Origin of the sequence: Novosphingobium aquiterrae (assembly GCF_042434435.1) — a bacterium.
In the GTDB taxonomy this organism is placed as follows: domain Bacteria; phylum Pseudomonadota; class Alphaproteobacteria; order Sphingomonadales; family Sphingomonadaceae; genus Novosphingobium; species Novosphingobium aquiterrae.
In genome coordinates, this window is record NZ_JBHLTL010000001.1 from 331,595 (window position 1) to 387,312 (window position 55,718).

Annotated in this window: 53 protein-coding genes, 1 other RNA gene and 1 riboswitch (2 of these 55 running past the window's edge); of the genes, 30 read left to right on the forward strand and 24 right to left on the reverse strand. The window is 64.6% G+C overall.

The features are described from left to right. The 4 genes in view from glmS to glmU are tightly spaced (at most 31 nt apart) and all read right to left on the reverse strand, a layout consistent with a single transcriptional unit that may run on beyond the window. On the reverse strand, positions 1–741 hold the 5' portion of the coding sequence (gene glmS, locus ACFFF7_RS01690) for a glutamine--fructose-6-phosphate transaminase (isomerizing) (protein WP_379479628.1). It extends 1,083 nt beyond the left edge of the window; 741 of the gene's 1,824 nt are visible here — the first part of the coding sequence; its start codon is at positions 739–741; its stop codon lies off the left edge, out of view. Positions 742–758: 17 nt separating this feature from the next. Beyond that, complete coding sequence (locus ACFFF7_RS01695; RefSeq protein ID WP_379479629.1) at positions 759–1,139, reverse strand: PIN domain-containing protein; 381 nt, start codon at positions 1,137–1,139, stop codon at positions 759–761. Beyond that, a complete protein-coding gene (locus ACFFF7_RS01700) occupies positions 1,136–1,510 on the reverse strand; it encodes a ribbon-helix-helix domain-containing protein (protein WP_379479630.1) in 375 nt (124 codons plus the stop codon). Before ACFFF7_RS01700 ends, ACFFF7_RS01695 begins: the two co-directional genes overlap by 4 nt. Before the next feature lie 31 nt (positions 1,511–1,541). Continuing rightward, positions 1,542–2,903, reverse strand: coding sequence for a bifunctional UDP-N-acetylglucosamine diphosphorylase/glucosamine-1-phosphate N-acetyltransferase GlmU (gene glmU / locus ACFFF7_RS01705; RefSeq protein ID WP_379479631.1), 1,362 nt, complete (start codon positions 2,901–2,903; stop codon positions 1,542–1,544). Positions 2,904–3,003: 100 nt separating this feature from the next. On the opposite strand from glmU, the gene ACFFF7_RS01710 reads away from it, so the two are divergent. Together ACFFF7_RS01710 and ACFFF7_RS01715 are read left to right on the forward strand one after the other, a co-directional pair. Further along, entirely contained in the window at positions 3,004–3,663 is a 660-nt protein-coding gene (locus tag ACFFF7_RS01710; RefSeq protein WP_379479632.1) for an HAD-IA family hydrolase, read from the forward strand. A gap of 140 nt (positions 3,664–3,803) precedes the next feature. Then, complete coding sequence (locus tag ACFFF7_RS01715) at positions 3,804–4,718, forward strand: SDR family NAD(P)-dependent oxidoreductase (protein WP_379479633.1); 915 nt, start codon at positions 3,804–3,806, stop codon at positions 4,716–4,718. A gap of 65 nt (positions 4,719–4,783) precedes the next feature. Here ACFFF7_RS01715 and ACFFF7_RS01720 read toward each other — a convergent pair whose 3' ends face one another. From ACFFF7_RS01720 to ACFFF7_RS01740, 5 genes are read right to left on the reverse strand one after another with little or no spacing between them, the layout of a single operon-like run. Continuing rightward, positions 4,784–5,638, reverse strand: a complete 855-nt coding sequence (locus ACFFF7_RS01720; RefSeq protein ID WP_379479634.1) for an enoyl-CoA hydratase — start codon at positions 5,636–5,638, stop codon at positions 4,784–4,786. Positions 5,639–5,672: 34 nt separating this feature from the next. Then, complete coding sequence (locus ACFFF7_RS01725; protein WP_379479635.1) at positions 5,673–6,020, reverse strand: DUF2794 domain-containing protein; 348 nt, start codon at positions 6,018–6,020, stop codon at positions 5,673–5,675. Beyond that, entirely contained in the window at positions 6,017–6,733 is a 717-nt protein-coding gene (gene epsC / locus ACFFF7_RS01730; protein WP_379479636.1) for a serine O-acetyltransferase EpsC, read from the reverse strand. Before epsC ends, ACFFF7_RS01725 begins: the two co-directional genes overlap by 4 nt. A 29-nt stretch (positions 6,734–6,762) precedes the next feature. Further along, a complete protein-coding gene (locus tag ACFFF7_RS01735) occupies positions 6,763–7,377 on the reverse strand; it encodes a P-loop NTPase family protein (RefSeq protein ID WP_379479637.1) in 615 nt (204 codons plus the stop codon). Further along, positions 7,377–8,660 (reverse strand): heavy-metal-associated domain-containing protein, encoded by a 1,284-nt coding sequence (locus ACFFF7_RS01740; protein ID WP_379479638.1) that lies wholly within the window; start codon positions 8,658–8,660, stop codon positions 7,377–7,379. The genes ACFFF7_RS01735 and ACFFF7_RS01740 overlap by 1 nt, the downstream gene beginning before the upstream one ends. Positions 8,661–8,731: 71 nt before the next feature. On the opposite strand from ACFFF7_RS01740, the gene purM reads away from it, so the two are divergent. Together purM and purN are read left to right on the forward strand one after the other, a co-directional pair. Then, entirely contained in the window at positions 8,732–9,835 is a 1,104-nt protein-coding gene (gene purM, locus ACFFF7_RS01745) for a phosphoribosylformylglycinamidine cyclo-ligase (protein WP_379479639.1), read from the forward strand. Beyond that, complete coding sequence (purN, locus tag ACFFF7_RS01750; RefSeq protein ID WP_379479640.1) at positions 9,828–10,781, forward strand: phosphoribosylglycinamide formyltransferase; 954 nt, start codon at positions 9,828–9,830, stop codon at positions 10,779–10,781. Before purM ends, purN begins: the two co-directional genes overlap by 8 nt. Here the strand turns inward: purN and ACFFF7_RS01755 are convergent. After that, positions 10,778–11,020: a hypothetical protein gene (locus tag ACFFF7_RS01755; RefSeq protein WP_379479641.1), complete on the reverse strand. Its 243-nt coding sequence runs from the start codon at positions 11,018–11,020 to the stop codon at positions 10,778–10,780. The genes purN and ACFFF7_RS01755 overlap by 4 nt on opposite strands. Positions 11,021–11,088: 68 nt before the next feature. On the opposite strand from ACFFF7_RS01755, the gene cls reads away from it, so the two are divergent. Then, positions 11,089–12,534 carry a cardiolipin synthase gene (cls, locus tag ACFFF7_RS01760; protein ID WP_379479642.1) on the forward strand — a complete coding sequence of 482 codons (1,446 nt, stop codon included), beginning with the start codon at positions 11,089–11,091 and terminating at the stop codon, positions 12,532–12,534. A gap of 68 nt (positions 12,535–12,602) precedes the next feature. Here the strand turns inward: cls and ndk are convergent, their stop codons facing one another. Further along, positions 12,603–13,025, reverse strand: coding sequence for a nucleoside-diphosphate kinase (ndk, locus tag ACFFF7_RS01765; protein ID WP_379479643.1), 423 nt, complete (start codon positions 13,023–13,025; stop codon positions 12,603–12,605). A gap of 163 nt (positions 13,026–13,188) precedes the next feature. On the opposite strand from ndk, the gene ACFFF7_RS01770 reads away from it, so the two are divergent. Continuing rightward, positions 13,189–13,830, forward strand: a complete 642-nt coding sequence (locus ACFFF7_RS01770; RefSeq protein WP_379479644.1) for a dioxygenase family protein — start codon at positions 13,189–13,191, stop codon at positions 13,828–13,830. A gap of 3 nt (positions 13,831–13,833) precedes the next feature. Here the strand turns inward: ACFFF7_RS01770 and ACFFF7_RS01775 are convergent, their stop codons facing one another. From ACFFF7_RS01775 to ACFFF7_RS01785, 3 genes are read right to left on the reverse strand one after another with little or no spacing between them, the layout of a single operon-like run. Then, a complete protein-coding gene (locus ACFFF7_RS01775) occupies positions 13,834–14,268 on the reverse strand; it encodes a DNA polymerase III subunit chi (RefSeq protein ID WP_379480450.1) in 435 nt (144 codons plus the stop codon). Continuing rightward, complete coding sequence (locus ACFFF7_RS01780; protein ID WP_379479645.1) at positions 14,268–14,417, reverse strand: DUF2256 domain-containing protein; 150 nt, start codon at positions 14,415–14,417, stop codon at positions 14,268–14,270. Before ACFFF7_RS01780 ends, ACFFF7_RS01775 begins: the two co-directional genes overlap by 1 nt. A 3-nt stretch (positions 14,418–14,420) precedes the next feature. After that, on the reverse strand, positions 14,421–15,875 hold the full coding sequence (locus tag ACFFF7_RS01785) for a leucyl aminopeptidase (RefSeq protein ID WP_379479646.1): 1,455 nt from the start codon (positions 15,873–15,875) through the stop codon (positions 14,421–14,423). Positions 15,876–15,971: 96 nt separating this feature from the next. Here ACFFF7_RS01785 and ACFFF7_RS01790 point away from each other — a divergent pair, with 96 nt between their 5' ends. From ACFFF7_RS01790 to ACFFF7_RS01810, 5 genes are all read left to right on the forward strand, one after another. Then, positions 15,972–18,245, forward strand: a complete 2,274-nt coding sequence (locus ACFFF7_RS01790) for an LPS-assembly protein LptD (protein ID WP_379479647.1) — start codon at positions 15,972–15,974, stop codon at positions 18,243–18,245. A 187-nt stretch (positions 18,246–18,432) separates the two neighbouring features. Continuing rightward, positions 18,433–19,743: a peptidylprolyl isomerase gene (locus tag ACFFF7_RS01795; protein ID WP_379480451.1), complete on the forward strand. Its 1,311-nt coding sequence runs from the start codon at positions 18,433–18,435 to the stop codon at positions 19,741–19,743. Then, complete coding sequence (pdxA, locus tag ACFFF7_RS01800; protein ID WP_379479648.1) at positions 19,743–20,747, forward strand: 4-hydroxythreonine-4-phosphate dehydrogenase PdxA; 1,005 nt, start codon at positions 19,743–19,745, stop codon at positions 20,745–20,747. The genes ACFFF7_RS01795 and pdxA overlap by 1 nt, the downstream gene beginning before the upstream one ends. 25 nt (positions 20,748–20,772) lie before the next feature. Then, positions 20,773–21,594, forward strand: coding sequence for a 16S rRNA (adenine(1518)-N(6)/adenine(1519)-N(6))-dimethyltransferase RsmA (gene rsmA / locus ACFFF7_RS01805; protein WP_379479649.1), 822 nt, complete (start codon positions 20,773–20,775; stop codon positions 21,592–21,594). Between the two features lie 111 nt (positions 21,595–21,705). After that, positions 21,706–22,299 (forward strand): hypothetical protein, encoded by a 594-nt coding sequence (locus ACFFF7_RS01810; RefSeq protein ID WP_379479650.1) that lies wholly within the window; start codon positions 21,706–21,708, stop codon positions 22,297–22,299. A 28-nt stretch (positions 22,300–22,327) separates the two neighbouring features. On the opposite strand, the gene ACFFF7_RS01815 is transcribed toward ACFFF7_RS01810, so the two are convergent. Together ACFFF7_RS01815 and ACFFF7_RS01820 are read right to left on the reverse strand one after the other, a co-directional pair. After that, a complete protein-coding gene (locus tag ACFFF7_RS01815; RefSeq protein WP_379479651.1) occupies positions 22,328–22,777 on the reverse strand; it encodes a PilZ domain-containing protein in 450 nt (149 codons plus the stop codon). 44 nt (positions 22,778–22,821) lie between these two features. Continuing rightward, positions 22,822–24,924: a malate synthase G gene (locus ACFFF7_RS01820; protein WP_379479652.1), complete on the reverse strand. Its 2,103-nt coding sequence runs from the start codon at positions 24,922–24,924 to the stop codon at positions 22,822–22,824. Between the two features lie 169 nt (positions 24,925–25,093). Here ACFFF7_RS01820 and ACFFF7_RS01825 point away from each other — a divergent pair, with 169 nt between their 5' ends. From ACFFF7_RS01825 to ACFFF7_RS01840, 4 genes are all read left to right on the forward strand, one after another. Then, on the forward strand, positions 25,094–26,305 hold the full coding sequence (locus tag ACFFF7_RS01825; protein WP_379479653.1) for a hydrolase: 1,212 nt from the start codon (positions 25,094–25,096) through the stop codon (positions 26,303–26,305). Then, positions 26,302–27,333 carry an arginine N-succinyltransferase gene (astA, locus tag ACFFF7_RS01830; RefSeq protein ID WP_379479654.1) on the forward strand — a complete coding sequence of 344 codons (1,032 nt, stop codon included), beginning with the start codon at positions 26,302–26,304 and terminating at the stop codon, positions 27,331–27,333. The genes ACFFF7_RS01825 and astA overlap by 4 nt, the downstream gene beginning before the upstream one ends. Before the next feature lie 2 nt (positions 27,334–27,335). After that, entirely contained in the window at positions 27,336–28,586 is a 1,251-nt protein-coding gene (locus tag ACFFF7_RS01835; RefSeq protein WP_379479655.1) for an N-succinylarginine dihydrolase, read from the forward strand. 110 nt (positions 28,587–28,696) lie between these two features. Next, complete coding sequence (locus tag ACFFF7_RS01840) at positions 28,697–28,939, forward strand: hypothetical protein (RefSeq protein ID WP_379479656.1); 243 nt, start codon at positions 28,697–28,699, stop codon at positions 28,937–28,939. Positions 28,940–29,134: 195 nt separating this feature from the next. Here the strand turns inward: ACFFF7_RS01840 and ssrA are convergent. Continuing rightward, positions 29,135–29,499: a transfer-messenger RNA gene (ssrA, locus tag ACFFF7_RS01845) on the reverse strand. Between the two features lie 48 nt (positions 29,500–29,547). Then, positions 29,548–29,955: a large conductance mechanosensitive channel protein MscL gene (mscL, locus tag ACFFF7_RS01850; RefSeq protein ID WP_379480452.1), complete on the reverse strand. Its 408-nt coding sequence runs from the start codon at positions 29,953–29,955 to the stop codon at positions 29,548–29,550. Between the two features lie 177 nt (positions 29,956–30,132). Here mscL and ACFFF7_RS01855 point away from each other — a divergent pair, with 177 nt between their 5' ends. The 5 genes from ACFFF7_RS01855 to ACFFF7_RS01875 are packed head-to-tail and all read left to right on the forward strand — an operon-like array spanning position 30,133 to position 33,693. Further along, the gene (locus ACFFF7_RS01855) at positions 30,133–30,813 is read left to right on the forward strand and encodes a LemA family protein (RefSeq protein WP_379479657.1); all 681 of its coding nucleotides are present in this window, start codon (positions 30,133–30,135) and stop codon (positions 30,811–30,813) included. 24 nt (positions 30,814–30,837) lie between these two features. Beyond that, entirely contained in the window at positions 30,838–31,686 is an 849-nt protein-coding gene (locus ACFFF7_RS01860; protein ID WP_379479658.1) for a TPM domain-containing protein, read from the forward strand. Next, positions 31,686–32,372 carry a TPM domain-containing protein gene (locus ACFFF7_RS01865; protein WP_379479659.1) on the forward strand — a complete coding sequence of 229 codons (687 nt, stop codon included), beginning with the start codon at positions 31,686–31,688 and terminating at the stop codon, positions 32,370–32,372. Before ACFFF7_RS01860 ends, ACFFF7_RS01865 begins: the two co-directional genes overlap by 1 nt. Positions 32,373–32,381: 9 nt before the next feature. Then, positions 32,382–32,909 (forward strand): NUDIX hydrolase, encoded by a 528-nt coding sequence (locus ACFFF7_RS01870; protein ID WP_379479660.1) that lies wholly within the window; start codon positions 32,382–32,384, stop codon positions 32,907–32,909. Between the two features lies 1 nt (position 32,910). Continuing rightward, positions 32,911–33,693 (forward strand): SDR family oxidoreductase, encoded by a 783-nt coding sequence (locus tag ACFFF7_RS01875; protein ID WP_379479661.1) that lies wholly within the window; start codon positions 32,911–32,913, stop codon positions 33,691–33,693. 218 nt (positions 33,694–33,911) lie between these two features. Here ACFFF7_RS01875 and ACFFF7_RS01880 read toward each other — a convergent pair whose 3' ends face one another. Then, complete coding sequence (locus tag ACFFF7_RS01880; protein ID WP_379479662.1) at positions 33,912–35,012, reverse strand: hypothetical protein; 1,101 nt, start codon at positions 35,010–35,012, stop codon at positions 33,912–33,914. A 279-nt stretch (positions 35,013–35,291) separates the two neighbouring features. Here ACFFF7_RS01880 and ACFFF7_RS01885 point away from each other — a divergent pair, with 279 nt between their 5' ends. Together ACFFF7_RS01885 and ACFFF7_RS01890 are read left to right on the forward strand one after the other, a co-directional pair. Next, positions 35,292–36,125 carry a retron St85 family effector protein gene (locus ACFFF7_RS01885; protein ID WP_379479663.1) on the forward strand — a complete coding sequence of 278 codons (834 nt, stop codon included), beginning with the start codon at positions 35,292–35,294 and terminating at the stop codon, positions 36,123–36,125. A 175-nt stretch (positions 36,126–36,300) separates the two neighbouring features. After that, positions 36,301–37,215 (forward strand): reverse transcriptase domain-containing protein, encoded by a 915-nt coding sequence (locus ACFFF7_RS01890; RefSeq protein ID WP_379479664.1) that lies wholly within the window; start codon positions 36,301–36,303, stop codon positions 37,213–37,215. A gap of 80 nt (positions 37,216–37,295) precedes the next feature. Here ACFFF7_RS01890 and uvrA read toward each other — a convergent pair whose 3' ends face one another. Beyond that, the gene (uvrA, locus tag ACFFF7_RS01895; protein ID WP_379479665.1) at positions 37,296–40,190 is read right to left on the reverse strand and encodes an excinuclease ABC subunit UvrA; all 2,895 of its coding nucleotides are present in this window, start codon (positions 40,188–40,190) and stop codon (positions 37,296–37,298) included. Positions 40,191–40,594: 404 nt separating this feature from the next. Between uvrA and ACFFF7_RS01900 the strand changes: the two genes are divergently transcribed. From ACFFF7_RS01900 to ACFFF7_RS01920, 5 genes are all read left to right on the forward strand, one after another. After that, complete coding sequence (locus ACFFF7_RS01900) at positions 40,595–43,765, forward strand: hypothetical protein (RefSeq protein ID WP_379479666.1); 3,171 nt, start codon at positions 40,595–40,597, stop codon at positions 43,763–43,765. A gap of 148 nt (positions 43,766–43,913) precedes the next feature. Further along, entirely contained in the window at positions 43,914–44,291 is a 378-nt protein-coding gene (locus tag ACFFF7_RS01905) for a hypothetical protein (protein ID WP_379479667.1), read from the forward strand. Positions 44,292–44,348: 57 nt separating this feature from the next. Continuing rightward, the gene (locus ACFFF7_RS01910) at positions 44,349–44,735 is read left to right on the forward strand and encodes a hypothetical protein (RefSeq protein ID WP_379479668.1); all 387 of its coding nucleotides are present in this window, start codon (positions 44,349–44,351) and stop codon (positions 44,733–44,735) included. A gap of 152 nt (positions 44,736–44,887) precedes the next feature. Then, entirely contained in the window at positions 44,888–46,927 is a 2,040-nt protein-coding gene (locus tag ACFFF7_RS01915) for a M13 family metallopeptidase (RefSeq protein ID WP_379479669.1), read from the forward strand. A 92-nt stretch (positions 46,928–47,019) separates the two neighbouring features. Beyond that, the gene (locus tag ACFFF7_RS01920; RefSeq protein WP_379479670.1) at positions 47,020–49,140 is read left to right on the forward strand and encodes a M3 family metallopeptidase; all 2,121 of its coding nucleotides are present in this window, start codon (positions 47,020–47,022) and stop codon (positions 49,138–49,140) included. Here ACFFF7_RS01920 and ACFFF7_RS01925 read toward each other — a convergent pair. The 4 genes from ACFFF7_RS01925 to ACFFF7_RS01940 are packed head-to-tail and all read right to left on the reverse strand — an operon-like array spanning position 49,133 to position 53,491. Beyond that, on the reverse strand, positions 49,133–49,867 hold the full coding sequence (locus tag ACFFF7_RS01925) for an ABC transporter ATP-binding protein (protein ID WP_379479671.1): 735 nt from the start codon (positions 49,865–49,867) through the stop codon (positions 49,133–49,135). The genes ACFFF7_RS01920 and ACFFF7_RS01925 overlap by 8 nt on opposite strands. Continuing rightward, positions 49,867–50,829, reverse strand: a complete 963-nt coding sequence (locus ACFFF7_RS01930; protein ID WP_379479672.1) for a FecCD family ABC transporter permease — start codon at positions 50,827–50,829, stop codon at positions 49,867–49,869. Before ACFFF7_RS01930 ends, ACFFF7_RS01925 begins: the two co-directional genes overlap by 1 nt. Continuing rightward, entirely contained in the window at positions 50,826–51,647 is an 822-nt protein-coding gene (locus ACFFF7_RS01935; RefSeq protein WP_379479673.1) for an ABC transporter substrate-binding protein, read from the reverse strand. Before ACFFF7_RS01935 ends, ACFFF7_RS01930 begins: the two co-directional genes overlap by 4 nt. After that, positions 51,644–53,491: a TonB-dependent receptor plug domain-containing protein gene (locus ACFFF7_RS01940; protein ID WP_379479674.1), complete on the reverse strand. Its 1,848-nt coding sequence runs from the start codon at positions 53,489–53,491 to the stop codon at positions 51,644–51,646. The genes ACFFF7_RS01935 and ACFFF7_RS01940 overlap by 4 nt, the downstream gene beginning before the upstream one ends. A gap of 96 nt (positions 53,492–53,587) precedes the next feature. Next, positions 53,588–53,776, reverse strand: a riboswitch (cobalamin riboswitch). Positions 53,777–53,938: 162 nt separating this feature from the next. Here ACFFF7_RS01940 and ACFFF7_RS01945 point away from each other — a divergent pair. The 3 genes from ACFFF7_RS01945 to ACFFF7_RS01955 form a co-directional block, all read left to right on the forward strand. Then, positions 53,939–55,090, forward strand: a complete 1,152-nt coding sequence (locus tag ACFFF7_RS01945) for a cell wall hydrolase (RefSeq protein WP_379479675.1) — start codon at positions 53,939–53,941, stop codon at positions 55,088–55,090. A 100-nt stretch (positions 55,091–55,190) separates the two neighbouring features. After that, positions 55,191–55,505 carry a hypothetical protein gene (locus ACFFF7_RS01950; protein WP_379479676.1) on the forward strand — a complete coding sequence of 105 codons (315 nt, stop codon included), beginning with the start codon at positions 55,191–55,193 and terminating at the stop codon, positions 55,503–55,505. Between the two features lie 145 nt (positions 55,506–55,650). Continuing rightward, positions 55,651–55,718 carry the 5' portion of a putative bifunctional diguanylate cyclase/phosphodiesterase gene (locus ACFFF7_RS01955; protein WP_379479677.1) on the forward strand. Its footprint extends 1,855 nt past the window's final position, so only the first 68 of its 1,923 coding nucleotides appear in the window; its start codon is at positions 55,651–55,653; the stop codon falls past the right edge of the window.

Here is a 55,718-nt window from a genome sequence, read left to right on the forward strand (position 1 = left end):
ATTACCCTTTTCGATCTCTGCCGCCGATGCGCCCGACGTGGTCACCGCGCGCTCGGCAGAGCGATTTTCCTTGTCAAAGACCTGCGCGCCGTCGCGGGTGATGACCACCCAGTCACCTTCATCAAGGTAGGCGATCTGCTGGGTCAGCGGGGCCAGGGCCAGCGCGTCGGAGCCAAGATAGGTCTCCCCCTCGCCGAAGCCGAGCACCAGCGGCGAACCGAGCCGCGCGCCGATCAGCATGTCGGGATAGTCCTTGAAGGCGATGGCCAGGGCAAAGGCGCCGCGCAGTTGCGGCAGCACTGCCTTCACGGCATCCTGCGGGCTGAGCCCGGCCTCGACTTGCTCGGACAGCAGGTGTGCCACAACCTCGGTATCGGTGTCGCTTTCGAAGGTCCGCCCGCGCGCGGCCAACGCATCCTTGAGCTGGCGGAAGTTCTCGATAATCCCGTTGTGGACCAGCGCCAGAACCGCGGTGGCATGGGGATGGGCATTGGCCGCGGTCGGCGCACCGTGCGTGGCCCAGCGGGTGTGGGCGATCCCCGTTGTACCGGGGGCCGGATCACGCGCCAGTTCGCGGACGAGATTGACCAGCTTGCCAGGGGCACGGCGGCGGACGAGTTCGCCATCGTGGACCGTGCAGACCCCGGCGCTGTCATAACCGCGGTATTCCATCCGCCGCAGGCCGTCGACCAGCCGGTCCGCGACCTGTTCCTTGCCGACGATGCCGATAATGCCGCACATGCTTCTGGGTGCTTTCGTTAGAGAATGTATGGGACCCGGATACCCGGCATTTCGGCCGGGAAATCCTTGGTGTTGCGGGTGATTAGCACGCGGCCGCGGATTTGCGCCGAGGCCAGAATGATTGCATCGGGCGATTTCAATCGTGGTCGTTCACGGCGCAAAGCCGCCGCACGGCGCGAAATTTCATCGTCAATCTCATCGAGCCCAAATCGCGACAGGAATACCAGTGCATCCTGAACCATCCCCTCGCTGCCTTTCGAGAGGACTTCGATCCACGCCATTCGGCTGATCCACGGCCGCGCGTTCAGACCCACCGCGCGTTCGATCTCGACCCGCGCCGCAGGATAGCCCGCCAGCGCATCGATCACGATGTTGGCGTCAAACGCAAAGCCACTCACTTGGAAGGGGGCCGTTTGGGCTTGGGATACTTGCCGGCGACCATGTCGAGGTAGATTTGCCGTTGCCGATCATCCTCGTCATCGAACATGTCCGGAGATTCGGCGCGGACTTCTTCGTAGTCATCGTCCCAATAACGTGTCCATTCGGCGCGCCGCTTGCGTTCGTATTCATGCGGATCGTAATCGACCCCATGCCGCGCCCAAAGGCCAAAGCCCTTTTCCAGCCAATCCATCCCATCGGCTGGGGACTGCCCCTTATAAGCGCTCACTGCCTCGCGCAGCACGGAAGCACGCGACTTGCCCTGCTCGGCCGCACGGGCATCGAGCCACTTGATGTCTTCATCGGGCAGATCGGCGAGGATACGGGTCATTGATATACTGATATCATATCATGATATCGTGTCAAGGCTTCGCTTTCTCCGCCTTCTTCTTTTTCATCGCGTCGTGAAAGCGGTCTGCCCAGCCCGGCTTGATCAGCTGTTCGCCGCGCACGATCCGCAGCTCGCCCGCCGCGACGTCGCGGGTAACCGTGCTGCCGGCGCCGACAATGGCGTCCGCGCCGATGCTCACCGGCGCAACCAGCGCCGAATTGGAACCGATGAACGCGCGTTCACCGATCACGGTCCTGTGCTTGAAATAGCCGTCGTAGTTGCAGGTAATCGTGCCCGCGCCGATATTGGCCGCGGCCCCGACCTCGGCATCGCCGATGTAGGATAGATGGTTGGCCTTGGCCCCCGCGCCCAGCGTTGCGTTCTTCACTTCGACGAAGTTGCCGATCTTGGCCTTTGCGCCCAGCACCGCGCCGGGGCGTAGGCGAGCAAATGGGCCAACCTCGCACCCTTCGCCGATCGTAGCACCTTCAATGTGGCTGAACGCGCGGATCGTCGCCTTGTCGGCGACCTTGACCCCGGGTCCGAAGACCACGTGAGGCTCGATCGTCACGTCGCGGCCCAGTTCCGTATCCCAGCTGAAAAACACCGTCTCTGGGGCGCGGAGCGATGCCCCGGCGGCCATCGCCTCTGCCCGTTTGAAATCTTGCCAAACCGCCTCGGCCTGGGCGAGCTCGGCGCGGCTGTTGATCCCTGCCACTTCGGCGGCTGCGGTTTCGACGACCTTGACCGTATGGCCTTCGCCGATGGCATTGGTGGCAACGTCGGGTAGATAGTATTCGCCTGCCGCATTGTCGTTGCCGACAGCCCCAAGCAATCGCCACATGTCCGCCGCCGCCGCAACGATAACGCCGGCATTGCACAGCGTTACGGCGCGTTCATCGGCGCTGGCATCCTTGTGCTCAACCATCTTGCGTACCGAGCCGTCGGCGTCCGCGATGATCCGGCCATAGGCAGCGGTATCGGCCGGGCGAAAGCCCAGCACCGCCACCATAGCCCCGCCCTGCAAGGCGCTGCACAGCCGGCGCACTGTCGCCGCAGCCAGGAATGGAACGTCGCCGAAGCACACCAGCACATTGCCGGAAAATCCTTCCAGCGAATCCCGTGCCTGCAAGGCCGCATGGGCCGTGCCCAGCTGGGGTTCCTGGAGCACGATCTGTGCATCCATTCCGGCCAGTGCCGCCTCGATCTGTTCAGCCCTGTCCCCGGCAACGATCACCCGCCGCTGCGGCTCGAGAGCATCGAGGCTGGACAGCAGGTGGAGCAACATCGGGCGTCCGGCGATCGGATGCAGCACCTTGTGCAGGTCGCTTTTCATGCGGGTGCCCTTGCCCGCGGCAAGAGTGACAATGGCGAGAGGCGTGGCATTGGTCATAGTCGTCCAGCTAACTCCAACCTCCGTTCGTGTCGAGCGAAGTCGAGACACCGCGCGAAGTGCCTCGACTTCGCTCGACACGAACGGATAGGGGGCAGGAATGGACCTATTCCCTTTTGCGATCGTCGGCTTCGATCTGGACGGCACCCTGCTCGACACTTCGGGCGACCTTGGTGCCGCGGTGAACCATGCATTGTCCTTGATTGACCGCCCGCCGGTGCCGCGCGAAGCGGTGACGGGATTGATCGGCGGCGGGGCCCGCCTGATGCTGCAGCGCGCCCTGGCGCTGACCGGCGGCAGCGACGGGATCGACGAGGACGCGCTGTTTGCCGAACTGCTCACCTTCTATGAGGCGAACATCGCCGTATACACCGCGCTTTACCCCGGTGCGGCGCTGATGCTGGACGACCTTGCGGCGCTTGGCGTCAAGCTGGCAGTCGTCACCAACAAGCGCGAGACCATGACCCGCAAGCTGTTCGGCGCCCTGGATTTAACCGATCGCTTTGCCTGCATCATCGGTGCCGGGACCTATCCGCTCAAGCCTGCGCCCGATGCCCTTCACGCCATGGTCGCGCAGTGCGGCGGTGGCCGCGCCGCCTTTGTCGGCGATACCACCTTCGATACCGGGGCGGCCAGGGCCGCGCAGATGCCGGCGGTGGCGGTCAGCTTCGGCTTCAACGACCGGCCGCCGCACGAATTGGGTGCCGATGCGGTGATCGATCATTTTGACGCGCTGATTCCCGCCCTTTCGCGCCTTTGAACGGCGATTCGTGCTGTCCGGCGGACCGGTTGACGCTAGGGAATATGGCCTTGCGGACCTAGGCATTGCCAGCGCCTTTGCACCGTGCCATTCCGCCGCCGCTTCCCCTCGGGATTCCTGCCAATCAGCGGAGACTACCCATGACTATCTCGTACAAGGATCGCGTCGCAATCGTCACCGGCGCTGGCGGCGGCCTGGGCCGTGCCTATGCTCTCGAACTCGCCAAGCGCGGGGCCAAGGTGGTGGTCAACGACCTCGGCGGCAGCCGCGACGGCACCGGCCATTCCGACGCCGCCCTGAAAGTGGTCGAGGAGATCAAGCAGGCCGGTGGCGAGGCGATGTCAAACGGCGGCTCGGTGACCGAGTACGAACAGATGGTCGAAATGGTCGCCAAGGCCAAGGAAGCCTGGGGCGGCGTGCACATCCTGATCAACAATGCCGGGATCCTGCGCGACAAGAGCTTTGCCAAGATGGAAATGGCCGACTGGAAGCTTGTCGTCGATGTCCACCTCAACGGCAGCGCAAACTGCACCAAGGCGGTGTGGGACACCATGCGCGAGCAGGCCTATGGCCGCATCCTGATGACCGCCAGCAGCACCGGCCTGTTCGGCAACTTCGGCCAGGCCAATTACGGCGCGGCCAAGCTGGGTCTTGCCGGCTTCACCAAGACGCTGGCACTGGAAGGCGCGAAGTACAACGTCCGCGTCAACACTCTGGCCCCGGTCGCCGGCACGCGGATGACCGAAGACCTTGGCATGCCCGACCAGCTGTTCAAGATGCTCAGTCCCGAAAACGTCGCCCCGATGGCGCTGTACCTGGTCAGCGAGGATGCGCCGACCAACATGATCTGCGGTGCCGGCGCCGGCGCCTATCACGCCGCTTATGTCACCTTGACCCCGGGCGTCGCCCTGCCCGCCGATGACCGCACCCCCGAAGGCATTGCTGCCGCCTGGGACCAGATCATCGACCGGACCGGCGAAATCGTCCCCCAGTCGGGCGGCGAACAGAGCCAGGTGGTTATGGCCGCACTGGCGAAGATCGGCGCGCTGGGCTGAACGCAGCTCAAGATTCAAAAAAGGCCACGCGGGAAGGAAGGCCTTCCCGCGCGGCTTTATTTTTATCAACGGTCCGATTTTGGCTTGGCCGGTATTCCCGGCGCAAATGCCCGGTCCATGAACGATCCATCCTGGTGCAGCCGGTAATGGGTATGCGCCAGGTGGTGGGCGTTGAAGGCCGCGCGCTGGACGTTTTCGAAGCCCTGGGCGTGGAACGCGGCGTTGATCGCATCCTTGGCCAGCTTCAACGCGAACGAGGGCTTGTCGGCGATCAGGCGGGCGAACGCCAGTGTCTCCGACTCAAGCGTTTCGGGCGAAACCACGCGGTTCACCATCCCGGCCGCTTGCGCCTCAGCCGCTGTGATCGGCTGCCCGGTCATCAGAAATTCCTTGGCCTTGCGAATGCCCAGTTCCCATGCGTGGGCGAAGTACTCGACTCCCGGGATGCCCATGTAGAGCGTGTTGTCCTGGAAGGTCGCGTCTTCGCTGGCGATGACGAAGTCGAAGGGCCAGACCAGCATCAGTCCGCCGGCGATGACCTTGCCCTGGACCGAAGCGATCGTCGGCTTGGCCAGATCGCGCCAGCGCCGGCAGAACCCTTCGTAGATTTCCTTCTCGCGGCAGTAATAGGCTTCCGCCCCGTCCCAATTGTCTGCGTTCCACGTGCCGACCCGCTTGTGGGCTTGTCCGGCAGCGCGGTGATCGCCCTCGCGCAGGTCATGCCCTGCGGAAAAATGCGGCCCTTTGGCAGCAAGGATAACCACCTTGACCCCGTCGTCCGCCATTGCCGCGTCGAAAGCATCGTTGAGTTCGTAAAGCAGGTGCGTGTCCTGCGCATTGCGTGCCTCGGGCCGGTTAAGCCAGATGCGTGCGATCCCGGGTTCAGGACGCTCGTAAATGAGAGTGTCGAATTCCGGCATCGCACCTTCCTTTGGGTAGGTCGCGACTAGCGCCCTAGCTCTCCACAACCTTGAGCAGTCGCCGCTCCAGCGGGAACAGGACGCCGGCCAGTTCGTGGCCGCGCTTGAGTACCTGACCCGCTTCGCCCACCAAAGTCCACATGCCTTGTTTGCCCCGCAGCGCCGGGCGCTTTTCGACACGGACTTCGGGGCGTTCGGCGGTGCGGCGGAAGGCGGCGAAGCTGGCGGCGTCGCGGGTGAAGTCCATCGCATAATCGCGCCACAGCCCTGCGGCGACCATGCGGCCGTAGAGATCGAGGATGCGCAGCAATTCGGTGCGTTCGAACCCGACCTGTTGCGGTCGGGTTCCGGTCAACGGAAACGGGGTAATGACCGCGCTCAAGCCGACTTCTTCTCTCCGCGCTTGCGCCCGGCCGATTGCTTGGCGGCGGCCGCGTCACGCTCTTCCAGCAGCTGGGCGATGCGCTTCTGCATCGTCTCGATCTCGCACTGCAGCAGTTCAAGCTTCTGCGTCGCCGGATCGAACCGGTCCGAGCACGGCGTGCCATAGGGGACGAAGTTCTGCGTCTCGGGCTTGACCTCGACCAGGGTCTGCTTGGCCGGGATGCCGACCATCGTCGCGCCTTCGGGGACATCCTTGTTGACCACGGCATTGGCGCCGATGCGGGCGCCCTGGCCGACCGTGATCGGACCGAGGATCGCTGCGCCCAGGCTGACGATCACATCGTCGCCGATGGTCGGATGGCGCTTGCCGCCCACCCCGTTGGTCGGATTGGTCCCGCCCAGGGTCGATCCCTGGTACATCGTGACGTTGTCGCCAATTTCAGACGTTTCACCAATCACCACGAAGCCGTGGTCGATGAAGAAATTGCGACCGATCTTGGCGCCGGGATGGATGTCGATCGCGGTGAAGAAACGGCTGACGGAATTGACCATGCGGGCCAGGAAAAACAGCTCGGCCTCGAACAGCCAGTGCGCCACCCGGTGCAGGCCCAGTGCCAGCACGCCGGGATAGAGCAACACCTCCCAGCGCGTCCGCGGGCTGGGATCGCGGGCGACGATCGAGTCGAGATAGGTGACCAGGCGCTGCGGCATCGTTCCCCCCTTGTCCCACCAAGTGCGCTTCAAAGCAAGCGCGGCTCCTCGGGACCGATGACTTCTTCCAGCGCGTCGCGCCACACCGACAGCGTCGGCGCGACCTTGCGCTCAAGGCTGAGCCGGTCGATTGCGGCGACGAGCCGTTCGATCCCCAGATGGGAACGCTCGGCCCGCGGGACAAGATAGGCCGCGGCATCGCCGCCCAGCACCAGCCCGCGCTGCTCGGCATGGACCGCCAGCAGGTCGGCCAGCATGGCATCGTCGGGAGTGCCTATGGTGAGGTGCAGGGCTGCCCCCAGCCGCGAGCGCAGATCGGGCAAGACGATCTGCCACTGCTCCTCGCCTCGCCCGCTGACCAGCAGCAGCGGTGTGCCGCTTTCCTGGGCGCGGTTCCAGCGATGGAACAGCTTGGTTTCGTCGATGTGGTCGGCCTGATCGATGGCTTCGCCCAGACCTTGCTGTGCAAACCAGCGGGCGATCAGGCTTTTGCCCGAACGCGGCGGGCCATGCAGCACGGCGGTACGAAACGGCCAGCTTTCCGTTGCGCTCAACGCTTCGACCGCCGCGATATTGGCATTGCCGACGACGACTCGCGCTGGGCCATCGCCCCCAACCTTCAGGGGCAGTGCGATCTGGCCCATCAGCGGCGGATGGACAGCGCGTTGTTGCCGACCGAGACCGAATAACCACGTGCCCGCAGCGCGGCGGCAAGATCGGCCAGCTCTCCGGCATAGCTGACCCGCATAAGCGAGGTTCCGCCCATTGCCAGGCTGGTTGTCGAAGCACCCTTGACCCCGGCTGCTGAACGCACCGCGCCCAGCGCAGCATCGACTGCCGCGGCATCGGGCGAAGCGAACTGCACGGTAAAGGTGCTGACCTTTGCCTCTTCGGTCGCTGCCGCGCTGGGCGCAGGCGAAGCCGCTGCCGCGGCATCGGGCGATACGGCCTTTGTCGCAGCTTCCTGGGCCTGACCGGCGGCGATCAGCGCAGCCAGTGCGGGATCGATCGAGGGCCGCACGTTGAGCGTGGTATCGGGTTTGAGCAGGCCGCTCTGCAGGGCGTTGGCATAGATCGCGTCGATCCGCACGACCGCCTGGGCCAGCATTTTAGGCAAACCGGCTTCGTCATTGGCGGTCATTTCGAAGCCGCCAAGCCAGGTGTTGTCCGGGCCATAGCGCGCGGTGAACGTGCCCCGCACCGGACCGCCTGGCCACTGCCGTTCAAGACGCGCCTCGGGAATCAGCACGTCGGACGCACCGAACTGGTCGAGCACGTTGCGCCACCACGCGCGGCTGCGCCGACCCGGCTGGCCTGCCGTGAGCAGCAGCGATTCGCCGCCGGAACCGGACGGACGGACATAGTCGATCGGGCTTTGCCCGGCGCGGAACTGGGCCCAGGCGGCCTGCCACGGTCCCTTCACTTCGAATACTTGCGCGGTTCCGCCCGAACGCAGCACCGGAATGACCATCAGCGGGGCGGAGTGCGTACGTGACCCGTCACCCCCGCTGAGGAATTGTCCGGCGCGGGCACGGTCGAACACCACCCCCAGCGTCGCGACATAGCGCCTCGGCCCGATCTGCTCGTGCTCGATCACGATCGACGAAACCATCGATTGCAATTGCCCGTCGGCAATTGCCGGCCCGCCCGCCTTGGCCCAGGCCAGCTTCGCCGCGGCTTGCCATCCCTTGAGCCGGGCATCTTCCCCATTGTCGCCGGTCACATTGACTTCGACCCCGTCGATCTGGATATCGCGGCTGGCGGCAACCGGGATGATCCCGCGATCGCCCTCGATCTGAGCGATCAGTGCCGCCGGATCAATCAGCACCAGGGCTCCCGCCAAGGCCAGGCCAAGGCCGCCCAGCAGCAGGGCAACCGGTCCAGGGCGCCGGATTCGCGCAGAAAGATGGGTCGAGGTGGGTGTCATCGGGGAAAACCGGGTGCCTTTTGCCTAAAGGATCGTGGAAATCCAAGCCGGAAAGCGTTAGGCGGCTCGCGATGGCCAATAATCCTCCGCCCAAGAGCTACTCGTATGAGCAGGCTGGCGTCTCGATCGCTGCCGGAAATGCGCTGGTCAAGGCCATCGCGCCGCTGGCTCGTGCCACGGCCCGCCCCGGCGCAGATGCCGAATTGGGCGGATTTGGCGGGTTCTTCGACCTGAAGGCGGCAGGCTATGCCGATCCGCTGCTGGTTGCCGCCAACGACGGGGTCGGAACCAAGGTCAAACTGGCGATCGATCACGATCGCCACGATACCATCGGGATCGATCTGGTCGCGATGTGCGTCAATGACCTGATCGTCCAAGGGGCAGAGCCGCTGCTGTTTCTAGACTACTTCGCCACGGGCAAGCTGGAAAATGGCATCGCCGAACGCGTGGTCGCGGGAATCGCCGATGGCTGCAAGCTGGCCGGCTGCGCGCTGATCGGCGGCGAGACTGCGGAAATGCCTGGAATGTATGCCGCTGGCGATTACGACCTTGCCGGATTTTGCGTCGGCGCGGTTGAGCGCGGCGAGCAATTGACCGGGGACAAGGTCGCGGCGGGTGACGTACTGCTCGGCCTCGCCTCCTCAGGCGTCCATTCCAACGGCTATTCGCTGGTGCGGCGACTGGCTGCGGACAAGGGCTGGAAGCTTGATCGACCCGCCCTGTTCGATCAGGACCGGCTGCTGATCGATCACCTGATCGAGCCGACGCGAATCTATGTAAAGAGCCTGTTGCCCGTGATCCGCACCGGTCGGATTCACGCGCTGGCCCACATCACCGGCGGCGGCCTGCTGGAAAACGTGCCGCGCGTTCTGCCGGAAGGGCTACATGCGCGGATCGACGTCGGCGCCTGGATCCAGCCGCGCCTGATGGCGTTCCTGCAGGCCCAGGGCAATATCGAGCCGGAGGAAATGGCCCGGACCTTCAACTGCGGGATCGGCATGGTTCTGGCCGTCAGTGCAGAGGAAGCCCGATCCGTCCAGGCCGATCTGGTGGCCGCGGGCGAGACGGTCCATGTCATCGGCGCGATCGAGGCGGGTCCGCGCGGCTGCACCGTCCAGGGCAGCGCTGACGACTGGTCGGCGCGCGAGAGCTGGGAAGCCGTTCACCTTGCCTGAACGGGCCAAGGTCGCCGTGCTCATCTCGGGCAGCGGCACCAATATGGCCGCGCTGCTCTATGCCTCGCGCGAGGCTGACTGCCCCTATGAAATCGTCCTTGTCGCTTCCAACAATCCGAATGCCGGCGGACTGAGACTGGCCGAGGCTGAAGGGGTGAAAACCTTCGTCTTGCCCCACAAGGGAATGGCCCGTGCCGACCATGACATGGCGATGGACGCGGCGATCCGCACAAACGGCGCCCGCTATGTTGCCCTGGCCGGGTACATGCGCATTCTGACGGCTGACTTTGTCGGGGCTTGGGAAGGCCGGATGGTCAACATTCACCCTTCCCTTCTGCCCAAATACACCGGGCTGCATACCCACGAACGGGCGCTGGCAGCCGGTGACAGCCATGCTGGCTGCTCGGTCCATCTGGTCACCGCTGAACTGGATGAAGGGCCCGTCCTTGGCCAGACCGCCGTTGCAGTGATGGCCGGCGACACCGCGGAAGCGCTGGCCGCAAGGGTCCTGATTGCCGAGCACCAGCTTTATGCGCGCTGTCTTGCCCGGCTGGTCAGCCGCGACTCATCTCCAGACTACCTGATCGCGCAGGTCCGCACGCGCGCCCTTGCCCTGCCCGAGGCCGACGAGGTGCTGAGTCACGGCATGCCGTGCTTCGGAGTGATCAAGGGCAAGAAGTTCGCTTATGTCTCGAGCGATCATCACGGCGACGGCAAGGTCGCGCTGCTGGTCAAGATCAGCGGCGCGGACGAGCAGGCACAGCTGATCGACCTGGACGCCGCGCGCTATTACCGCCCGGCCTACTTCGGCGACGGTTGGATCGGGATCCGACTCGATCTGGGCGATACTGACTGGGATGCCGTGGCGGAATGGCTGACACGCAGCTGGCGCAGCATCGCACCCAAGCGATTGACGGGCCTTATGGACGCGGCCGACGCGTTCTAGATCTCGCTCCCATCCACCATCGGGCGGCTCTCCCGCGTTCCGCGATACCTCGCATCGGGTTCGGTTGGACCAGGCGAGATGACGACGTAATCTTCATGCACTTCGAGCAGTGTTCCGACAAAGGGCCAGTCCGCCATCGTACTGACCTTGTAGCTGACCGTATCGCCGACCTTGAAGGACGCCGGATCGAAGTTGAAGGCAAACGGGCAATCTTCGCCCTCACCGCCCATGCCGCGCATTGGCTCTCTCCTTTTGCGGACAACATAGGGCTGGATTGCGGAAAGAAAAAGCGCACATATCGCCCGCGATGCTGCACGACCTGCGTTATGTCCTGAGCTTCCTTTTTCTGGCGGTCGAGCTGGCGATGGTGCTGCGTGCCCTGTTGCGGCCCTTGCGTGAGCCAACGTCGCGAATTGCCTGGGTCCTGGCGATTCTGCTGGTGCCGATTGGCGGGGTGGTAGCCTATCTGCTGCTGGGCGAGGCGCGGATCAGCAAGCGCCGCCGCGCGCGCTTTGCCGCGATCGAGGCGCACCTGACCCGCCCAGACGGGGATCCCGAGGCGGCGCGCCTGCTACTTGAAAGCCCGCATGCGGCAGCCTTTGCCCGGGGCCGCGCCGTCAATGGCTTGCCTCCGACTCTCTATAACTCCGCGTCGCTGGCCGACGACGACAATGCCGCCATCGACGCGATGATCGCCGACATCGATGCTGCGGTGCAAACCGTGCACCTGTGTTTCTATATCTGGCTGGCCGACGGCAACGGTCTCAAAGTGAAGGACGCGTTGATCCGCGCGGCAGGGCGCGGCGTCCGGGTGCGGGTGCTGGCCGATGCGCTGGGATCGCGCAGCTTTCACCGCTCTCGCCACTGGCAGGACATGCGCCGGGACGGCGTCGACGCACGGATCGCATTGCCGGTCGGCGGGCTGCTCTGGACCTTGATCCGCGGGCGGCTCGACCTGCGTAATCACCGCAAGGTGCTGATCGTTGACAATGCCGTGGCCTGGTGCGGCAGCCAGAATCTGGCCGATCCGGAATTCCGCATCAAGGCGCGGTTTGGCCCGTGGGTCGATCTGATGACGCGTTGGGAGGGGCCGGTTGCGCGGCACTTCCAGTTCCTGTTCGCCGGCGACTGGATGGCCGAGCATGGCGACGACATTACGGCCTTGCTCGCTCCGGGCCCAGCCCATGCACCAGACCTGCCGCCCGGTATTCCCGCCCAGGTGATCGGCACGGGACCAACCATGAGTCATCCCGCGATGACCGAATGCTTCAGCGAACTGGTCCACGCTGCTCAAGCCGAGCTGGTCGTGACGACGCCCTATTTTGTCCCCGACGAACAGTTGCTGTTCGCGCTGCTGTCCGCGGCGCGGCGCGGCGTGCGCGTGGTCCTGATCGTGCCGCGCAAGAATGACAGCTGGGTCGTCGCCGGGGCAAGCCGCAGCACTTATGCCGACCTGCTCGCCGCCGGAGTTGAACTCTACGAGTACCGGCCCGGGCTGCTGCATGCCAAGACGATGGTGGCCGACGGAACGACCGCGCTGATCGGATCGGCCAACCTTGACCGGCGCAGCTTCGAGCTGAACTTCGAGAACAACGTGCTGTTCCATGACCCTGCATTCGCCAGCCAGATCCGCGCCCGACAGGACCAATGGCTGGCGCGATCCACCAGGGTCACGCTCAGCCGGGTCAAGGGTTTCGGCCTGCTCGAACGGCTATGGCAGAACCTGATGGCAATGGCCGGACCAGTACTGTGAGGGTCTTTACGCAAAAAGGCCGCCGGATCGCTCCGGCGGCCCTTTGATAAACGCAATGCGTTGGCAGATCAGCCGACGATTTCTTCAGGCTTGAAAAAGTAGGCGATTTCGATCGCCGCGTTCTCGTCGCTGTCGCTGCCGTGGACGGTGTTTTCACCAATCGACAGGGCGTGGGTCTTGCGGATCGTGCCTTCGGCGGCATCGGCCGGGTTGGTCGCACCCATGATGTCGCGGTTACGCGTAACGGCGTCTTCGCCTTCGAGTACTTGCACGACAACCGGTTCGCTCATCATGAAGTCGCACAGTTCGCCGAAGAAGGGGCGTTCCTTGTGCACCGCGTAAAAGCCTTCAGCCTGCTCGCGGGTCATGTGGATGCGCTTGGACGCGACGACGCGCAGGCCGGCCTCTTCCAGCATCTTGGTGACCGCACCGGTCAGGTTGCGGCGGGTGGCGTCGGGCTTGATGATCGAGAAAGTGCGGGTGACCGCCATTGATCTGTCCTTGCAGTGGAGTTGGGGGAGAGTTGGCGCGCCCCTAGCGGGGAAAGCGGCGCTCTGCAAGACGGTGGGGATTGGGCTGCCTGGCGCGATTCTGTTGGTCGTGATAGCCGTTGTCTGCTATTTTCCGGTCCGGGTCGCATGGGGAGAGACAGCCATGCGCGATGATGACCGCCTGATTTCACGCCGCACGTTCGCCGGCTCTGCGCTGGCAACGGCCACGCTTCTGGCCGCGCCGCGCAGCCATGCCGCCGAAGCGCTTGCACCTACGCCAAGCGAAACGATCGGTCCGTTTTATCCGATACAGAGATTGCTGGAATCGGACGCCGATCTCACCCGGATCAAAGGGCACCGCAGCCGCGCCAAGGGCACGGTGATCGAAGTCACCGGCCGCGTGCTCGATCGCCACGGAAATCCGATGCGCGGCGCAAAGTTGGAAATCTGGCAGTGCAATGCGGCAGGGCGTTACGCCCATCCCAACGATATCGCCACTCAGCCGCTCGATCCGGACTTCCAAGGCTATGCGTCGATCGTGGCGGATCGGACCGGGGCCTGGCGCATCACCACGATCAAGCCAGCGGGCTATAACTCGCCGATAGGATTCCGCACGCCCCACATTCATTTCGACGTGCAGGGGCGAGCCCACCGCCTGACCTCGCAGATGTATTTCCCGGACGAGGACAAGACCAACCAGACTGACGGGCTCTACAGCCAGATGGGCAGCGCGGCAGTGCGGACGGTGGCGCGGGCCGACGGGGTGGGACGCTACAACTGGGATATCGTCCTGATGGATGGATAGGCCTCAGATCGCCTGGACCCAGCGCCCACCATCCTGCTTCCAATAGCGGCTCTCCACGCCCTCGCGTCCGTTCAAGGCGCGCCACGTTGCCCGTGCTTGCTCAATTGTGGCTTCGTCGAACAGCAGGAATACGCGATCGAAATCCAGCGCTTCGTCGCGCCAGACGCCGTCGGCAAAGGCGACGAAGCGCGCCGCGTTGGCGGGCACCACGGAGCCTGCAAGCAGGATCGGCTGGCGCGCGTCGTGGGCGCCGCCCGCTTCGCCGTGGGCCAGAAAGCTGTCCTTGCGCTCCCACAGCGCCAGATCGATGCGCTGACGCAGCGCCGCATCGTCTGCCACGACCAGCAGCCGCTGCCCGGCATCGAGCACCTTGCCGGCAATCAGTGCCAGCGCCGTTTCGGCGGGATCGCGGCTGAGCTGATAGAAATCGACCTGCATCACGCCTTACCCTTGGAGCCGCGGCAGCGATCGGAGCAATAGCGCACCTGATCCCAGTCGCGTTCCCACTTCTTGCGCCAGGTGAACGGCCGGTTGCAGGCGAGGCAAACCTTGCTGGGCAGGTCCGCCTTGCGCCGCATCCGCGCCATGGCTCAACCTTCGAGGTTGTCGCGCACGAACCGGTCGAGCACGCGCACGCCATAACCCGTCGCGCCCTTGTCCCAGGTCGCACCCGGCTTCGACGCCCAGACCATCCCGGCGATGTCGAGATGCGCCCAGGGGCGATCCTTGTCGACGAAGCGCTGGATGAACTGCGCCGCAGTGATCGACCCGCCTTCGCGCGGACCGACGTTCTTCATGTCGGCAATCGGACTGTCGATCAGCTTGTCATAGGCCGGCCCCATCGGCATCCGCCACAACCGATCGCCCGAAGCATCGCCCGCGGCGATCAGCTTGGCGGCAAGGCCATCATCATTGGCGAAAATGCCGCCATGCTCATTGCCCAGTGAAATGATCATTGCCCCTGTCAGGGTGGCCAGATCGACGATCGCCGCCGGATTGTATTCCTTCTGGGTCCAGGTGATCGCATCACACAGCACCAGCCGGCCCTCGGCGTCGGTGTTGATCACTTCGATGGTCTGGCCGGACATCGATGTGACGACATCGCCGGGGCGCTGCGCCTTGCCGTCGGGCATGTTCTCGACCAGGCCGCAGATGCCGATGACATTGGCCTTGGCACCACGCCGCGCCAGCGCGAGCATGGCACCGGCGACTGCGCCTGCACCGCCCATATCCCACTTCATGTCTTCCATCCCGGCAGCGGGCTTAAGGCTGATCCCGCCGGTGTCGAAGGTCACGCCCTTGCCGACAAAGGCTGTAGGCCGCTCGCCCGCCTTGCCGCCGTTCCATTCCATCGCCAGGATCCGCGCCGGGCGGACCGAGCCCTGGGCGACGCCGAGCAGAGCGCCCATGCCCAGCGTCGTCATTTCCGCATCGTCGAGCACGCGGAGCTTGATCCCGGTGCCGTCCAGCCGTGCAGAAACCCGCGCCACGAAGCTTTCGGGATAGATGACGTTGGCCGGCTCCGTCACCAGTTCGCGAGTCAGCTCGACACCGTCAGCCAGAGCGGATTCAACCGCCCACGCCGCCGCGCTGCCATCAGGCGCGCCAATCACGTTGACCTGAGCAAGCGTCGCCTTCTGCTCTTCAGGCATACGCGTGCGATAGAGATCATAACGCCAGGCGCGCAGGCGCAGGCCAAGCAGCACCGCTGCCACTTCCGCTGCCGATAACGCAGAGCCAGTAAGATCAAGATTCAACGCCGCTTCGCCCGATGCGCCGAATTTGGCCGACAGCGCGGCGCCGGCCTTTTCCAGGGCAGCCAGACGGTCGCGCGCAGCCGCATCCCCGGCTCCTGCCAAGGCAACGCGGACGACGCTGTCCCCCCGCGAGACGAAGCCTTCATAAAGCTGCCCGGCCTTGCCGCTGAAGCGCGAAGCTCGCGCCCCTTCGACCAGTGCCGCTTCCAGACCGGACGGCAAGGCATCCTGATCGACGATCCGGGCAACCGGCCCGGCAGCAGCGGCAGAAGTGAAGGCAATTTTCATAGGGGCTCCAGGGATTGTTCGGGCCTTGCGGCAAAGCGTTGAGGCAATTGGTTGGCGTGGATTGCAGTTAGGCGCGGGCAGTGCGATAGGCAAGCCATGCTCCCTCCCGCGCAGCCCTGGCTGCATAGCTTTGATCTGCCTTGCCGCACCTGGCGCCTCAATGCGGCGGCGATGGCGCTGACATTGCTGGCGCTACCCGGACAGGCCCGGGCGCAAGACGCGCCCGACGCGGTCCAGCCAGCTGTGACCGGTGCGACCAACGATGGACCGATCGGCTTTGAGGCCGACGGCGTCAGCTATGACAGCAACGGCGATACGGTGACAGCTTTCGGCAATGTCATCCTGCGCCGGGGCGATCAATCGATGCGCGCCGATCAGGTCGTGTGGAATCGCAGCACCGGCAAGATCCTGGCCACGGGCAACATCCGCTTCGTCGATCCCGACGGCAACCAGCTGTTCTCGGAATCGCTGGAACTGACCGATGAATTCAAGACCGGCGCGATGGACAACATGCTGCTGGCCCTGCGCGAAGGCGGACGGCTGGCCGCACTGAAAGGCGAACGCGGTGAAGACGGCCGCATCTATCTGACCAATGCGGCCTACAGCGCCTGTGCGGTTGAAGACAGCGACGGATGCCCGAAGAATCCAAGCTGGCGGATTACGTCACAGCGGGTGATTTATGATCCGGAAAAGAAGCAGGTGCGCTTCACCGGCGCAAGGCTGGAGCTGTTCGGAGCAAAGCTGCTGCCCTTGCCCGGATTGGTGCTGGCGACGGACGGGCGGCCGATAAACGGCCTTCTGATTCCGGACGTGCGCTATTCGTCATCCAATGGGATCGAGCTGGTCAACACCTGGTATCAGCGCCTTGCTCCAGACAAGGACCTGGCCCTCTCGGGCTACGTATATACCAAGGCTGCACCGATGCTTTCGGGGACCTATCGCCAGCTGGCCAGCAAGGGCGCGTTCCAGATTACCGGCTATGCCACCTATGGCTCGCGCATTCCGATCGGCAGCGCACTTCCGACCAGCCAGAAGGATTTTCGTGGCTATTTTTCGGCAAACGGAAAGTTCCAGTTCGATCCCAACTGGAGCTTGACGTTCTCCGGCCGGGTCGCCTCCGACCGCACCTTCCTGCGGCGCTATGACATCAGCCGCGATGACCGGCTGCGCTCGATGATCGACCTCGAACACATCGACGCCAACAGCTATCTCAGCCTGGCCGGCTGGGCGACCCAGACGCTCCGCGTGGGCGACAGCCAGGGCCAGGTTCCCGTGGCGCTGCCGGTGCTCGACTATCGCCGGCGGCTGGCCGATCCGGTGCTGGGCGGCAAGGTCGAATTGCAGCTCAATTCGCTGGCGATCACGCGGACCAGCGGGCAGGATACCCAGCGCGCCTTTGCCAGCGCGCGATGGGACATGCGCAAGCTGACCCCGTGGGGTCAGGAAGTGACGTTCACCGCCCTCGCCCGCGGCGATGTCTATCACACGGACGAGACCGGCCTGACCTCTACCGCAATCTATCGCGGCAATCCCGGGTGGGAAGCGCGCGGCATCGCCACGGCGGCAATGGACGTCAAATGGCCGCTGACCGGGGCTTTCCTGGGCGGCAACCAGGTGCTGACACCGCGCTTCCAGGTCGTGGCCAGCCCGGCGCTGGCCAACCTGTCGGTGCCCAACGAAGACGCCCGGGCGATCGATCTGGAAGACTCCAACCTTTTCGCGCTCAATCGCTTTCCCGGCTACGACCGGGTCGAGGACGGGGTACGCTTTACCTATGGGCTCGACTGGTTCTGGGAACGCCCCGACTGGCGGATCAATGCCACCATCGGCCAGACCTATCGCCTGACCAGCCGGCCGACCCTGTTCCCCGACGGCACCGGATTGTCGAACCGGGTTTCGGACGTGGTCGGGCGGACCGAGATCCGCTTCAAGGATTTCGTCAAATTCACCCACCGCTACCGCCTCGACAAGGACAACCTCGCAGTGCGGCGCAACGAATTCGACGCCACTGTCGGGACCAGCCGGACCTATGCCGAAGTCGGCTATCTTCGGCTCAATCGCAATATCAGCTCGGCCATCGAAGACCTGCGCGACCGCGAGGAGGTGCGCTTTGCCGGGCGGGTCGGGTTTGCCCGGTACTGGTCTATCTTCGGTTCTGGCGTGGTCGATCTGACCAGCACCAACGAGGATCCCACCGCCGTTGGCGCCGATGGCTTCCAGCCGGTCCGCACCCGGCTTGGCGTGGCCTATCAGGACGATTGCATCGATCTCGATTTCACCTGGCGCCGTGACTATGTGGCGACCGGTGACGCACGAAAAGGCAATACCTTTGAAGTGCACTTCGCCCTGCGCAATCTTGGCTTCCGTTGATAGGGGCGACTGGCGCATTGGCAGTCCTGCTCAAGTGCGCTATCCGCCCGGCAAGCAGGCGCCATGCTCAGCTTGGGTTAAGCCGGATCGTCCCAATGGGCGCGGCAGGTCCGGCAGGCATTGGCCAGCCGTTTTTGGGAATTGAAACACGGTGAAACTGACTTCGTCGCTTCGTACTTCGGCCCGCATGGCCATGGCTCCGCTCGTCGGCATCGCCCTCACGCTGGGCGGCACGGTAAATGCGCAGGATGCCTCGGGCGCGCTCAAGCTGCCGGACAATCCGCAGTTTTTCGCCAAGGAAGACCCCAACAACCGCAAGGCCAAGGTGGTCATCAATGGTGAAGTTATCACCGGCACCGATGTCGATCAGCGTGTCGCGCTGATCGTCGCGGCCAGTGGCAACAAGATCGGTGACGAGGAATTGCAGCGCCTGAAGCTGCAGGTCATGCGCAACCTTATGGACGAAACGCTGCAGATCCAGGAAGCCAAGATCCAGGACGTGACGATCGACGATGCAGAAGTCGATCAGACCTATGCCCGCGTCGCCAGCCAGAACTTCGGCCAGGATCTGAAGGCGATGGACGCCTATCTTACCAGGATCGGTTCGTCGCCGGCCTCGCTGAAGCGGCAGATCCGCGGCGAATTGTCATGGCAGCGCCTGCTGCGCCGCAATGTCCAGCCCTTCGTCAACGTGTCCGACGAAGAAGTGCGCGACGTGATCAAGCGGATGCAGGAATCCAAGGGCACCGAAGAATACCGCGTCGGTGAGATCTTCCTATCGGCCACCGACGAGAACAAGCCCGCGGTGTTCGAAAACGCCAAGAAGATCGTCGAGCAGCTCAAGCAGGGCGGCTCGTTCCAGGGCTACGCCAGGCAGTTTTCCGAAGCCTCGACCGCAGCGGTTGGCGGCGATCTGGGCTGGATCCGCGTCGGACAACTGCCGACCGAGCTGGGCACTGCCCTGACCAGCATGCAGCAGGGACAGCTGGCCGGACCGGTTGAGACGCGCGGCGGCTTCTCCATCATGCTGCTGATCGACAAGCGCCAGGTGCTGACTGCCGATCCGCGTGATGCCCTGCTCAGCCTCAAGCAGGTTTCGATCAGCTTCCCCAAGGGAACGACCCAGCCCCAGGCAACAGCCAAGGCCAAACAGTTCGCCGAAGCGATGCAAGCCGCACGTGGCTGCGGAACGGTCGATGCAATCGCTGCCGGGTTAGGCGCAGAGGTGGTCACCAACGAACAGATGAAGGCACGCGACTTGCCGGCTCAGCTGCAGCCAATGGTCCTAGGTCTGACGCTGGGTGAAACCACGCCGCCGTTCGGTTCGATCGAAGACGGTGTGCGCGTGCTGATGCTGTGCGGACGTGACGATCCGAAGTCGGCAGCGGAACCCAATTTCGAGGAAATCCAAGCCCAGATCGAAGATGAGCGCGTCAACAAGCGCGCCCAGACTTATCTGCGCGACCTGCGCCGCGACGCGATCATCGATTACGATTGATGCCGGCCGCCCCGCTCGCTGTGTCGCTGGGCGATCCGGCGGGCGTGGGACCTGAACTGATAGCGGCGGCGTGGGCTGAACGCGAAAATCACGGTTTGCCGACGTTCTTTGCGGCTGGCGGTGCGGATCTGATCCGTGCTGCTGCGCACAGCCGCGGCCTTACGCTGCCGGTCGTGGAGATTTTTCATCCTTTCGAAGCGATGGACTGCTTTGACCGCGCCCTGCCCGTGCTGGCCGGCGCCGACGGCGACTATACACCCGGCGCGCCCGATCAGGACGGCGCCCGACTGGCACTGGCATCGCTGACTGAGGCGACCCGGCTGACCGTCGACGGCGGGGCCGAAGCGCTGGTGACTGGCCCGATCCACAAGGCGCGGCTGGCTGAAGTCGGCTTTGACTTTCCCGGTCAGACCGAATTTGTCGCGGCCGCCTGTGACGTGCACGAAGGCGACGCGGTTATGATGCTGGCCGGGCCGCATCTTCGAACTGTGCCGCTGACCGTGCACATCGCGCTGGCACAAGTAACCGCGTCACTGAGTGAGGCCTTGATCGAGCGCAAGGGACGGATCGTGGCGATGGCGCTGATGCGCGATTTCGGTATCGCCGCGCCCCGCATTGCTGTTGCCGCGCTCAATCCGCACGGGGGAGAGGAAGGCCGCATGGGCGACGAGGAAGCGCGCCTGATCCAGCCGGCGATCGAGCGCCTGCAGGCTGAAGGCATTGCCATCGACGGGCCCTTTGCCGCCGACGGCCTGTTCGCCCCGCGCCAGCGCAACAGCTTCGACGTGGCGCTGTGCATGTATCACGACCAGGCATTAATTCCGTTGAAGGCGCTCGATTTCGATCAGGGCGTCAACGTCACGCTGGGTTTGCCGATCATCCGCACCAGCCCCGATCACGGCACGGCCTTCGGCATCGCTGGCAAGGGCATTGCCGATCCCGGGGCAATGATTGCCGCGATCCGCATGGCCGGGGACTGCGCCGAGCGGCGGTTTGGCGTTTAGCCTGACCATCCTCTAAGAGGCAGGCGTGAATTCAGATCTGCCACCCTTGCGCGACGTCATCGCCCGCCACGGCCTCACCGCTTCGAAAGCGCTGGGCCAGAACTTCCTGTTCGATGAACACCTGCTCGACCGGATCGCAGCGATACCGGGCAAGCTTGACGGCGCGCAGGTGCTTGAGATCGGCCCCGGTCCGGGCGGCCTGACGCGCGCCCTGCTGCGCGGCGGGGCGCAGGTCACCGCGATCGAAATGGACCGCCGCTGCCTGCCGGCACTGGCCGAACTGGGCGAGGCCTTCCCCGGCCGCCTGCGCGCGATCGAAGGCGATGCCACCAAGGTCGATCACGGCATCGACGGCCCCTACCACGTCGTTGCCAACCTGCCCTACAATGTCGGCACCGCCTTGCTGGTCGGCTGGCTGAGCGGGCAGGACTGGCCTCCGCGCTGGGCCAGCCTGACTCTGATGTTCCAGCTGGAAGTTGCGCAGCGGATCGTCGCCGAAGCCGGGAGCAATGCCTATGGCCGCCTTGCCGTGCTGGCGCAGTGGCGCGCCGCGGCGAAGATCGCGATGAAGGTCCACCGCAGCGCGTTTACCCCGCCGCCAAAGGTGATGAGCGCCGTGGTCCACATCACCCCGTCAAAGATGCCGGAAGGCGTTTCGGCGCGCATTTTGGAACGCGTCACCGAGGCAGCCTTCGGCCAGCGCCGCAAGATGCTGCGTCAGAGCCTCAAGGGCCTGCCCGGCGCGCTCGACGCACTGGCGGCGCTTGGCATAGACCCGCAGCGCCGCGCCGAGACGCTCAGCGTCGCCGAATTCGTCGCCATTGCCCGCATCCTGGCTGCAGTCTGACCGCTTGTGCCCTGACTGCTTGCGCGTTTCCAAAAGCAGTGCAAAAATATCCGCGATGGTATGACACGGACCGTGCAGCCGGCGCTGTATCGGCCAAGGGGAAGCCGATCGATGCGCATTCGAACCCTTTGCATCCTTCCGCTGCTGGCCATGCCTGCCGGTTGCGACCAGCTGTTTGCCGATGTCGTGCACCAGCCGCAATCGGTGGTGCTTAACCAGCTGCACTACATGCCCAACGCCGCCAACCTGATGGAAATGCCTCGGCGGTTCCCCAACACGGCGATGCGGATCGACAGCGGCGACGGGGTGATCAACTGGACCTATGCGATTGGCGGGCAGGATTCCTGCCGGTTCACTGCGCATGTTGCCAAGGAGGGCGAGGACCGTTCGACCGTGTGGACCACGATCGAAGACATCAGTCCGGGTGGAGAGGGCTATCTCTGCGGTTCGATCAATGTCGCCGGCAAGGAGAGCGTGGCGGCAACACTTGAAGGACGCGCGGGTGACCGGATGAAGGTCGAAAAGGAACTGGCTCTCGTGATGGTCGGCAACATGGCCTCGGTCCAGAAATCGCTGGGCAAGCAGATCGTCGACATGGCGCCGAAGAAAATGGATTGCCGTGAATATGGCAGCACCGAAATGCAGGACGCGTGCCGAACGCGCGAGTTCCTGCGCGAACACGAACGGCAACAGCCGGCGCGGTGATGCCCAGCGCGGCGGTCAACCCGCCAGGTCAGACCCAGTTGAGCAAGGCGCGGATCATGAAGACAACACCTGCCAGCCCGCAGGCCGCAAGGAACAGCTTGTCATGAAAGGCGAACTGCTTTGCCGGCTCTGCGCTTTTTGCCGCGCCGAAGGCGCTTCTCTGGACCAGCGTTCCGCTCCGTAGTGCTTCCACATCGAGCCGGTCCTGCAGCACCACCCCGAAGCGGTCCGCGCGATTCCAGCGGACCTGGCCGACCAGCACGGCACGGCCCAGTACGACTTCGACAATTTCTCCCCGCGGCGGCACCCGGCTGGCGGTCATCGACAGCCCGCGCGAGGACGCGTCGATCAATCGCGCATCGTGTTCACCGGCGCGCCAACGGACCCGTGCGGGCCGCATTACTGGCTTTCGTTCTTCGCGTTTATTTGCAGCGGCGACCATTTTTCGGTTCCATTTTTGGACCTTCGCCGCGGCCATATCGCGCGCCGCTTATAACATCGTTAACGCGGCGCTAGACACGTTCAGCCCTGCTTGCGGATCTGTCGCCAGTGGTGCAGCAGCGGCTCGGTATAGCCGCTGGGCTGCTCGACGCCTTTGAACACCAGGTCAAGCGCGGCGCGGAAAGCCGGTTTGTCCTCGTTACCGGTCAGCGGCTCGTAGAGCGGATCGCCTGCATTTTGCGCGTCGACCTTGGCCGCCATGCGACGCAGACTGTCCATGACCTGCGCTTCGGTGCAGACGCCGTGCAGCAACCAGTTGGCCATGTGCTGACTGGAAATGCGCAGCGTCGCGCGGTCTTCCATCAGGCCGACGTCGTTGATATCGGGCACCTTTGAACAACCCACGCCCTGGTCGATCCAGCGCACGACATAGCCGAGCAGGCCCTGCGCATTGTTGTCGAGTTCCTCGCGCACTTCATCTTCCGAGAAGTTTTGCCCCGTTGCCAGCGGCACGGCCAGCAGTTCTTCGACCGAAGGAGTCGGCTTGGCGGCAAGGTCGCGCTGGGCATCGAAAACGCCGACCTGGTGATAATGCATCGCGTGGAGCGTCGCGGCGGTGGGCGACGGCACCCAGGCGGTGTTGGCGCCCGAGCGCGGGTGCGCGATCTTCTGGATCATCATGTCGTGCATCATGTCCGGCGCGGCCCACATGCCCTTGCCGATCTGCGCCTTGCCCGACAGCCCGCAGGCCAGCCCGATCTGGACATTGCGCGCCTCATAGGCGGCGATCCACCCGCTCTGCTTCATCGCGCCCTTGCGGATCATCGGCCCGGCCCGCATCGAGGTGTGGATTTCGTCCCCGGTCCGGTCGAGGAAGCCGGTATTGATGAAGACAATCCGGTCCTTCACTGCATGGATGCACGCGGCAAGGTTGGCCGAGGTACGGCGTTCCTCGTCCATCACGCCGACCTTGACGGTGTGGCGCGGCAGGCCGAGCAAGTCCTCGACGGCATCGAACAGGTCGTTGGTGAAGGCGCACTCCTCAGGCCCGTGCATCTTGGGCTTGACGATGTAGATGCTCGCTTCCCGGCTGTTGCGGTACTTGCTCAGTCCGGTCACGTCGTGCGCGCCGATCGCGCTGGTCACCACGGCGTCGAGCACGCCTTCAGGGATCTCGCTGCCATCAGCCAGCAGCACGGCCGAGTTGGTCATCAGGTGGCCGACATTGCGCACGAACAGCAGGCTGCGGCCGGGCAGAACCAGTTCGTTGCCGTCCGCGCCGGTCCAGCGGCGGTCTTCGGCCAGCGTGCGGGTCAGGGTCTGTCCGCCCTTGGCAAAGGTATCGGCCAGATCGCCGCGGATCACGCCAAGCCAGTTGCGATAGGCGGCCAGCTTGTCTTCGGCATCGACCGCGGCGACCGAATCCTCAAGGTCGCAGATCGTGGTCAGCGCGGCTTCGAGCACGACGTCGGCGATTCCGGCGCGGTCGGTCCGGCCGATCGGGTGATCGCGGTCCAGCACCAGTTCGATATGCAAGCCGTGGTGCGCAAAGAGCAGGCCACCGGGGCGCTGGCCGCAATAATGGCCCGGATCGCACAGCGGCGGCACGCCCTCACCGTCCCAGTCGGACCAGCTCATGCCATCAAGCGGCAGCGCCAGATCGAGGAAAGCACGCGCTGCGATGATGACGGCTTCACCGCGGACCGGATCATAGTCCCCCGGACGGGCCGGGGGCGCGTCAAGCGCGTCTGTGCCGTAATAGGCGTCATAGAGGCTCCCCCAGCGGGCATTGGCCGCATTGAGCAGGAACCGCGCGTTGAGCACCGGCACCACCAGCTGCGGCCCGGCCATGGTAGCGATTTCGCGGTCGACGTTCTGGGTTGCAATTTCGAATGGCGCAGGTTCGGGCACCAGATAGCCGATTGCAGCCAGAAAGGCCTTGTATTCGGCCATGTCGATCGGCTTGCCGGCCCGCTCCATATGCCAGGCATCGATCTGCGTCTGCAAGTCTTCGCGCTTGGCCAGCAGCGCGCGATTGCGCGGAACGAAGCGATCAAGCAGCCCGGCAAAGTCCCGCCAGAATGCGGCGAACTCGCGGCCCAGCGGGGCCAGCACTTCGGCTTCGATAAAGCCCGCCAGAGCGGCATCGATGCGCAGTCCGTTCTTCTCAACCCGATCGCTCATTCCATCCTCGCACAGCCATGATCGCGGCTCCACCCAGCAGTGTGGCCCCAATGTGTCAACGATTCCGGGGAGGAACGCCCGGGCCTATGCCGCAGTTGCGAAGACTTGGCAACGGCTGCGGCGACAGGGGGTTGGAGACACTGTGCGGCTCGGCTAGAGACGGTTTCATATGCAACAGATTTCGCCTTCGGAACGCGCCCTGATCGCCGGCGTCGATGCCGCGCCGATGCTCGGCCAGGTACTGGCGTGGAGCGCGATCAACACCGGCACCGGCAACCGCGAGGGCCTGGCCCGGCAATGGGACGCGCTGGCCGCGGCGTTCGCGGATCTGCCCGGCACGGTCGAAGCGGCCCATCCCGCCCCAGTCAAGGCGGTCGCGCCCGATGGGACCGAGCGCGAGGTCGTCAACGGATCGCATCTGGTGCTGCGGGTCCGCCCCGCTGCGCCGCGGCGCTTCCTGCTGACCGGGCATATGGACACCGTATTCCCCGCCGATCATGCATTTCAGCAAACCGTGTGGCGCGATGCCCAGACCCTGAACGGACCGGGCGTGGCCGACATGAAGGGCGGGATCGCGGTGATCCTCGCCGCGCTTAAGGCGTTTGAGCACAGCGCGGGCGCTGCGGCGACTGGCTATGACGTGCTGATCAATGCCGACGAGGAAACCGGCAGCCTGTCCTCCGCGCCGCTGATCGCCGAGCTCGCCAAGGGCAAGGTCGCGGCGCTGACCTATGAACCATCGGCCTTGCCCGACGGCACCCTGGCCGGCGCGCGCGCGGGCAGCGGCAACTACAGTGTCGTGGTCACCGGACGCTCGGCCCACGCCGGGCGCAATCCCGAGGACGGGCGCAACGCGGTGGTCGCGGCGGCGGCACTGGCGGTTCGCCTGAAAGCGATCGCGCGCGATGGCCTGTCGGTCAATCCGGCGCGGATCGACGGGGGCAGTGCCAACAACGTCGTCCCCGATCACGCCGTGTTGCGCTTCAACATCCGCCCGCGCAGCACCGAGGACGCCGCCGCGTTCGATCACTATTTTGCCGCTCTGCTGGCCGAATTGAGCGCGGCGCACGACGTGAGCATGCACAGCCACGGCAGCCTCTCGCGCCCGCCCAAACCGCTCGACGCCAAGGCCGAAAAGCTGTTCGGCCTGGTCGAGGAATGCTCTGCGCTGCTCGGCCAGCCGATCGGGCGGATCGCCTCGGGCGGGGTCTGCGACGGCAACAACATCGCCGCCTGCGGGGTTCCCGTGGTCGATACCATGGGGGTCTGCGGCGGCGCGATCCATTCACCGGACGAGTTCCTGCTCGTCCCCAGTCTTGAGCACCGCGCACAACTGTCCGCGCTGGTGCTGCATCGCCTTGCCACCGGAGCACCCCTTTGACCCATATTATCCGCGCCGCGACCGAAGCGGATCTGCAGCACCTCTACGAGATGGCCAAAAGCACTGGCGGCGGCTTCACCAACCTGCCGCCAGATCGGAAAGCGCTGACCGCCAAGCTGGAACGCGCGGCGGCGGCCTTTGCCCGCGGCGGAGACGAGGTGAATGACGACATGTTCGTCTTCATGCTGGAAGACACGGCGACCGGCGATGTGCGCGGCACCTGTCAGGTGTTTTCCGCCGTCGGCCTGAAAGGGCCGTTCTATTCCTACCGCATCGGGGCGCTGACCCAGCATAGCGAGGAACTGGGCCGTACTTTCCGCGCCGATATCCTCAACCTGTCGACCGACATGGAAGGCCTGTCCGAAGTCGGCGGCCTATTCCTCCATCCGGGCGAGCGCTCGGGCGGGCTTGGGATGCTGCTCGCGCGCAGCCGCTATCTGTTCATCCGCAACCACCGCAACCGCTTCGCTGAGAAGACCTTCGCCGAACTGCGCGGGGTGATCGACGAGGCCGGGGGATCGCCGTTCTGGGACGGGGTCGCAGGGCGCTTTTTCGGGATGAATTTCCAGGAAGCGGATGAATTCAATGCCAAGCATGGCAATCAGTTCATCGCCGACCTGATGCCCAAGCATCCGGTCTATATCGCGATGCTGACCGACCATGCCCGCGCCGTCATCGGCGTGCCCCATCCCTCGGGCCGCGCCGCAATGCGGATGCTTGAGAACGAGGGCTTTGCCTGGGAAAACTATGTCGACATCTTCGACGGCGGACCGACGATGACCGCACGCACGGACCAGATCCGGTCAGTGCGCGAGGCAGTCGATGCAGAGGTGCGCGCCATCGATGACAAGCTTGGCGATCACAAGGGCGGCGAAAAGCGCCTGGTCGCGGTGGGCAAGATGATCGATTTCAAGGTGGCCTATGGCTGGGTCGATGCACGGGATGAAGGCATCGCCGTCGATCCGGCCTGTGCCGCCGCGCTGGGCATCGAGCCCGGCATGACGATCACCCACGTGGCGCGGTGGTGACCATGACAGCGGTGGAAATCAACTTCGACGGGATCGTCGGGCCGAGCCACAACTATGCCGGGCTCAGCCTGGGAAATCTGGCTTCCGCCAGCCACGGCGGCGATGCCTCTTATCCCCGTGCCGCAGCGCTGCAAGGCCTGGCCAAGATGCGCCACAACATGGCGCTGGGGCTGGTGCAGGGCTTCTTCCTGCCCCAGCCCCGGCCCAATGCCGCGTTCCTGACCGCGATCGCCGCCGACGGCAACGAGGACCGCCGCCTGCTCGCCGCGGCATGGTCGGCCAGCTCGATGTGGACCGCGAACGCCGCTACCGTTTCCCCCGCCGCGGATACCGCCGATGGCCGCTGTCACCTGACCGTGGCCAATCTGGTGACCATGCCGCACCGTTCGCAGGAATGGCCCGACACACTCCGTCAACTGCGCCTGGCCTTTGCCAACGTAGCGGCGTTCGCGGTGCACGAACCGGTTCCGCCATGCTTCGGCGACGAGGGCGCCGCCAATCATATGCGCATGTGCGCCAATCACGGCGCGCCGGGGATCGAGATCTTCGTCTATGGCAAAAGCGGCGGAGCCTTTCCCGCGCGCCAGCACGAGCAGGCCAGCCGCGTGGTCGCACGGCGCCACGGTCTCGATCCGGCGCGCACCCTATTTGTCGAGCAGAATGCCGCTGCAATCGCTGCCGGGGCGTTCCACAACGATGTCGTAGCCGTCGCCAATGAGCGCGTGCTTTTCACGCATGAGCTGGCCTTTGCCGATCCGGACGGGACCTATGCCGCGATCCGCGCTGCCCTTCCCGAGGCGGAGATCGTCATCGTCCCGGCTGACGCTGTAAGCCTGGCCGACGCCATTGCCTCTTACCTGTTCAACGCCCAGCTCCTGACTTTGCCGAGCGGTGAGATGGCGCTTATCATTCCGCTGGAAGGCTGGGAGCACCCGCGGGTGCGCGCCTGGCTCGACGGGATGCTCGCCTCGAACGGTCCAATCCGCCGGGTCCTGCCGGTCGACGTGCGTCAGTCGATGGCCAACGGGGGCGGCCCCGCTTGCCTGCGTCTGCGTGTCGTGGCCGATCCGGCCGCGATCGATCCGCGTTTCCTGCTGGATCCGGTTAAGGCCAATCGCATCGAGGCAGTGATCGCAGCGCATTGGCCGGAGAGCATCGCGCCCGACGAACTGGGGACTGAGGCTTTGGCAGAAAAGGTTAACGCTGCCCGCGCCGCTCTGCTGGCGGAACTGGATCTTTCCGTGCTTTCCTGAGCCGATTGTCGCTAATATTTACACTTGCCAATCTGTTAACCAGCGCTTTGCGCCGCAACCGGGGACTGGCATGGTCGTTGCTACGACTCATGTCCAAGGAAAGTCTCCCCATGCTTCGCAAGATCAGCCGCCTGTTCGTGATCAAGACTCGCTTTGAAGCGTGCCTGATCATCTACGCGCTTGGCCTCGGCGCGATCGAGCGGGGCAAGGTCTATCTCGATGTCTTTCCGGGCGTCGGTGGTTGGCTGCTGATGGCCGCCTGCACCGGATCGGTGTTCCTGGCCGGAGCCAAGATCTTCGACTGCATCGCTCACGAAAAGCGCATCAAGGATCACCCCGAAACGGTTTTCTGATGTAGTGTGGCCATCGACTGGTCGTAAATTGGCTCGGGCCGGTGCGAGAATGCTGCCGGTCGAGAACCGGCGCGCGGCGACCTGCTAGGTCGTGAGCACCGGAAGCGCAGAACGGTAGCGTTCGCAGCCCGGCATCAGTCAATTTACGGACGGTCGAAGGTGGGGGTTTCTGTTGCTACGTACCCCCGGACGCCCGGTTTCCGATTCTGTTACCCGGTTCGGTCCGAACCGTGCTTTCGCTTTGTAAGATCAGGCCGTTAGGCCGTCAGGTTACGCGGCGAGAGCAAGTGCTTCGTTGTCGTTGGCACTTGTGAGTTTTGAGCCTTGATCGGGTTACTCAGCCCGGGTGAAAACTGCGCTTTTCAACACACGTCGATCCTAGTTCGGCCCCGTCATTACCCCTGCGACAACAGGGCCCCTGCCAAGGCAGGGTAGTAATGGTGGAGCCGCCGGGTACCGCCCCCGGGTCCGCTGCGCCTAGTACACGCAACAATTTATCACCATAGCCGGGCGAACCCGGCAGGACCGATATAGGGGGCCTGCGGACGAAAGGAAAGGGGCGGAAGCCGCAGCGCGGCCCCGCCCCAAATCCAAACAGCTGATTTGGCTTATTTCTTCAGAGAATCGCGAATTTCAGCAAGCAATTCGACTTCGGTTGGGCCAGCCGGCGCGGCAGGTGCGGAAGGCATCGCCCGGTTGGCGGCGCGAACGATCTGGAAGATCACGAAGGCCATGATCAGGAAGTTGATCACCGCGGTGATGAAACTGCCATAGGCGAGTACATTGGCCCCAGCCTTGCGCGCGGCGTCGAGCGGGGTACCGGGCGCGACATCGCCGCTGAGCACAATGTACTTGCTGGAGAAATCGAGCCCGCCGAAAATCTTGCCGACCACCGGCATGATCAGATCATCGGTCAGCGAAGTAACGATCTTGCCGAAGGCTGCGCCGATGATCACGCCGACGGCCAGATCGAGCACATTGCCTTTGGCGATGAATTCCTTGAATTCCGACATCATGCCCATTGTGCGTCCCCATTCTTCATTAACCCTGCATTGGGTGCTGCCACAATTGGCATAGCGTCACAACAACCGATTGCTGTCACATAATTGCGGGCGAGTCCTTGCGCGCCTTGTGGCTATCACTACATTCGCGGACATGGGCGGTTCGTCCCGCCGGAGAGAAGGAACGCACTGATGGTTGACCGTTTTTCGAGCATCCTGCCCCGCGCCGCCATTGTGGCCGTCGCTTCGCTCACTCTGGCCGGGTGCGGCATCAATTCTGTTCCGACGGCCGAAGAAAACGCCAAGGCCAAGTGGGCCGATGTCGAAAGCTCGTACCAGCGCCGCGCCGATCTGGTCCCCAACCTGGTCGAAACCGCCAAGGCTGCCGCAGCCTCTGAAACCACCATTCTGACCAATGTCACCAACGCCCGCGCCGCCGCGACCTCGATCAATATCCGGACCGAAGACCTGTCCGATCCGGCGACCTTCGAGAAGTTTCAAAATGCCCAGAATCAGCTGACCCAAGCTCTGGGCCAGCTGCGCACCGTGGTCGAAAACTATCCCCAGTTGCAGAGCCAGGCCCGCTTTGCCGACCTGATGGCCCAGCTTGAAGGGACCGAAAACCGGATCAACGTTGCCCGCACCCGCTACAACGAGGCCGTGCAATCGTACAACACCACAATCCGCACCTTCCCTGACGCGATCGGCGCCAAGATTTTCTACGGCGCCAAGCCGATGGTGCCGTTCAAGGCCGATCCCGCCGCAGCAAACGCGCCGAAGGTCAACTTCGACATGGCCCCGGCACCGACTGCGGCGAAGCCGGGCGCCAACGACAACGCCGCTGCACCCGCGTCTTCAGCTGCCGCTCAGTAAGCGGGATTGACAGGAGACGCGGCCATGCGGCCCGCTCTGACCTCCGCTCCGCTGGTGCGGCTGCTGCTTGCCCTGATCGCCATGGTGCTGGCCTCGGCCGCCACCATGGCCAGGGCCGAACTGCCTGCGCGGCCCACCGGCCCGATCCTTGACGCCGCGTCGATCCTCCCCGACGCCAAGGAAGCCGCGCTCGACCGCAAGCTGCGCGATTACAATTTGCGCACCGGCAGGGCCCTCATGGTTGTCAGCGTGACAAGTTTGGATGGCGAGGACGTCGCGACCTATGCCAACAACCTTGGCCATGCCTGGGGCGTTGGCGGCAAGGACAGCGACCAGGGCCTGATCTTTCTCGTCGCCCCGACCGAGCGCAAGGTTCGGATCGAAACCGGCTATGGGCTTGAGCAGTACTTGCCCGACGTCCTCGCCTCGCGGATCATCCGCGATCATGTGACCCCTAGATTCAAAGCTGGCGACATGCCCGGCGGGATCGATGCCGGCATCGATGCAATCACCGCCCAGCTTGACCGTGATCCGGCCGACGCCAAGGCGGTTGCCGAAGCGGCCAAGGCTGCCGCTGCGCAGCGCAGCGCTGACAGCGGCGGCTCGGGCATCGCTGGCGTCGTTTTCTGGTTGATCCTGATGATCGTGCTGATCTCGTTCTTCAACCGGCGCGGTCGGCGCGGCTATCGCCGCAGCGGGATCGACCCGGGCATCATCCTGTGGGGGATTTCCGAGGCGATGCACCATGGCCGCGGCGGTGGTGGTTCCGACTGGGGCGGCTTCGGCGGTGGCGGCGGTGGCGGAGGTGGTTCCGACTGGGGCGGCTTCGGCGGCGGCGATTTCGGCGGCGGCGGGGCTTCGGGGGATTGGTAATGGCCGGCGCAGCACATCATCTGAGCGACGATGACCGGGCCGCGATTTCTGCCGCGGTCGAAGCGGCCGAGAGCAAGAGTTCGGGCGAGATCGTGACGATCGTCTCGGACCGCTCCGATGGCTATTTCGACGTTGCTCTGGCCTGGTCGGCGCTGGTCGCCATGACGGCGCTGACCGTGCTGTCGCTGCTGCCGGATTTCTACCTTGGCCTGATCGACCGCGTGCTCGGTCGCTGGAGCCACGAGTGGACGCCGCGGGCGGTGCTGGTCCTTGCGACCTGCGCGGCCATCGCCAAGTTCCTCGGCATGTTGCTGCTCCAGCTGTGGCGTCCGCTGCGGATGTGGCTGGTACCGCGCTTCGTCAGCAATCCGCGCGTCCGCGCCCGCGCCGTCACCCTGTTCCGCGTCGGGGCCGAGCGCCGCACGACCGGGCGCACCGGCATCCTGATCTACCTCAGCCTGGCCGAACACCGCGCCGAGATCGTCGCCGACGAGGCGATCGCCAGCAAGGTTTCCCCCGAAGTCTGGGGCGAGGCGATGGCGGCGATGCTGGTCGAGCTGCGCGCCGGGCGGATCGGCGCCGGCATGGCTGCGGCCGTGGCCAAGGTCGGCGACGTGCTCGCACAGCACCTGCCCCGGGCCGAGGACGACAAGAACGAATTGCCCGACCGGGTGATCGAAGTCTAAGCCGCGGGCATGGATTCGGAAGAAGAGCGCACCGTCTGGGCGGGCAAGTTCATCGCTGCCAAGGTCAAGGGCAAGTGGGAATACGTCAGCCGCACCCGCGGGATCAAGGCGGCGGTGATCCTGGCCATTGACGCCGAGGACCACGTCATCCTGGTCGAACAGTTCCGCGTGCCGCTGGGCCGCCCGGCAATCGAGTTTCCCGCCGGCCTGATCGGCGACCACGGCGAGGACGAGGACGCCACCCAGGCCGCCAACCGCGAGCTGGAGGAAGAGACCGGCTACCGCGCCGCGCGGATGGACGTCATTGGCGAGTTCTACTCCTCCCCCGGCATGGTCACCGAAAGCTTCACCCTGCTGCGCGCCCACGATCTCACCCAGGTCGGCCCCGGCGGCGGGGTGGACGGCGAGGACATCACGGTCCATCGTGTCCCCGTGGCAGGAATCGCCGACTTCATTGCAGCATCGCGGGAACGCGGGCTGGGCATCGACGTGCGGCTGCTGATGCTGCTCGGTACGGACATTGTGAGAGGACGATAAGATGGCAGGACGGGTTGCAGGCAAGAAGGCGCTGGTCACCGGCGCAGCGCAGGGCCTGGGCGCAGCGCAGGCGCGGATGCTGTGCCGCGAGGGCGCGCAGGTGCTGCTCGCCGATATCAACGATGAGCTGGCCACCAATGTCGCCAACGCGCTCAATGAGGAGTTCGGCCCGGCCCACGCCCTCGCCTGCCATCTCGACGTGACCCAGCCCGACCAGTGGGAAGCCGCGGTCGAGCTGGCCCGCGATGCCTTTGGCGGGCTGTCGATCCTGGTCAACAACGCCGGCATCGGGGTGCGCGGCAATATCGAGACCGCGACGCTGGACGACTGGCACCGCGGCTTCGCGGTCAACGTCGATTCGGTCTTCCTCGGCTGCCAGAAGGCGCTGGGGCTGATGAAGGATACCCAGCCCGGCTCGATCGTCAACATCTCCTCGATCGCCGGGCTGATCGCCAGCGACACCATGCCCGGCTACAACGCCAGCAAGGCGGCGGTGTGGATGCTGAGCAAGTCGGTTGCCCTCTACTGCGCCAAGATGGGCTGGGACATCCGCAGCAACTCGGTCCACCCGACCTTCATCGATACCCCGATCCTCGACGGCATGGTCGCCTCCACCGGCAAGCCCAAGGACGTGATCATGGACAAGCTGGCCCGCCAGATCCCGCTCAAGCGCGTCGGCCACCCCGACGACATCGCCTATGGCGTGCTCTACCTCGCCAGCGACGAAAGCCGCTTCGTTACGGGGGCCGAGCTCAAGATCGACGGCGGCATCAGCGCGATGTAGGCGCCCGTCCGGGCTCCGAAGTTCACAAACCTGACAGGGTGCTGGCGGGGGAAATCCACGCCCTCACCGTCGCGCCCCCTTCCCCCTTTCGTCATCCCGGACTTGATCCGGGATCCAGCGCACAAAGGAACGTCGTCGCATCGCGACGGCCCTGTTCGTGCGGACTGGATCCCCGCCTGCGCGGGGGTGAGGAAGTAGGGCGCGGGAAATCCACCCCCTCACCGCCACGCCGTCAGCGGCCAGGCGCCGTCGTTGGCGGCGAGCAGCGATTCGCGCTCGGCCGCGGTGGCCAGGCCGAAGGCGGCGCGGTAATAGAGCGCCAGCCGCGCCGCGCGGGCCTCGCCCCACACCGCCGCGCGCCGTTCGGCAAAGTCCGCCTCCTCCGGGGTCAGGGTGCGGAACGCCGCCTCGACATCGGGCCAGGGCTCGCCGTCATCGGCCAGTGCGGGATCGGCGGGATCGGGCGCGATCGGATCGAATTCGTCGTCCACCGCCAGCCGGAACCACTCGGCGGCAAAGTGCGGCGGCGCCGGCCAGTTGGTCAGCATCCGGCCGCGCGCCTCGTCGAAAGCCAGCCGGTAGAACCCCACGTTGAGCAGCTGCGCCTCGGTCGCCGGAAAGCCCATGTCGTCGACCGTGTCCTCCAGCGGCGGGGGGATCGCGGGATCCTCGGCAACAGGCCCTCCCCCAACCCCTCCCGCAAGCGGGGAGTCGCAGACGGCGCCCTGCGCCAGCGGAGCGAGACTTGCGTCGCCATCGGCGGCGCTAGTCGCAGCGGGGAGGGTTTCCACCGCCAGCGCCTCGCCCCGCTCGGCCCGGTCCAGCGCCGCGTCCCAGTCCGCCGCCACCGCCGCGGTGACCTCGGGCGGGGCGGCCAGCCCCTGCTCGACCAGCACCTGGCGGTTCTGCGCGATCAGGCCGAGCAGCAGGCGGTTGTCATAGTGGCGCACCTCGCCCACCACTTCGCCGTGATAGACCAGCGGGCGCAGCTCGCCCTGCACCGCGCGGTCCCAGGCGAGGTCGACCAGATGCTCGGCGGCGAGCAGCCGCGCCGCGTCCCACGCCTGGGCAAAGCCGCGCGCATCGGCCCGCCGCCGCAAGGCATAGGCCGCCTCGCGGCTCATCCCCACCGCGCGCGCCGCCGCCGCCACCGACCCGCTGCCCGCCAGCGCCTCGAGAAAGTCCCGCTGCCGCTGCGGCGTCCACCCGTCACTGCGCTGGCGCGTGGGGACGAGCGGGGGGAGGATGATGTCTGGGGCGTCATCGCCATCTTGCGAACAAATGGGATGCTCAATCCCGCCACGTGCAGCCTCGTCCATGATCGATCTCCTTGCTGAGAGGAAAACCGGACATTTTGCAGATATTCGGGGTGTAGGAAAATTCTTCGAAGCCGAGTGGCACGCGAGCCCAAAAGATTGGAGGTGAGAACCCATCACTCCAATCCGACCTCTCAAAGGCCGCAGCTAATCTGCCTTAGACGGTCGGTGCCATGAATGATTGACGAGTTTCATATCCAATCTGGCAACACTTGAAACCTACACACAATATTGCCACGATAGCTCATGATAATCGGACCGCATCTCCTATCAGCGCGCGCATTGAAGAAGCTTACGAGGGTTTTTCTCTGCGGCCCAGGCATTGGTGGCGCGAACTACCGGATTCGCGAATTTGCTAGAGATGTTTTGTCACGACTGCCCAACGTAGAAGTTCACTATGGAGAAGACATCGAGAATCATTCAAAATTTAAGAAAAAAAGGCGAGATCTACAAACACTTGAATTAGAATTCGCTCACGCGGTAGATTTCACACTTCTAATACTCGAATCTCCTGGTTCTATGGCTGAGCTCGGCACTTTCAGCATGGTAAACAATATTCGAGGACGCCTTATTGTTCTTGTTACTTCGCAGTTTTATAAGGATAACAGCTACATAGCTCGAGGCCCGTTGAGTTTGATATCGAAAGATTTTCAGTCAAATGTCATTTATTTCGATCGGAACATTAATGAAGAGCTACGAAAACGAATTCTCTATCCATTAACGTTCTACAAATATGCTCACTACAAACTCGGATACCTATATCAAAGTCATATCGAAAATGCTTATAGGCAGCGTGAATACGGATCCTCTGACTACGAGAATTTTATCTTAAAAGTGAGGACGGAATATGAGGCGGCAGTTACTTACGTTGGAATTTCTGTTCTCGGCACTCCGACATTTCCAGAGCTTATCGCGTCAACAGCATTGTCACCGACGCAAGCATCTGATGCACTTCACCACCTGTATCAATCAAACAAGGTTTTGAAAGAATCAAGCGGCAGGTATCGTCCGTTAGCAGGCTTTGGCGATTTGATCTTTGATGGCTTCAGCACGACTTCAATCAGCGAGTCTCGTGCAAAATTCATCGCTGCACTTGACAGTTCAACTCTAAGCTAACACGAATATCCGGCATTCCTAGCATTTCCCGAAAGGGAGGCGTGGCGCACCGCCACGGGCACTGAAAGTACGCAGATGCCTTATTTAATAGTTAGTCAAAAGCAAATCTTTGCTTTCACCGAACTATTAAATAATCGAAGTTGATACGAAGTAGGAATGCAATGCGTGAGGGCGAATGCCAGGGTTGCTAGAGATATCGAAGGCGCTGGGATTCGCCCCACAACACATCTACTCGGTTGTGGCCACACGCGACTCGCAATATGTTGAAGCGAGAATTGCGAAGAGAGCGCCGTCAGTTGGGTTCCGCCTATTAAACATCCCAAAATCTGGCCTTAAAGGAATTCAAAGGCAGATTGCACGAGTATATCTTGCGCCGGTTCCTGTTGATGAGGCTGCTTTTGCCTATGTCAAGCGCCGAGGGGTTGTGGAGGCCGCCAGACGACTTTGCGGAGACAAATCGATTCTCAAAATTGATTTGAAGGATTTCTTCCCTTCTATCACTACGGAGCGCGTATTTGGCATGTACCGTAGCTTAGGACTCGATGCCGCGGCATCTAATATTTTGACGGAGCTATGTGTTTTAGACAATCACTTGCCGCAAGGTGCGCCAACCAGCCCTGCTATTTCAAACATAGTACTTCGTCCCCTTGATGAAATGCTAAGAAATATGTCTAATAAGTGGGAATTGACATACACGAGATATTGCGATGATATCTATTTCTCGCATCAAAAAAATTTCAATCATCCAGACTTTCTAATTTTGCTTCACAAAGTTATTACGGATGCGGGATTTTCAATAAATGACGATAAAACTCACTTCTATCCTCGAGGTGTCCCGAGAAAGACGCTTGGGCTATTAACTCACAACGAAACCCCGTCATTGCCAGGTTCTGTGAGACGGCGAATGAGGGCACAATTCCATCGTGGATCACGTAACATCGGATGGGGACAAGAGAACCTCATTAGGCTTCGCGGACATCTAGAATGGTACAAGGCTGTCTATGGAAAGAATGAAACCTATTTTCAATACAAGTCAGTCTTAGATACGATAACAAAAATTAGGATGCATATAAGTTACCAAAGTGCCTAATTCCACAAGTCCTCACGCAATACGAAGTCTTAAAGAGAACCAAGCGATAATTTGACAAGCTCAGGACAATGGTCATCGCCCTAGCGCCTCAGCAACGGGGCCAAATACCCCCCGGTGAACGACCGCTCATTCTTCGCCACCATCTCCGGCGTCCCCTCGGCGATCACCTCCCCGCCGCGCACCCCGCCCTCAGGCCCCAGGTCGACAATCCAGTCCGCCACCTTGATCACATCGAGGTTGTGCTCGATCACCACTACCGAGTTCCCGCCATCGACCAGCCGCTGCAGCACTTCCAAGAGTTTGCGCACGTCTTCGAAGTGCAGCCCGGTGGTCGGCTCGTCGAGGATGTAGAGGGTCTGGCCGGTTGAGCGGCGGCTGAGTTCCTTGGCCAGTTTAACCCGCTGCGCCTCGCCGCCGGACAGTGTCGTCGCCTGCTGGCCGACCTTGACGTAGCCCAGCCCGACCTCGTTGAGCATGTGCATCTTGTCGCGGATCGGGGGGACGGCCTTGAAGAATTCCTCGGCGTCCTCGATCGTCATGTCGAGCACGTCGGCGATCGACAGGCCCTTGAACTTTACCTCCAGCGTTTCGCGGTTGTAGCGCTTGCCGTGGCATTCCTCGCAGGTGACGTAGACGTCGGGGAGGAAGTGCATCTCGATCTTGATCAGGCCGTCACCCTGGCACACCTCGCAGCGGCCGCCCTTGACGTTGAACGAGAAGCGCCCCGGCTTGTAGCCGCGGGCCTGGGCCTCGGGCAGGCCGGCGAACCAGTCGCGGATCTGGGTGAAGGCGCCGGTATAGGTGGCGGGGTTGCTCCGCGGGGTGCGGCCGATCGGCGACTGGTCGATCTCGATCACCTTGTCGCAGAATTCGAGCCCGGTGATCTTGTCGTGCGGCCCGGCGACGACCCGCGCGCCGTTGAGCACCCGCGCCGCGCCGGCGTGGAGCGTGTCGAGCGTCAGGCTGCTCTTGCCGCTGCCCGAGACCCCGGTGACGCAGGTGAAGGTGCCCAGGGGGATCGAGACGGTGACGTCCTTGAGGTTGTTGGCCCGCGCGCCGTGGACGGTGAGCTTGTGGCCGTTGCCCTTGCGGCGCTTGGCCGGCACCGCGATGCTGCGGCGGCCCGAGAGGTATTGCCCGGTCAGGCTGTGCTCGGCGCTCAGGATATCCTGGAGATTGCCCTGCGCGACGATCTCGCCGCCGTGGACCCCGGCGCCCGGGCCGAGATCGACGATGTGATCGGCGGTGCGGATCGCGTCCTCGTCATGCTCGACCACGATAACCGTGTTGCCGAGATCGCGCAGACGGCGCAGCGTGGCGAGCAGCATATCGTTGTCGCGCTGATGGAGGCCGATGCTCGGCTCGTCGAGGACGTAGAGCACGCCGGAGAGGCCCGAGCCGATCTGGCTGGCGAGGCGGATGCGCTGGCTTTCCCCGCCGCTGAGCGTGCCGCTGGTCCGGTCGAGGTTGAGGTAATCGAGCCCGACGTTGTTGAGGAAGCCGAGCCGCTCGTTGATCTCTTTGAGGATCGCGCGGGCGATCTGGCGCTGCTGGTCGCTCAGCTGGGCGTCGAGCTGGCCGTACCAGTCGACCGCGGCGGCGACCGAGAGCCGGGTGATCGAGGAGATGTCCGCGCCCGCGACCTTGACCGAGAGCGCCTCGGGCTTGAGCCGCTTGCCCTCGCACACCTCGCACGGCTGCGCGGTCTGGAACTTGCCCAGCTCCTCGCGCATCCACGCGCTTTCGGTTTGCAGCAGGCGGCGGTTGAGGTTGCCGATCACCCCTTCGAAGGCCTTTTCGACCGTGTAGCTCTTGCGCCCGTCGATGAAGGTCAGCGGCACCTTGCGCCCGGCGGTGCCGTGGAGGATGACGATCCTGACCTCGACCGGGAGCTGGTCCCACGGGGTGTCGAGGCTGAAGCCGAACTCGGCCGCGAGGCTGGCCAGCACCTGCATGTAATAGGGCGACGGCGGGTTGCTCTTGGCCCAGGGCACCACCGCCCCCTGCTTGAGGCTCAGCGCCTCGTTCGGGACGACAAGCTGCGGATCGAACAGCAGCTTCTCCCCGAGCCCGTCGCAGGCCGGGCAGGCGCCCATCGGCGCGTTGAAGCTGAACAGCCGCGGCTCGAGGCTTTCGATGGTGAAGCCGGAGACCGGGCAGGCGAACTTTTCGCTGAAGACGATGCGGTTGGCCGGGACGCCGGCGCCCTTCATCGCGCCCCCGGTCTCCTCGCCCTCGCGCCCCGGGACCACACCGTCGGCGAGGTCGATATAGGCCAGCCCTTCGGCTAGCTTGAGCGCCTGTTCGAAGCTGTCGGCGAGCCGGGTCTCGATGCCTTCGCGCACCGCGATCCGATCAACCACCACTTCGATGTCGTGCTTGTACTTCTTGTCGAGCGCGGGGGCGTCCTCGATCGCATACATCTCGCCGTCGATCCGCACGCGGGTGTAGCCGGCCTTCTGCCACTCGGCCAGTTCCTTGCGGTACTCGCCCTTGCGCCCGCGCACCGCCGGGGCGAGCAGATAGGCGCGCGTCCCCTCGGGGAGCTGCATCACCCGGTCGACCATCTGGCTGACCGTCTGGGCGCTGATCGGCAGCCCGGTGGCGGGCGAATAGGGCACGCCGACGCGGGCCCACAGCAGCCGCATGTAGTCATAGATCTCGGTCACTGTGGCGACGGTGGAGCGCGGGTTGCGGCTGGTGGTCTTCTGCTCGATCGAGATTGCGGGGCTCAGCCCGTCGATATGCTCGACATCGGGCTTCTGCATCATCTCGAGGAACTGGCGGGCATAGGCCGACAGGCTCTCGACATAGCGCCGCTGCCCCTCGGCATAGATCGTATCGAAAGCGAGGCTGCTCTTGCCGCTGCCCGACAGCCCGGTGATCACGATCAGGCTGTCGCGCGGCAGCTCGACATCAAAGCCCTTGAGGTTGTGCTCGCGCGCCCCGCGCACGACGATCTTGCTAAGCGACATGGCGCGCAGTCTGTTCCATATTTGTTCGTGAGACGCAAGGGCGGCGGCGGGCGCTGCCACCGCGCCAAGATGGGCGTGAGGGCGGCGCAGTGCAAGGCGGGTGCGGCGCAAGAAAGCCGGCGTTGATGCTTCAGAACCTTGCCGCTCAGGCACATAGGGGACGCAAATCGACTCGAATCTGAATCAGCTTGACGAAATTGGGGGGCTTTGCTTGAACTTCGACAAGGTCGCCCGTGACATAATAATTCTCAACTCGTCGCCTGGTCCTGCCGGAAATCGCGGGACTGATCGATCCGATGAGAGAAATTTCCAGGGGCATGGAATCCAGCGACCGCGCGGGCATAGGTGCCCCGACGATACGTTGACTGACATCCCCGCCTGACGACAAAGCGGGAGTGAGCTCAATGCCTACCTGGAACAACGTCAACAGCGGATTGTGGACCGATAGCGCCAACTGGACCGGCGGCGTGCCGAACGGAAACGGCGCACTTGCCGATTTTGTGATTGTCGGCGGAACCGGCGCGACGATTGCAACCTTCACCGAGAACGCCACCGTCACGGTGGGCACACTCAACATCTCCAGCACCGGCGCGCGTGATGTGCTGTTCCAAGGCTCGCTGGCCGATACCGGCACCGGCGTTGCCACGCTTTCCTTCGATGCGGGCGCCTTGAACAACGGGGTTTCCCGGGTCAACGTCACCACCGCGGTCGGTGGCGGCGAGTTCGAGATCAGCTCGTTCGGCGGATTGCGGGTGCAGATCGGTAACGAAACCGAGTTCAACGTTGCCACTGCCGGCACCACGGCGCGGATCAACGCGCCGATCATCGGCAATGGCAGTCTGACCAAGCTTGGCGCTGGCACTTTGCTACTGGGCAGTTCGAATACCACCTTCGGCGGTATCATCTCGATCGAAGGCGGAACGCTTTATGGCCTCAACGGCGGCGTGTTCGGCACCGCCAACATGTTCATTCACAACAACGCCATCCTTCGGACCAGCGGCACCCTCACCAACTCTACCGGAACTAGCTTTAGCGATACTGGCACGGCGGGCAGTGGCCAGATCATGGCACCGACCGGCACCACCCTGACCCTGGCCGGCAACTTCGGGCACAGATCCGGCGGCGTCCTGACCCTGGGCAACACCGTGGACAACGGCACGATCGCCATGGCGTTCTCCGCCGCCGACGTTTCAGGCTCGGGATCGTTCCGGCTCAATGGCGCGACGATCCGGTTCGATAACGCCTATTCGGCCGGTGCAGCATTCTACGGCTCCAACATTACCGGGACCGAACTGGTCAACGGTGCGGTGCTCGACGGGCGCGGATTCCAGATGCAGGTCACCAACCTCGATCTTGATGCCGGAACCATCCGGTCGTCGACTGGTGCCCTCAAGCTTACCGTCTCCGACACCCTGGTCAGCGCCAATGCGCAGACCGGGACGATCGAGGGCACCGCGAACGTCGACTCGATCGATATCAACATCACCAACAACTGGACCTTCGCGTCGACCAACTTCACCAACTGGTCGAGCAACGACACGATCCGGCTGGATGGCAGCGCCAACAACAACAACATCACCGGCACCGCCTTCAAGGACACCTTCGACAGTGTCGGCGGCAATGACACGCTGATCGGCAATGGCGGCGCGGACGTCTTCTTTGCCGGCGACGGCGACGACCTGATCGTGCTCAACGCCCAGAACTCCGATTCGCAAATCAATGGCGGCACCGGCACCGATACCCTGCGCATCACCGGCGGGACGATCAATCTGCTGAACATGAGCGGGATCGAAGCGATCGAACTGCAGAACATTGCCACCCTTGCGCTCAGCAACGGCCAGTTCTTCGGGCTGCCCAGCAATGCCGCGATCAGCGGGACCGGGACAATTTCGGTCGCCCTGTTCGGCGGGCAGAGCGCGCTCACCAACAATTTCGCCGTGGCCCCCGGGTCGAACGTCACCTTCAACATCACCGGGGCAGGCGGCAACGAAACGATCACCATCCACCCCGATGCGATCGGGATCGTCAGCGATGGCGGCGGCATCGACACGATCACCGGCGGCAACCGCGGCGACACGATCACGATCGCGGGCGGCGTCGACACGGTCAACGCCGGAGCCGGGAATGACCTGGTCGCGGTCTGGGCGCAATCCAACGGTTCGCATGTCCACGGCGGGGCCGACACCGATACGCTGCGGATCGTCAACGGTTCGGTCAATCTTGGCTCGTTCACCGGGTTCGAAGCGATCGATCTGGTCGGCGGCGTCACCCTCACCCTCACCGGCAGCCAGTTCACCAATGGCATGGCGGCGAACGGCACAGTCAGCGGTTCCGGGACACTGACCATCAACATGGGCGGGTCCGACCTCACGCTCACTATGCAAGGACTGCAGCTTGCTGGCGGCGCCACCGTCACTGCAGTGGTCTACGGTTCGGCAAGCGACGAGACCATCACCGGGATGGCCCAGGCAGCCAGCACACTCAATGGCGGCGCAGGCAACGACGTTCTCACCGGTGGAGCTGGCATAGACAGTTTCATCGGCGGCTCCGGCAACGACACCTTCAATGTCAACAACGCCGCCGAACTTGTGTTCGAATTAGTGGGCGAAGGCACCGACACGGTTAATGCCAGCGCCAGTCACTATCTGTTTGCCAATGTCGAAAACCTGGTCCTGACCGGGGCTGCCAACCTGTTCGGCGTCGGCAACGAGCTTGCCAACACGGTTACCGGCAACGGCGGAGCCAATCTGCTGCTTGGCGGGCTGGGCAACGACACCGTCAATGGCGGCGGCGGCAACGACAACCTGTTCGGCGAAGACGGTGCCGATACGATCAACGGCGATGGCGGGATCGACTATCTGGTCGGCGGCGCGGGCAATGACACGCTGAACGGCGGCGATCAGGCCGACGCCGTCTATGGCGAGGACGGCAACGACACCCTGATCGGCGGTGCGACCTTCGACACCGACATCCTGATCGGCGGACTGGGCGATGACGTGCATTTCGCCAACTCGGGCCTGGGCGATTACGACATCCTCAACGGCGCGGGCGGCGATGACACCTACTACGTCGATACCCCCGATGACATCATCTACGAAGGCGTCGGCGAAGGCACCGACACGGTCATCGCCGGGATCAATGGCGCCGGCTATTATCTGTGGGCCAATGTCGAGAATTGCACCCTGACCGGCAACACGCCGTTCGCCGCGGGGAACGAGCTCAACAACGTGCTGACCGGATCGGCCAGCAACAACTGGCTGCTCGGCAACGGCGGCAACGACACGCTCAACGGCAAGGCCGGCAACGACGTGCTGTTCGGCGATCTGCTCGGCGGGCCGTTCGGCAACGATATCTTCGTCTTCGACGGTGTGGTCGGCCAGGACGTGATCGGCGACTTCCACCACGGCGAGGATACGATTCGCCTGGTCGGCAGCTACACCTCGTTCGCACAAGTCAGCAGCGCCTTTGTCCAGAACGGGGCAGACGGGGCAATCGACCTTGGCGGCGGTAACGTCATCATCCTTCAGGGCGTGACCATGAGTACGCTGACCGCCAGCGACTTCATCTTTGGCTAGCACGGACCGGCCAAGCGCGCCCTTTCGCACGCTTGGCCGGTCAGTCCGGGCAAAAACACGACGAACCGCGCCGGCTTCGTCGCAGCGCGCTTGCACCAAGCGTTAACTTTTTCCAACGAAGCTGTGGGTTCAAGGAGGGTCGCATCCCATGAAGGCCACTGCATTGTTTTGCGCGCTCACCGTGGGCGCGTCGCTATTTTCGTCGGTTGCCATGGCTGACGATCCGCGGGATCCGCTGCTCAGCCGCTCGGCCGAGGCGCGGGCGCGGGACAAGGCGATCATTCGCCGGCTCAACCAGGACGAACTGGCCCACGTGCGCGAGCGTGATGCCCGCTATGCCGCGGGCTGGCAGGCCTATCGCGAGCAGGGTGGCCGCGCCGAATCCTATGGCTCCGCACGGGCCGAGCACAGCCGCGCGATGGACGACTATGCCCGTCAACGCGCCGAATATGACCGCCAGCGCGCCGCCTGGCGCCGCGCGGTGCAGATGTGCGAAAGTGGACACTACGAATACTGCGACGGGTAGTTGCCTGCCGGCAGCGCGCGGCTATGCTGCGCCGACTTGCTGCAGAAGGATAGACTTATGACCCTGCGCCGCACCCTCGCCCCGATCGCTCTTGCCGTGTCGTTCGCGCTGATCGCGACCGCGCCCGCCGATGCCGCGCGGCCCAAGCGCAAGAAGCCCGCGGCTGCGGCTCCGGCCGAGTCTGCCAATGCGGCGGCCGAACGGGCCCGCCTCAATGCCGAGGAAGCGGTCCGGGCAAAGAAGCAGACCGATGAGAACGCCGCGCGCCAGGCCGCGCACGATGCCGCCGAAAAGGCCCGCGCCGAAACGATTGCCGCCCAGCAGGCCGCTACGGCCAAGGCCCAGGCCGACTATGAAGCGGCGAAAGCTAAGTGGGAGGCCGACGTGGCCGCCTGCAAAGCGGGCGACAAGACCCGCTGCGGCGCGCCTGCCGCCGTGAAGTAGGCACCGCGGCACCGCGGCACCGCCGATCCACCAACGGCGCTTGCCGCTCGGCGAACGGCCTTGACTTGATTTGCCGCGCGCGCGACCTCTCCGCCATCTTCGGGCCTCCGCCAGCGTGCGGTCGCGCCGCCTTGTTGGGGAGCTTCAACACAATGAAATCGCAATTTTTCCTTGCCGCCGCACTAAGCGCGCTGGCCATGCCGCAGCTGGCCCTGGCCCAGGCCGAGCCTGCTGCCACCGCCGCTGCCGCAACGGCCACGGCCAAGCCGATGTACGGCACCTGGGGGGTCGCCCTCGACAACCGCGACACGTCGGTCAAGCCAGGCGACGACTTTGAAAAGTTTGCTTCGGGCACCTGGATCAACAAGACCGAGATCCCCGCCGACAAGGCCGCGATGGGCAGCGGCAACGAAGTCAACGACCGCGTCCAGGACGATCTGCGCGCCCAGTTGATGGGGGGCCTGTCGACCACCAAGTACGGTGCGCTCTATGCCAGCTTCATGGACGAGGCCAGGATAGAGGCGCTGGGCCTGACCCCGCTCAAGGCCGATCTGGCCAAGGTCGCGGCGGTCAAGACCAGGGCCCAGTTCAGCCGCCTGATGGGCGCCACCAACGGCCAGTTCGGGATCTCGCTGATCGACGCCGAAGTTGGCGCGGACACCGCCGATCCAACGATGAACGTGCTCTACCTGGGCCAGGGAGGGATCGGCCTGCCCGAACGCGAGTACTACCTCGCCGCCAAGTTCAAGCCGCAGCGCGATGCCTATGCCGCCTATATCGCCCGGACGATGAAGGCGATCGGCAATCCCGATCCCGCCGGTGCGGCCAAGGCGATCATGGCCTTCGAAACCGCGATCGCGACCAAGAGCTGGATCGTGGCCGACCGCCGCAACATCGACAAGGTCAACAACCCGATGAGCAGCGCCGCGCTGGCCAAATATGCCCCGGGGATCGACTGGGCGCAGTGGTTCGCCGGGTTTGGCGTGCCGCCGCAGAAGCGGATGATCGTCGGCGAGAACACCGCGGTGCGCGATCTGGCCAGGATCTATGCCGCCACGCCGCTGGCGACGCTGAAGCTGTGGCAGCAGTTCCACATTGCCGATCAGGCCGCGCCCTATCTGACCAAGGCGATGGTCGACAGCCGCTTCGACTATACCAAGACCCTGACCGGGGTGACCACGCTGCGTCCGCGGTGGAAGCGCGCGGTGCAGCTGGTTGATGGCTCGCTGGGCGAGCTGGTCGGCCAGGATTACGTCAAGGCGCACTTCCCGCCGCAGGCCAAGGCCAAGATGGAATCCCTGGTCGCCAACCTCAAGCTGGCGATGGCCGATCGCATCCGCAGCAATGACTGGATGTCCGCCCCGACCAAGACCGCGGCGATGGACAAGCTGACCCGGATGGACGTGATGGTCGGCTATCCCGACACCTTCCGCAGCTATGACGCGCTGAAGATCGACGCCGGCGATCTTTATGGCAACGTCATGCGGGCCAACCGCTTCAACACCGACTATGCCATGGCCGACCTCGGCAAGAAGGTCGATCGCAAGAAGTGGGGGATGAACCCGCAGACGGTCAACGCCTACAACGGCGGGCTGGAAAACAAGATCGTCTTTCCCGCCGGGATCCTGCAGCCGCCCTATTTCGACATGAATGCCGACGATGCGGTCAACTATGGCGCGATCGGTGCGGTGATCGGGCACGAGATCACCCACGGCTTCGACGACCAGGGCCGCAAGATCGACGCGACCGGCGCGGTGCGCGACTGGTGGACCAAGGAAGACGCCGCGCGCTTCGATGCCCAGGCCAAGATCTTCGGCGCGCAATATGCCAAGTTCGAAGCCGCCCCCGGTGCCTTCATCAATCCCGAGCTGACCATGGGCGAGAACATCGCCGACTTTGCCGGGCTCAACGTCGCGCTCGATGCCTATCACAAGTCGCTGGGCGGCCAGGCTGCGCCGGTGATCGACGGGCTGACCGGCGACCAGCGCTTCTTCCTGGCCTTTGCCCAGGCCTGGCGCGCCAAGCAGCGCCCGGATTCGCTGAAGAACCAGGTCGCCACCGATCCGCACAGCCCGGCGCGCTTCCGCGTGCTTGGCCCGCTGCGCAACATCCAGGCGTGGTACGATGCCTTTGGCGTCAAGCCCGGCGACGCGATGTACATCGCGCCGGAGCAGCGCGCGAAAATCTGGTAGGTTTCGGTCAGTGACCGTTCAGGGGGGCAGCGGCAACGCTGCCCCCAACCTGTTGAGGGCCAAGGCCCGCTCACATTCCGAGGTATTCGTCCATGCGTTTTCGTACCCTGACTGCCATTGCCGCGCTGGCCCTTGCCGCCGGCCCGCTGGCCGCGCCGGCCTTTGCCCAGGCCGCGGGCAGCATTTTTGCCGAACCGTCGGCCCTGCCGTTCCACGCCCCCGATTTCAGCAAGATCAAGGACACCGATTTCCAACCGGCGATCCTTGACGGGATCGCCAAGAACCAGGCCGAAGTCGATGCGATCGCAAACAATCCCGCCGCCCCGACTTTCGAGAACACGATCGAGGCGTTGGAACGCTCGGGCCAGGCCCTGACACGGGTCTATTACGTGTTCAGCGCGCTGACCTCGTCCAATACCAACGACACGCTCGACAAGATCGACAGCGAAACCGCGCCCAAGCTGGCGGCGCTGCGCGATTCGATCACGCTCAACCCCAGGCTGTTCGCCCGGGTAAAGGCGCTTTACGACCAGCGCGCCTCGCTGAGCCTGAGCGCCGACCAGCTGCAGGTGCTGACGCTGCGCTATGAGGACATGGTCCGCAACGGCGCACTGCTTTCGCCCGCCGACAAGGCGACGCTGACCGCGATCAACGGCAAGCTGTCTTCGCTGCAGACCGACTTCGGCCAGAAGCTGACCGCCGGAACCAAGGACGCGGCGCTGGTCGTGCGCAGCAAGGCGGCGCTGGCCGGGATGTCCGAGGCCGAGATTGCCGCCGCGGCCAAGGCTGCCGCCGACCGCAAGCTGCCCAAGGGCAGCTATGTCCTTGCGCTGCAGAACACCACGCAGCAGCCGGCGCTGGCCAGCCTGAAGAACCGCGCCACCCGCCAGGCGCTGTTCGCCAAGAGCTGGTCGCGCTCCGAACAGGGCAATGCCAGCGATACCCGCAAGGTGATTCAGCAGCTGGCCCAGCTGCGCGCGCAAAAGGCCAAGCTGCTCGGCTTCCCCGATTATGCCAGCCTGGCGCTGTCCGACCAGATGGCCAAGACCCGCGACAAGGCGACCGGCTTTCTGCAGCAGATGGTCCCGGCGCTCGCCAAGGCCCAGCGCCGCGATGCTGCCGAGCTGACCAAGCTGATCAAGGCCAAGGGCGGCAAGTTCGCGGTGACCCCGGCCGACTGGGATTACTACGCCGGGCAGCTGCGCAAGGCCAAGTACGACTTCGACGACAGCCAGGTGAAGCCGTACCTGGAAATCACCAACGTGCTGGAAAACGGCGTGTTCTATGCCGCGAACCAGCTTTACGGGCTGACTTTCAAGAAGCGCAGCGACATCCCGGTCTATCACCCGGACGTGACCGTCTACCAGGTCAATGACCAGGACGGCAGCGAACTGGCGCTGTTCTATTTCGACCCGTGGAAGCGCGACAACAAGCAGGGCGGCGCATGGATGTCGAACTTCGTCGACCAGTCGACGCTGCTTGGCACCAAGCCGGTGGTGTTCAACGTCGAAAACTTCGTCAAGCCCGCCCCCGGCCAGCCCGCGCTGGTCACCTGGGACGATGCCAACACGATGTTCCACGAATTCGGCCATGCCCTGCACGGCATGCTGTCGAACCAGAAGTATCCGTCGATCGCCGGCACCAACACCGCCCGCGATTTTGTCGAGTTCCCCAGCCAGTTCAACGAGAACTGGATGACCGATCCCAAGGTGCTGGCGAACTTCGCCAAACATTACCAGACCGGCGCGCCGATGCCCGCCGAACTGGTCGCCAAGGTCAAGAAGGCCGGGACGTTCAACCAGGGCTATGCCCTGGGCGAAGTGATCACCGCGGCGCTGCTTGACCTCAAGTGGCATTCGCTGCCGGCGGGTGCACCGCTGCAGAACGTCACCGCGTTCGAGGCCAAGGCGCTGGCTTCGACCGGACTTGATATCAAGGACGTGCCCAGCCGTTACCGGACCAGCTATTTCCGCCACATCTGGGGCGGCGGCTATGCCGCAGGCTATTACGCCTACAGCTGGACCGAGATGCTCGATCACGATGCGTTCAAGTGGTTCACCGACAATGGCGGGCTGACCCGCGCCAACGGCCAGCGCTTCCGCGACATGATCCTCTCGCAGGGTCATTCCAAGGACTATGCCGAGATGTACCGCGCGTTCGCCGGGCGCGATCCCAGCATCGAGCCAATGCTCAAGGCGCGCGGGCTTAAGTAACTGCAAGGGCGCGCTGGCCGGGATCGCCCAGCCAGTGCGCCCTGACACCCCAGACCTGTTCGATCAGCGCGTCGGTCAACACCGCCTCCGGAACGCCATCGGCAGCGATGCGGCCGCGCTCCAGCACGACCACGCGGTCGGCATGGTTCATCGCCTGGGCCAGATCGTGGAGCACCAGCGCCACCCCCTGTCCGGCCCCGGCCAGCGCCCGGAACTGCGCCAGCAGCGCCAACTGGTGGCTTAGGTCGAGGTTGGCGAGCGGCTCGTCCGCCAGCACCCATTGCGGCGTGCCGGCCAGCACCCGCGCCAGCAGTACCCGGGCGCGCTCGCCCCCCGACATCTGCGTGACCGGACGGCGGCGCAAGTCGGCAAGATCCATCGCGGCGATTGCCGTCTCGATTGCGGTACGGTCTTCTGCGGCGCTGCTGCGCCACGGCAGCCGGCCAAGCGCGACCAGCGTTTCGGCCGAGACGTCCCAGGCCACCTCGCTCTGCTGCGGCAGGAAACCGATCAGCCGGGCGCGCTGCACCGCGGGCAGCGCCGCAAGCACGGCGTCGTCAAGCATGATGATGCCGCTGCCGGGTGCGAGCAGTCCGGCAAGGACGCCGAGCAGGCTTGACTTGCCGGCGCCATTGGGACCGCAAATCGCGGTGATCTCGCCCTGATGCAGCGCGAGACTGACATCGGTAAGGCGCACGGCCAGGTGGATCTTGTCGGCACGCAGCATCACGTCAGCTCCCGCCGCAACCGCAGCAGCAAGTGAAGGAAAAACGGCGCGCCGAGCAGCGACAGCGCGATGCCCAGCCGCAGCTCGCCCCCGGCCAGCGGCAGGACGCGGCACAGGCAGTCCGCCATCAGCAGCAGCATTGCCCCGGCCAGTGCGCTTGGCAGGATCAGCCGCGAGGGCCGGCCATCGGTCAGCGGGCGGACCAGATGCGGGACGATCAGCCCGACGAAGCCGATGATCCCGGCGACGGCGACCGAGCCGCCTACGGTCAGACCGATCCCGGCGATCATCAACCAGCGAAGGCGCCCCGGTTCGATCCCCAGCGAACGCGCCGCGACCTCGCCCAGGGTCAGCGCGTCGAGCGCACGCCCGGCGCGCAGCAGCAGCGCGATCCCGACCATCGACAGCGGCGCTGCCACCATGACGTCATTCCAGCTGCGATCGCTGAGCGCGCCCATCAGCCAGGTGACGATCTCGCTCAGCGCGAAGGGGGTCGGGGCCAGGCTGATCGCCAGGCTCATCAATGCCCCGGCCAGGCTGGCGATCATCATCCCGGCCAGGGTGAACAGCGTGACCGAGCCATTGCGCCCGGCAATCAGCGCAAGCAGCGCCATCGCCCCGCCCGCGCCGACCAGCGCAAACAGCGGCAGGGTCCAAGGCTGCGCGGCTAGGCCGGTCCACAGGCTCAGCACCGCGCCCAGCGCCGCACCGGGGGCAATCCCGAACAGCCCCGGATCGGCCAGCGGATTGCGCAGATAGCCCTGCATCGCCGCCCCCGCCGCGCCCAGGCCGCCGCCAACCAGCAGTGCCAGAACAGCGCGCGGTAGGCGCAGTTCAGTCAATATGATCAATGCATTGCCCGATGAAGCTGAGAACGGATAGAGCCACACCCGGCCAGCCAGCAGCGACAGCGGAACGGCCAGCGCGAGCAATGCCAGCAGGAACGCGATCAACCGGGTCACAGGCTGCGCCGCACTTCGGCCAGCCGCGCCAGCGCCGGGACGATGGTCGGGCCGCCGCACCACAGCAGCTTGGGGTTGAGCCGTTCGCGCCGGGTCTGGTGCAAGGCGGCCAGCGCCGGGTGGCGCAGCATGCGGTCTTCCTGCGCGGCGGCGCTGCCCGCGGTAAGGATCACCCGCGGCGGATCGGCCAGCAGCAGCTCCAGCGGCAGCTGATCGGCCTGACGCAGCCCGCGCCGCGCGGCCAGGTTGGCAAAGCCGGCGTGGGCCATCAGTTCGGTGATCAGCGTCCCCTGTCCGGCGACGATCCCACCCGATTGCCACACCACCGCGCCCACCTCGCGCCCGTCGGCGGGGCTGGCGGCGCGCAGCGCGGCGTCGATCCGTGCGATCAGCGCTTCGCCGCGCTCGGGATGCCCGGCCAGCGCGGCGAGCTGGCGCACCTGGGCACGGCTTTCCGCCACGCTCGACGCGACCCCCAGCTGTTCGACCCGCAGGCCCATCCGGGCGAAGGCCGCGCGGGTCGACGGGGCGAGATAGGTGCTGGCGACGATCACGTCGGGATGCAGCGCGAAGGCCTCCTCCGCCGCATCGCCGACGCTGCGAAAGCGCCGCGCCGCCGCCAGGTCCATCGATGACGAGGCCGGGCTGTGGCTATAGCTGGAAATCGCCAGTAACTGTGCCGGATCGGCGACCTCGGCCAGGATCGCGTCGGAGCAGGGGTTGAGACTGACGATCGTGGGGTGCTGCCCCTGCCCGGATGGGCCCGCCGCGGCGGAGCAGCCGGCCAGCAGAGCGAGCAGGGGCAGCGCCCAATTCACCACCTCACCCTGACCCCGGCATAGGCCGAGCGGCCATAGGTGCCGTAGCCCGCGGCGGTCTCGTACCGGGCATCGGTCAGGTTCTCGACCCGGCCATAGAGCTCGAAGTGCTCACCGAGCGGCAGCCGCGCCCGCACGGTGGCCAGGGCATAGCCGTCGAGCGGCACGGAGTTGAAGGCATCGTCGAAACTGTCGCCAACCAAGCGCAGATCGCCGCCCAGCACCAGTCCGGCGAGCGGCGTGGTCCAGTCGAGCGAGGCGCTGAGCGCGTGGCGCGGGCGCCGGGCCAGATCGCGCCCGGTGTCGCGGTCGATCGCCTCGAGATAGGTGTAGGCAGCGCGCGCGCTCAGGGTATCGCTGAGGCGCGCCCCCAGTTCGGCCTCGAACCCCTGCGCGCGTGTGCGGGCGATGTTGAGGTAGCCGGTCGGAAAGCGGTAATCGATCAGGTCGGTCGCATCGCGGCGGAACAACGTGGCGGCGGCATGCAAGCCGTAACCGTTGCGGTCGCCGCGTTCGATGCCCAGCTCAAAGCTGCGACTGGTTTCAGGGTGCAGCAGCGCATTCCCGCCATAGCCATAGAGCTGATACAGTGTCGGCGCCTTGAAGCCCTCGCCATAGCTGGCCCGCACGCGCCAACTGTCACCCAGTTCCACCGCGCCGTTCGCGCCCAGCGTCCACTTGCCGCCGAAGCGGTCGTGATCGTCGTGGCGCAGCCCGGCGCTGAGCAGCAGGCCTCTCCCCTGCCACGTGACCAGGGCATGGGCGCTAAGCAGGCGGGCGGTCTGGCGCGGATCGAAGGTGGTCGAAAAGCGGCTCCAGTCGCCATCGCCGCCGAAATCGAGCGTCAGCCCTTCTGCCGGGCGCAGCGTGCCCTTGATGTCGGCATGCACGTCGCGGCCCTGGGTTTCGAACGAAGGCGCGGTGTCGAACGCCGGGTCGAAATAGGCGCGGGCCGTGTTCGACAGGGCTACCCCACCGGTCAGGGTCAGGACGTCACCGCGATATTCGAACCCGGCGCGGCCGCTGTCGATTTTTGCGGTCTGGTATTCGCCATCATCGACGAACAGGTAGCTGTCGAAGGCAACGCGGCCATCGCTGTGCCGGGCGCTGGCGTTGAGCGAGAGGCTGTCGCTCAGGTTGACCCGCGCCTTCCCGCCGATCCGCCACTGGCGATAGGGGTCGGGCTCGGTCCCGGCGGCGGCGGCGGAGATGCCGTCGCTGCGGGTGTAGCCGCCGTTGAGGCTGAGCGCGTAGCCGCTGCGGTCGATCCCCGCCCCGCCCGACAGGCTGAGCGTATCGTGCGCGCCATATTCGGCCGCGGCCTCGATCCCGTCATAGGCGCGCGTGGTCACCGCCAGCACCCCGCCGATCGCGTCCGAACCCCACGGCACCGAGTTGGATCCGCGCAGCAATTCGAGCTTGGCGATCCCGCCCGCTTCAAGGTTGCCAAAGTCGAACCCGCCCGAGGGCGCGGCACTATCGGCCATCCGCACCCCGTCGACCAGAACGACCAGCTGTTCCGAATTGGCTCCGCGCACGAACAGGCTGGTGGTGCTGCCCAGCCCGCCGTTGCGGGCAAAGGTGACGCCTGGAAGGTTGGTCAGAACTCGGGTCAGGTCGGGGCCCTGGATAGCCTCGATTTCTCCCTGGTCGATGACGCTGATCGACTGTCCGGCCCAGTCCAACCGCACGTCCGAACCGGTTGCGGTGACTGTTATCAGGTTCTCGCGAATACGATCCGCAACAACGATGCATGTATCATCCTTCGCCGGATCGCAGCCTTCGTCGGCCCAGGCGGGTGTGGCAGAACATGCAATTATAGATAAGAAAAAGAGATACTTCACAGGCAAACCTCCAGCAATGAACGAATGCCGTTCATGGCGAGAGGGCCCGTGCGAAATCACGAGTCCACGCTGCATTCCGGTACACCCCGCCCGGCTGCGGAACGACCGTCACTGGCAGGTCTCCTGGCTCCCGGATCACTGCTTTGCGTCTACCTTCCCGGCCCGCGGGCCAGTGGTGTGAGCGACGCAACGCTCCCCGGTCACAGTTGCGGGGGCAGCGCAGGCGTTGAACCTGCTTCCCTCTTAGGCCGGTGTGAACCGGCAACCGATGACGCAGGCGCGGCCATAGGTCGCGAACCCGCCTACTGCAAGCGCGGCGGCAATTCTTAACTGGTTAAGGCTATCGCGTGACCCCGTCCCTGTTTGGCACGCGCGCAACGGCGCCGTGGCCCGGCGGGGCTGACTGGATTACGCGCCAAGGCGCGTACCCGCGAACAACGGAATGCCATGGATCTGAGCCACGCCTTTACCCTGGAAACGCGGCCGCGGGATTTCTCCGCGCGGCTTTCGCGCCGGGGTATGCGTGTGCTGGGCAGGCGGCAGCGGCGCGGCAGCATCGGACGCCTGCTGCTGGTGTTGCTGGCGATCATCGCCGTCCCTGCGCTGGCCGCGCCGGATAGCTGGCCGACCTTCGACATCGGCTCCGCCCGCCAGGGTGAAGCCGTGGTCGAGCCGATGCCGTTCGAGCGCAGCGGCGACAGCTTTCCCGGATCGGCGTTCTACTACCTGACCACCGATCCGCTGCCCCAGCTGGGCCAGGGGATCCATTCCGACGCCGAAGACGCACCGACCCTGGTCGATCCGCTGGCCGGACCGGTCGCCCGCGCGCTGCGCATCGACAACAGCGGGGTTGACCGCAGCCGCGCGCTCGAATGCCTGACCGCGGCGATCTATTACGAAGCGGCGAGCGAGCCCGACCAGGGCCAGCGCGCCGTCGCCCAGGTGATCCTCAACCGGGTCGCCCACCCCAGCTTCCCCAATTCAGTCTGCGGCGTGGTCTATCAGGGATCGGAACGCAGCACCGGCTGCCAGTTCAGTTTTACCTGCGACGGATCGCTGGCGCGCCTGCCCAGCCGGTTCTTCTGGCAGCGCGCGATGGGCGTCGCCCAGGCTGCACTCTCCGGCTATGTCGAACCCAGCGTCGGCCTCGCCACGCACTACCACACCATTGCCGTCCATCCGGCGTGGGACCGTGACATGAACCAGATCACCACGATCGGGGCGCATATCTTTTTCCGCTGGCGCAGCCGCGCCGGGGACGCCAGCAACTTCCGCTTCGCCTATCTTGGCGGTGAGCCGATCGCCGCCCCGCATCCACACAATGCCGCCGCCGACCGGATCAGCGATCCCAGCCTCGATCCGCTGGCCCTGGCCCGCGCTTTCGAAGCCGGCCTCAAGTCCGCTGCGCCGGTAGCGCCGGATGGACCGGGCAATGCCGCTGGCAGCACGGCCCGCGCGGCGCCGGCGCCAGCCTATTCCGCCGAAGTGCAAGGCCGCGGCGGCGACAGCCAGTACCGCGGCGACAGGCTGCCAGGCGAACAGCAGGTCAAGCCCGAATACCAGAATTCGGGCCGCTGGATCGCCCAGCCGGGCACCTGACGCGGCTTGGTAAACAAGCGGAAACCATAGCGCGACACGAAGGCTTAGCCGCGTCCGGCCTAAAGCATCGCTCCAAGCCATAACAGAGTCGCCCTGCCCCATGACTATCCGCCATGCCCTCGCCTCCCCGGTCGCACCGCTGTTCTTCTCGCCGATGCAGCAACGCCGGGTGGTCCAGCGTGCTGCCAATGATAATCTGGGGCGCCAGCGCCACGATCCGGTGCTGCGCGACGCGCTCAAGCACTTCGCCCGGCATGGCATGGCCGCAGCGCAAGTGGCCCGGCAACATGCCGAGCAGGCCTTCTTCGCCGATGACGGTCAGGCCTATCGCCACTGGCTGGCAATCTGCCGCACGCTTGACCGCCGCTTGGCGGCTTCGTGCGAGCGCGCAACGAGTTCTGTCGCGCGCCTGTAAATTCCATTTGATTACCATGACATAGCGCCGAAAGCCGCAGAACTCCGTGTCCTTAAGGGTCACGTTAACCAAACGGTGACCTGTCGCGCCTATGGCTTGACCGGGTCCTTCAAGGAGTGCGGTAATCAGGCGTTGGCGAACCGTTTTGCGGGTACTATTTCGTACCAACGCCATCGATGACAGGGTCCGCCGGATCCTGGTCGAAAACCTGTA

What these genes read in the sequence shown, in the direction of transcription:
- ACFFF7_RS01785 (WP_379479646.1), bottom strand. Translation starts at nt 15,875, where the DNA reads ATGAAAATTGCCTTCACTTCTGCCGCTGCTGCCGGGCCGGTTGCCCGG.
- ACFFF7_RS01865 (WP_379479659.1), top strand. Translation starts at nt 31,686, where the DNA reads ATGGCCGGCGCAGCACATCATCTGAGCGACGATGACCGGGCCGCGATT.
- ACFFF7_RS01860 (WP_379479658.1), top strand. Translation starts at nt 30,838, where the DNA reads ATGCGGCCCGCTCTGACCTCCGCTCCGCTGGTGCGGCTGCTGCTTGCC.
- ACFFF7_RS01735 (WP_379479637.1), bottom strand. Translation starts at nt 7,377, where the DNA reads ATGGGCCAGATCGCACTGCCCCTGAAGGTTGGGGGCGATGGCCCAGCG.
- glmU (WP_379479631.1), bottom strand. Translation starts at nt 2,903, where the DNA reads ATGACCAATGCCACGCCTCTCGCCATTGTCACTCTTGCCGCGGGCAAG.
- ACFFF7_RS01840 (WP_379479656.1), top strand. Translation starts at nt 28,697, where the DNA reads ATGCTTCGCAAGATCAGCCGCCTGTTCGTGATCAAGACTCGCTTTGAA.
- ACFFF7_RS01875 (WP_379479661.1), top strand. Translation starts at nt 32,911, where the DNA reads ATGGCAGGACGGGTTGCAGGCAAGAAGGCGCTGGTCACCGGCGCAGCG.
- mscL (WP_379480452.1), bottom strand. Translation starts at nt 29,955, where the DNA reads ATGATGTCGGAATTCAAGGAATTCATCGCCAAAGGCAATGTGCTCGAT.
- ndk (WP_379479643.1), bottom strand. Translation starts at nt 13,025, where the DNA reads ATGGCGGTCACCCGCACTTTCTCGATCATCAAGCCCGACGCCACCCGC.
- ACFFF7_RS01835 (WP_379479655.1), top strand. Translation starts at nt 27,336, where the DNA reads ATGACAGCGGTGGAAATCAACTTCGACGGGATCGTCGGGCCGAGCCAC.
- ACFFF7_RS01795 (WP_379480451.1), top strand. Translation starts at nt 18,433, where the DNA reads ATGGCCATGGCTCCGCTCGTCGGCATCGCCCTCACGCTGGGCGGCACG.
- ACFFF7_RS01915 (WP_379479669.1), top strand. Translation starts at nt 44,888, where the DNA reads ATGAAATCGCAATTTTTCCTTGCCGCCGCACTAAGCGCGCTGGCCATG.
- ACFFF7_RS01950 (WP_379479676.1), top strand. Translation starts at nt 55,191, where the DNA reads ATGACTATCCGCCATGCCCTCGCCTCCCCGGTCGCACCGCTGTTCTTC.
- ACFFF7_RS01720 (WP_379479634.1), bottom strand. Translation starts at nt 5,638, where the DNA reads ATGCCGGAATTCGACACTCTCATTTACGAGCGTCCTGAACCCGGGATC.
- ACFFF7_RS01820 (WP_379479652.1), bottom strand. Translation starts at nt 24,924, where the DNA reads ATGAGCGATCGGGTTGAGAAGAACGGACTGCGCATCGATGCCGCTCTG.
- pdxA (WP_379479648.1), top strand. Translation starts at nt 19,743, where the DNA reads ATGCCGGCCGCCCCGCTCGCTGTGTCGCTGGGCGATCCGGCGGGCGTG.
- uvrA (WP_379479665.1), bottom strand. Translation starts at nt 40,190, where the DNA reads ATGTCGCTTAGCAAGATCGTCGTGCGCGGGGCGCGCGAGCACAACCTC.
- ACFFF7_RS01740 (WP_379479638.1), bottom strand. Translation starts at nt 8,660, where the DNA reads ATGACACCCACCTCGACCCATCTTTCTGCGCGAATCCGGCGCCCTGGA.
- ACFFF7_RS01755 (WP_379479641.1), bottom strand. Translation starts at nt 11,020, where the DNA reads ATGCGCGGCATGGGCGGTGAGGGCGAAGATTGCCCGTTTGCCTTCAAC.
- ACFFF7_RS01855 (WP_379479657.1), top strand. Translation starts at nt 30,133, where the DNA reads ATGGTTGACCGTTTTTCGAGCATCCTGCCCCGCGCCGCCATTGTGGCC.
- ACFFF7_RS01910 (WP_379479668.1), top strand. Translation starts at nt 44,349, where the DNA reads ATGACCCTGCGCCGCACCCTCGCCCCGATCGCTCTTGCCGTGTCGTTC.
- ACFFF7_RS01900 (WP_379479666.1), top strand. Translation starts at nt 40,595, where the DNA reads ATGCCTACCTGGAACAACGTCAACAGCGGATTGTGGACCGATAGCGCC.
- ACFFF7_RS01945 (WP_379479675.1), top strand. Translation starts at nt 53,939, where the DNA reads ATGGATCTGAGCCACGCCTTTACCCTGGAAACGCGGCCGCGGGATTTC.
- ACFFF7_RS01700 (WP_379479630.1), bottom strand. Translation starts at nt 1,510, where the DNA reads ATGACCCGTATCCTCGCCGATCTGCCCGATGAAGACATCAAGTGGCTC.
- ACFFF7_RS01880 (WP_379479662.1), bottom strand. Translation starts at nt 35,012, where the DNA reads ATGGACGAGGCTGCACGTGGCGGGATTGAGCATCCCATTTGTTCGCAA.
- epsC (WP_379479636.1), bottom strand. Translation starts at nt 6,733, where the DNA reads ATGCCGCAGCGCCTGGTCACCTATCTCGACTCGATCGTCGCCCGCGAT.
- ACFFF7_RS01870 (WP_379479660.1), top strand. Translation starts at nt 32,382, where the DNA reads ATGGATTCGGAAGAAGAGCGCACCGTCTGGGCGGGCAAGTTCATCGCT.
- ACFFF7_RS01780 (WP_379479645.1), bottom strand. Translation starts at nt 14,417, where the DNA reads ATGGCGCGGATGCGGCGCAAGGCGGACCTGCCCAGCAAGGTTTGCCTC.
- ACFFF7_RS01905 (WP_379479667.1), top strand. Translation starts at nt 43,914, where the DNA reads ATGAAGGCCACTGCATTGTTTTGCGCGCTCACCGTGGGCGCGTCGCTA.
- ACFFF7_RS01815 (WP_379479651.1), bottom strand. Translation starts at nt 22,777, where the DNA reads ATGGCCGCGGCGAAGGTCCAAAAATGGAACCGAAAAATGGTCGCCGCT.
- ACFFF7_RS01810 (WP_379479650.1), top strand. Translation starts at nt 21,706, where the DNA reads ATGCGCATTCGAACCCTTTGCATCCTTCCGCTGCTGGCCATGCCTGCC.
- ACFFF7_RS01890 (WP_379479664.1), top strand. Translation starts at nt 36,301, where the DNA reads ATGCCAGGGTTGCTAGAGATATCGAAGGCGCTGGGATTCGCCCCACAA.
- ACFFF7_RS01715 (WP_379479633.1), top strand. Translation starts at nt 3,804, where the DNA reads ATGACTATCTCGTACAAGGATCGCGTCGCAATCGTCACCGGCGCTGGC.
- ACFFF7_RS01790 (WP_379479647.1), top strand. Translation starts at nt 15,972, where the DNA reads ATGCTCCCTCCCGCGCAGCCCTGGCTGCATAGCTTTGATCTGCCTTGC.
- ACFFF7_RS01920 (WP_379479670.1), top strand. Translation starts at nt 47,020, where the DNA reads ATGCGTTTTCGTACCCTGACTGCCATTGCCGCGCTGGCCCTTGCCGCC.
- ACFFF7_RS01825 (WP_379479653.1), top strand. Translation starts at nt 25,094, where the DNA reads ATGCAACAGATTTCGCCTTCGGAACGCGCCCTGATCGCCGGCGTCGAT.
- ACFFF7_RS01770 (WP_379479644.1), top strand. Translation starts at nt 13,189, where the DNA reads ATGCGCGATGATGACCGCCTGATTTCACGCCGCACGTTCGCCGGCTCT.
- ACFFF7_RS01925 (WP_379479671.1), bottom strand. Translation starts at nt 49,867, where the DNA reads ATGCTGCGTGCCGACAAGATCCACCTGGCCGTGCGCCTTACCGATGTC.
- cls (WP_379479642.1), top strand. Translation starts at nt 11,089, where the DNA reads ATGCTGCACGACCTGCGTTATGTCCTGAGCTTCCTTTTTCTGGCGGTC.
- ACFFF7_RS01710 (WP_379479632.1), top strand. Translation starts at nt 3,004, where the DNA reads ATGGACCTATTCCCTTTTGCGATCGTCGGCTTCGATCTGGACGGCACC.
- ACFFF7_RS01775 (WP_379480450.1), bottom strand. Translation starts at nt 14,268, where the DNA reads ATGCAGGTCGATTTCTATCAGCTCAGCCGCGATCCCGCCGAAACGGCG.
- purM (WP_379479639.1), top strand. Translation starts at nt 8,732, where the DNA reads ATGGCCAATAATCCTCCGCCCAAGAGCTACTCGTATGAGCAGGCTGGC.